73 protein-coding genes (1 of these 73 cut by a window edge) are annotated in these 57208 nt (G+C 37.4%); 58 read left to right on the top strand and 15 right to left on the bottom strand.

All coding sequences use genetic code 11. The features are described from left to right. The 3 genes in view from C240_RS14905 to C240_RS14895 are tightly spaced (each overlapping or abutting the next) and all read left to right on the top strand, a layout consistent with a single transcriptional unit that may run on beyond the window. Positions 1-253: the final stretch of an ABC transporter permease gene (locus C240_RS14905; protein WP_271497407.1), read on the top strand. The gene continues 557 nt to the left of window position 1, outside the view; 253 of the gene's 810 nt are visible here — the last part of the coding sequence; its start codon lies off the left edge, out of view; it ends in the stop codon at positions 251-253. Next, positions 250-1086, top strand: a complete 837-nt coding sequence (locus C240_RS14900) for an ABC transporter permease (protein WP_271497406.1) — start codon at positions 250-252, stop codon at positions 1084-1086. The genes C240_RS14905 and C240_RS14900 overlap by 4 nt, the downstream gene beginning before the upstream one ends. Beyond that, the gene (locus C240_RS14895; RefSeq protein ID WP_271497403.1) at positions 1083-2156 is read left to right on the top strand and encodes an ABC transporter substrate-binding protein; all 1074 of its coding nucleotides are present in this window, start codon (positions 1083-1085) and stop codon (positions 2154-2156) included. Before C240_RS14900 ends, C240_RS14895 begins: the two co-directional genes overlap by 4 nt. A gap of 83 nt (positions 2157-2239) precedes the next feature. Here the strand turns inward: C240_RS14895 and C240_RS14890 are convergent, their stop codons facing one another. From C240_RS14890 to C240_RS14880, 3 genes are read right to left on the bottom strand one after another with little or no spacing between them, the layout of a single operon-like run. Beyond that, positions 2240-3397, bottom strand: a complete 1158-nt coding sequence (locus C240_RS14890) for a site-specific integrase (RefSeq protein ID WP_271497401.1) — start codon at positions 3395-3397, stop codon at positions 2240-2242. A 28-nt stretch (positions 3398-3425) separates the two neighbouring features. Further along, positions 3426-3788 (bottom strand): hypothetical protein, encoded by a 363-nt coding sequence (locus C240_RS14885; protein ID WP_271497399.1) that lies wholly within the window; start codon positions 3786-3788, stop codon positions 3426-3428. Between the two features lie 15 nt (positions 3789-3803). After that, on the bottom strand, positions 3804-4124 hold the full coding sequence (locus C240_RS14880; RefSeq protein WP_271497397.1) for a helix-turn-helix domain-containing protein: 321 nt from the start codon (positions 4122-4124) through the stop codon (positions 3804-3806). A 240-nt stretch (positions 4125-4364) separates the two neighbouring features. On the opposite strand from C240_RS14880, the gene C240_RS14875 reads away from it, so the two are divergent. The 3 genes from C240_RS14875 to C240_RS14865 all read left to right on the top strand — a co-directional run bounded on the left by C240_RS14875 (position 4365) and on the right by C240_RS14865 (position 5428). Continuing rightward, positions 4365-4574, top strand: a complete 210-nt coding sequence (locus C240_RS14875; protein ID WP_271497395.1) for a helix-turn-helix domain-containing protein — start codon at positions 4365-4367, stop codon at positions 4572-4574. 5 nt (positions 4575-4579) lie between these two features. Next, positions 4580-4894 (top strand): hypothetical protein, encoded by a 315-nt coding sequence (locus C240_RS14870; protein ID WP_271497393.1) that lies wholly within the window; start codon positions 4580-4582, stop codon positions 4892-4894. Between the two features lie 210 nt (positions 4895-5104). Beyond that, positions 5105-5428, top strand: coding sequence for a hypothetical protein (locus C240_RS14865; RefSeq protein WP_271497391.1), 324 nt, complete (start codon positions 5105-5107; stop codon positions 5426-5428). Here C240_RS14865 and C240_RS14860 read toward each other — a convergent pair. Next, entirely contained in the window at positions 5384-5926 is a 543-nt protein-coding gene (locus tag C240_RS14860; protein WP_271497389.1) for a hypothetical protein, read from the bottom strand. The two genes, C240_RS14865 and C240_RS14860, sit on opposite strands and share 45 nt — an antisense overlap. An 80-nt stretch (positions 5927-6006) precedes the next feature. On the opposite strand from C240_RS14860, the gene C240_RS14855 reads away from it, so the two are divergent. The 13 genes from C240_RS14855 (at position 6007) to C240_RS14795 (ending at position 12000) form a co-directional block, all read left to right on the top strand. Continuing rightward, positions 6007-6228 carry a hypothetical protein gene (locus C240_RS14855; protein WP_271497387.1) on the top strand — a complete coding sequence of 74 codons (222 nt, stop codon included), beginning with the start codon at positions 6007-6009 and terminating at the stop codon, positions 6226-6228. Further along, the gene (locus tag C240_RS14850) at positions 6222-6413 is read left to right on the top strand and encodes a hypothetical protein (protein ID WP_271497385.1); all 192 of its coding nucleotides are present in this window, start codon (positions 6222-6224) and stop codon (positions 6411-6413) included. The genes C240_RS14855 and C240_RS14850 overlap by 7 nt, the downstream gene beginning before the upstream one ends. Before the next feature lie 147 nt (positions 6414-6560). Then, complete coding sequence (locus C240_RS14845; protein WP_271497384.1) at positions 6561-7346, top strand: helix-turn-helix transcriptional regulator; 786 nt, start codon at positions 6561-6563, stop codon at positions 7344-7346. Further along, complete coding sequence (locus C240_RS14840) at positions 7347-7565, top strand: flagellar FlbD family protein (protein ID WP_271497382.1); 219 nt, start codon at positions 7347-7349, stop codon at positions 7563-7565. Positions 7566-7612: 47 nt separating this feature from the next. After that, a complete protein-coding gene (locus tag C240_RS14835; RefSeq protein ID WP_271497381.1) occupies positions 7613-8422 on the top strand; it encodes an SPFH domain-containing protein in 810 nt (269 codons plus the stop codon). A gap of 8 nt (positions 8423-8430) precedes the next feature. Further along, the gene (locus tag C240_RS14830; protein WP_271497379.1) at positions 8431-8562 is read left to right on the top strand and encodes a hypothetical protein; all 132 of its coding nucleotides are present in this window, start codon (positions 8431-8433) and stop codon (positions 8560-8562) included. Between the two features lie 15 nt (positions 8563-8577). Continuing rightward, positions 8578-8775, top strand: a complete 198-nt coding sequence (locus tag C240_RS14825) for a helix-turn-helix domain-containing protein (RefSeq protein ID WP_271497378.1) — start codon at positions 8578-8580, stop codon at positions 8773-8775. A 21-nt stretch (positions 8776-8796) separates the two neighbouring features. Continuing rightward, on the top strand, positions 8797-9426 hold the full coding sequence (locus C240_RS14820; protein ID WP_271497376.1) for a hypothetical protein: 630 nt from the start codon (positions 8797-8799) through the stop codon (positions 9424-9426). Position 9427: 1 nt separating this feature from the next. After that, on the top strand, positions 9428-9631 hold the full coding sequence (locus C240_RS14815; protein ID WP_271497374.1) for a hypothetical protein: 204 nt from the start codon (positions 9428-9430) through the stop codon (positions 9629-9631). Next, positions 9632-10819: a DUF2800 domain-containing protein gene (locus C240_RS14810; protein WP_271497372.1), complete on the top strand. Its 1188-nt coding sequence runs from the start codon at positions 9632-9634 to the stop codon at positions 10817-10819. A 9-nt stretch (positions 10820-10828) separates the two neighbouring features. Then, on the top strand, positions 10829-11158 hold the full coding sequence (locus tag C240_RS14805; protein WP_271497371.1) for a hypothetical protein: 330 nt from the start codon (positions 10829-10831) through the stop codon (positions 11156-11158). Positions 11159-11247: 89 nt separating this feature from the next. After that, positions 11248-11814, top strand: coding sequence for a DUF2815 family protein (locus tag C240_RS14800; RefSeq protein WP_271497661.1), 567 nt, complete (start codon positions 11248-11250; stop codon positions 11812-11814). Between the two features lie 51 nt (positions 11815-11865). Then, the gene (locus tag C240_RS14795; protein WP_271497369.1) at positions 11866-12000 is read left to right on the top strand and encodes a hypothetical protein; all 135 of its coding nucleotides are present in this window, start codon (positions 11866-11868) and stop codon (positions 11998-12000) included. Here C240_RS14795 and C240_RS14790 read toward each other — a convergent pair. Further along, complete coding sequence (locus C240_RS14790) at positions 11997-12707, bottom strand: DUF4145 domain-containing protein (protein ID WP_271497367.1); 711 nt, start codon at positions 12705-12707, stop codon at positions 11997-11999. The genes C240_RS14795 and C240_RS14790 overlap by 4 nt on opposite strands. A gap of 58 nt (positions 12708-12765) precedes the next feature. Between C240_RS14790 and C240_RS14785 the strand changes: the two genes are divergently transcribed. The 33 genes from C240_RS14785 to C240_RS14625 all read left to right on the top strand — a co-directional run bounded on the left by C240_RS14785 (position 12766) and on the right by C240_RS14625 (position 40507). Further along, positions 12766-14700, top strand: a complete 1935-nt coding sequence (locus tag C240_RS14785; RefSeq protein ID WP_271497658.1) for a DNA polymerase — start codon at positions 12766-12768, stop codon at positions 14698-14700. A 16-nt stretch (positions 14701-14716) separates the two neighbouring features. Continuing rightward, complete coding sequence (locus tag C240_RS14780; RefSeq protein WP_271497365.1) at positions 14717-15010, top strand: hypothetical protein; 294 nt, start codon at positions 14717-14719, stop codon at positions 15008-15010. Next, positions 15007-15552 carry a hypothetical protein gene (locus C240_RS14775; protein ID WP_271497363.1) on the top strand — a complete coding sequence of 182 codons (546 nt, stop codon included), beginning with the start codon at positions 15007-15009 and terminating at the stop codon, positions 15550-15552. The genes C240_RS14780 and C240_RS14775 overlap by 4 nt, the downstream gene beginning before the upstream one ends. Positions 15553-15571: 19 nt before the next feature. Beyond that, positions 15572-17986 carry a virulence-associated E family protein gene (locus C240_RS14770; RefSeq protein ID WP_271497361.1) on the top strand — a complete coding sequence of 805 codons (2415 nt, stop codon included), beginning with the start codon at positions 15572-15574 and terminating at the stop codon, positions 17984-17986. A gap of 285 nt (positions 17987-18271) precedes the next feature. Further along, entirely contained in the window at positions 18272-18565 is a 294-nt protein-coding gene (locus C240_RS14765; protein WP_271497359.1) for a VRR-NUC domain-containing protein, read from the top strand. Between the two features lie 77 nt (positions 18566-18642). After that, a complete protein-coding gene (locus C240_RS14760; RefSeq protein WP_333908830.1) occupies positions 18643-19947 on the top strand; it encodes a DEAD/DEAH box helicase in 1305 nt (434 codons plus the stop codon). Continuing rightward, positions 19920-20156 (top strand): helix-turn-helix domain-containing protein, encoded by a 237-nt coding sequence (locus C240_RS14755; RefSeq protein ID WP_271497355.1) that lies wholly within the window; start codon positions 19920-19922, stop codon positions 20154-20156. Before C240_RS14760 ends, C240_RS14755 begins: the two co-directional genes overlap by 28 nt. Beyond that, positions 20156-20653 carry a hypothetical protein gene (locus C240_RS14750; protein ID WP_271497353.1) on the top strand — a complete coding sequence of 166 codons (498 nt, stop codon included), beginning with the start codon at positions 20156-20158 and terminating at the stop codon, positions 20651-20653. The genes C240_RS14755 and C240_RS14750 overlap by 1 nt, the downstream gene beginning before the upstream one ends. Positions 20654-21346: 693 nt before the next feature. Continuing rightward, the gene (locus C240_RS14745; protein ID WP_271497351.1) at positions 21347-21781 is read left to right on the top strand and encodes a terminase small subunit; all 435 of its coding nucleotides are present in this window, start codon (positions 21347-21349) and stop codon (positions 21779-21781) included. Continuing rightward, complete coding sequence (locus C240_RS14740; RefSeq protein WP_271497349.1) at positions 21762-23027, top strand: PBSX family phage terminase large subunit; 1266 nt, start codon at positions 21762-21764, stop codon at positions 23025-23027. The genes C240_RS14745 and C240_RS14740 overlap by 20 nt, the downstream gene beginning before the upstream one ends. A 15-nt stretch (positions 23028-23042) precedes the next feature. Further along, positions 23043-24491, top strand: a complete 1449-nt coding sequence (locus C240_RS14735; protein ID WP_271497347.1) for a phage portal protein — start codon at positions 23043-23045, stop codon at positions 24489-24491. Between the two features lie 105 nt (positions 24492-24596). Continuing rightward, on the top strand, positions 24597-25505 hold the full coding sequence (locus C240_RS14730; RefSeq protein WP_271497345.1) for a phage minor head protein: 909 nt from the start codon (positions 24597-24599) through the stop codon (positions 25503-25505). After that, positions 25502-25762 (top strand): hypothetical protein, encoded by a 261-nt coding sequence (locus tag C240_RS14725; protein ID WP_271497343.1) that lies wholly within the window; start codon positions 25502-25504, stop codon positions 25760-25762. The genes C240_RS14730 and C240_RS14725 overlap by 4 nt, the downstream gene beginning before the upstream one ends. A 115-nt stretch (positions 25763-25877) precedes the next feature. After that, positions 25878-26465, top strand: a complete 588-nt coding sequence (locus C240_RS14720; protein ID WP_271497341.1) for a phage scaffolding protein — start codon at positions 25878-25880, stop codon at positions 26463-26465. 17 nt (positions 26466-26482) lie between these two features. After that, a complete protein-coding gene (locus tag C240_RS14715; RefSeq protein WP_271497339.1) occupies positions 26483-27397 on the top strand; it encodes a capsid protein in 915 nt (304 codons plus the stop codon). A 2-nt stretch (positions 27398-27399) separates the two neighbouring features. Further along, on the top strand, positions 27400-27768 hold the full coding sequence (locus C240_RS14710; RefSeq protein ID WP_271497337.1) for a hypothetical protein: 369 nt from the start codon (positions 27400-27402) through the stop codon (positions 27766-27768). Between the two features lie 30 nt (positions 27769-27798). Next, positions 27799-28329 (top strand): hypothetical protein, encoded by a 531-nt coding sequence (locus C240_RS14705; RefSeq protein ID WP_271497335.1) that lies wholly within the window; start codon positions 27799-27801, stop codon positions 28327-28329. A 2-nt stretch (positions 28330-28331) separates the two neighbouring features. Continuing rightward, the gene (locus C240_RS14700) at positions 28332-28649 is read left to right on the top strand and encodes a phage head completion protein (protein WP_271497333.1); all 318 of its coding nucleotides are present in this window, start codon (positions 28332-28334) and stop codon (positions 28647-28649) included. Beyond that, entirely contained in the window at positions 28649-29050 is a 402-nt protein-coding gene (locus C240_RS14695) for an HK97-gp10 family putative phage morphogenesis protein (protein ID WP_271497332.1), read from the top strand. Before C240_RS14700 ends, C240_RS14695 begins: the two co-directional genes overlap by 1 nt. After that, positions 29050-29427 carry a hypothetical protein gene (locus C240_RS14690; protein WP_271497330.1) on the top strand — a complete coding sequence of 126 codons (378 nt, stop codon included), beginning with the start codon at positions 29050-29052 and terminating at the stop codon, positions 29425-29427. The genes C240_RS14695 and C240_RS14690 overlap by 1 nt, the downstream gene beginning before the upstream one ends. Continuing rightward, positions 29428-30135, top strand: a complete 708-nt coding sequence (locus tag C240_RS14685; protein ID WP_271497328.1) for a hypothetical protein — start codon at positions 29428-29430, stop codon at positions 30133-30135. Further along, the gene (locus C240_RS14680; RefSeq protein ID WP_271497327.1) at positions 30135-30599 is read left to right on the top strand and encodes a hypothetical protein; all 465 of its coding nucleotides are present in this window, start codon (positions 30135-30137) and stop codon (positions 30597-30599) included. The genes C240_RS14685 and C240_RS14680 overlap by 1 nt, the downstream gene beginning before the upstream one ends. 35 nt (positions 30600-30634) lie before the next feature. Further along, positions 30635-30928: a hypothetical protein gene (locus C240_RS14675; protein WP_271497325.1), complete on the top strand. Its 294-nt coding sequence runs from the start codon at positions 30635-30637 to the stop codon at positions 30926-30928. Then, positions 30918-34613, top strand: coding sequence for a tape measure protein (locus C240_RS14670; protein WP_271497323.1), 3696 nt, complete (start codon positions 30918-30920; stop codon positions 34611-34613). Before C240_RS14675 ends, C240_RS14670 begins: the two co-directional genes overlap by 11 nt. A 12-nt stretch (positions 34614-34625) precedes the next feature. Further along, positions 34626-35513 (top strand): phage tail domain-containing protein, encoded by an 888-nt coding sequence (locus tag C240_RS14665; RefSeq protein WP_271497320.1) that lies wholly within the window; start codon positions 34626-34628, stop codon positions 35511-35513. 13 nt (positions 35514-35526) lie between these two features. Beyond that, positions 35527-36114, top strand: coding sequence for a hypothetical protein (locus C240_RS14660; protein WP_271497318.1), 588 nt, complete (start codon positions 35527-35529; stop codon positions 36112-36114). Further along, on the top strand, positions 36107-38113 hold the full coding sequence (locus tag C240_RS14655; protein ID WP_333908829.1) for a phage tail spike protein: 2007 nt from the start codon (positions 36107-36109) through the stop codon (positions 38111-38113). The genes C240_RS14660 and C240_RS14655 overlap by 8 nt, the downstream gene beginning before the upstream one ends. Continuing rightward, positions 38114-38320 carry a hypothetical protein gene (locus C240_RS14650; RefSeq protein ID WP_271497316.1) on the top strand — a complete coding sequence of 69 codons (207 nt, stop codon included), beginning with the start codon at positions 38114-38116 and terminating at the stop codon, positions 38318-38320. Then, entirely contained in the window at positions 38317-38529 is a 213-nt protein-coding gene (locus C240_RS14645; protein WP_271497314.1) for a hypothetical protein, read from the top strand. The genes C240_RS14650 and C240_RS14645 overlap by 4 nt, the downstream gene beginning before the upstream one ends. Further along, entirely contained in the window at positions 38522-38989 is a 468-nt protein-coding gene (locus tag C240_RS14640; RefSeq protein ID WP_271497312.1) for a phage baseplate protein, read from the top strand. Before C240_RS14645 ends, C240_RS14640 begins: the two co-directional genes overlap by 8 nt. A 19-nt stretch (positions 38990-39008) precedes the next feature. Next, positions 39009-39365, top strand: coding sequence for a hypothetical protein (locus C240_RS14635; RefSeq protein ID WP_271497310.1), 357 nt, complete (start codon positions 39009-39011; stop codon positions 39363-39365). A gap of 3 nt (positions 39366-39368) precedes the next feature. Beyond that, positions 39369-39668, top strand: coding sequence for a phage holin (locus C240_RS14630; RefSeq protein WP_271497308.1), 300 nt, complete (start codon positions 39369-39371; stop codon positions 39666-39668). Then, the gene (locus C240_RS14625) at positions 39668-40507 is read left to right on the top strand and encodes an N-acetylmuramoyl-L-alanine amidase (protein WP_271497307.1); all 840 of its coding nucleotides are present in this window, start codon (positions 39668-39670) and stop codon (positions 40505-40507) included. Before C240_RS14630 ends, C240_RS14625 begins: the two co-directional genes overlap by 1 nt. A gap of 43 nt (positions 40508-40550) precedes the next feature. Here the strand turns inward: C240_RS14625 and C240_RS14620 are convergent, their stop codons facing one another. After that, entirely contained in the window at positions 40551-41117 is a 567-nt protein-coding gene (locus tag C240_RS14620) for a hypothetical protein (protein ID WP_271497305.1), read from the bottom strand. A 55-nt stretch (positions 41118-41172) separates the two neighbouring features. Continuing rightward, a complete protein-coding gene (locus C240_RS14615) occupies positions 41173-41352 on the bottom strand; it encodes a hypothetical protein (protein ID WP_442896605.1) in 180 nt (59 codons plus the stop codon). Between the two features lie 1398 nt (positions 41353-42750). Here C240_RS14615 and C240_RS14610 point away from each other — a divergent pair. The 3 genes from C240_RS14610 to C240_RS14600 all read left to right on the top strand — a co-directional run bounded on the left by C240_RS14610 (position 42751) and on the right by C240_RS14600 (position 45763). Further along, positions 42751-44064, top strand: a complete 1314-nt coding sequence (locus C240_RS14610) for a glucosaminidase domain-containing protein (RefSeq protein WP_271497301.1) — start codon at positions 42751-42753, stop codon at positions 44062-44064. A 605-nt stretch (positions 44065-44669) separates the two neighbouring features. Then, a complete protein-coding gene (locus C240_RS14605) occupies positions 44670-45131 on the top strand; it encodes a DUF3290 family protein (protein WP_271497299.1) in 462 nt (153 codons plus the stop codon). After that, positions 45131-45763 carry a DUF421 domain-containing protein gene (locus C240_RS14600; RefSeq protein WP_271497297.1) on the top strand — a complete coding sequence of 211 codons (633 nt, stop codon included), beginning with the start codon at positions 45131-45133 and terminating at the stop codon, positions 45761-45763. The genes C240_RS14605 and C240_RS14600 overlap by 1 nt, the downstream gene beginning before the upstream one ends. 63 nt (positions 45764-45826) lie before the next feature. Here C240_RS14600 and C240_RS14595 read toward each other — a convergent pair whose 3' ends face one another. From C240_RS14595 to C240_RS14580, 4 genes are all read right to left on the bottom strand, one after another. Beyond that, positions 45827-47542, bottom strand: coding sequence for an ABC transporter permease/substrate binding protein (locus tag C240_RS14595; protein WP_271497296.1), 1716 nt, complete (start codon positions 47540-47542; stop codon positions 45827-45829). Beyond that, positions 47535-48725 carry a quaternary amine ABC transporter ATP-binding protein gene (locus C240_RS14590; RefSeq protein ID WP_271497294.1) on the bottom strand — a complete coding sequence of 397 codons (1191 nt, stop codon included), beginning with the start codon at positions 48723-48725 and terminating at the stop codon, positions 47535-47537. Before C240_RS14590 ends, C240_RS14595 begins: the two co-directional genes overlap by 8 nt. A 243-nt stretch (positions 48726-48968) precedes the next feature. Beyond that, on the bottom strand, positions 48969-49613 hold the full coding sequence (locus C240_RS14585; RefSeq protein WP_271497292.1) for a TrkA C-terminal domain-containing protein: 645 nt from the start codon (positions 49611-49613) through the stop codon (positions 48969-48971). Positions 49614-49629: 16 nt separating this feature from the next. Further along, positions 49630-51573: an ABC-F family ATP-binding cassette domain-containing protein gene (locus tag C240_RS14580; protein WP_271497290.1), complete on the bottom strand. Its 1944-nt coding sequence runs from the start codon at positions 51571-51573 to the stop codon at positions 49630-49632. A gap of 216 nt (positions 51574-51789) precedes the next feature. On the opposite strand from C240_RS14580, the gene C240_RS14575 reads away from it, so the two are divergent. Then, positions 51790-52455 carry a redox-sensing transcriptional repressor Rex gene (locus C240_RS14575; protein WP_271497288.1) on the top strand — a complete coding sequence of 222 codons (666 nt, stop codon included), beginning with the start codon at positions 51790-51792 and terminating at the stop codon, positions 52453-52455. 193 nt (positions 52456-52648) lie between these two features. Here the strand turns inward: C240_RS14575 and C240_RS14570 are convergent, their stop codons facing one another. Both C240_RS14570 and C240_RS14565 read right to left on the bottom strand, forming a co-directional pair. Further along, positions 52649-53329, bottom strand: a complete 681-nt coding sequence (locus C240_RS14570; RefSeq protein WP_271497286.1) for a CPBP family intramembrane glutamic endopeptidase — start codon at positions 53327-53329, stop codon at positions 52649-52651. A gap of 63 nt (positions 53330-53392) precedes the next feature. Continuing rightward, entirely contained in the window at positions 53393-53575 is a 183-nt protein-coding gene (locus tag C240_RS14565) for a hypothetical protein (protein ID WP_271497284.1), read from the bottom strand. Between the two features lie 229 nt (positions 53576-53804). On the opposite strand from C240_RS14565, the gene groES reads away from it, so the two are divergent. Both groES and groL read left to right on the top strand, forming a co-directional pair. Then, complete coding sequence (gene groES / locus C240_RS14560; protein WP_271497282.1) at positions 53805-54089, top strand: co-chaperone GroES; 285 nt, start codon at positions 53805-53807, stop codon at positions 54087-54089. A gap of 63 nt (positions 54090-54152) precedes the next feature. Next, the gene (gene groL, locus C240_RS14555; RefSeq protein ID WP_271497280.1) at positions 54153-55781 is read left to right on the top strand and encodes a chaperonin GroEL; all 1629 of its coding nucleotides are present in this window, start codon (positions 54153-54155) and stop codon (positions 55779-55781) included. A gap of 113 nt (positions 55782-55894) precedes the next feature. On the opposite strand, the gene C240_RS14550 is transcribed toward groL, so the two are convergent. Together C240_RS14550 and C240_RS14545 are read right to left on the bottom strand one after the other, a co-directional pair. After that, positions 55895-56770: an IS3 family transposase gene (locus C240_RS14550; RefSeq protein ID WP_271497652.1), complete on the bottom strand. Its 876-nt coding sequence runs from the start codon at positions 56768-56770 to the stop codon at positions 55895-55897. Beyond that, the coding region (locus tag C240_RS14545; RefSeq protein WP_271497279.1) for a helix-turn-helix domain-containing protein at positions 56740-57208 on the bottom strand (469 nt) is incomplete at its 5' end. The genes C240_RS14550 and C240_RS14545, both read right to left, overlap by 31 nt.

Here is a 57208-nt window from a genome sequence, read left to right as displayed (position 1 = left end):
AATTTTCCCACTTTCATTGAATGGTGTAAAAAGTGGTGTTCAAGCCGTTTTTATCCCATCACTTTCATTATTTATGCTGACGCGTTTAATTGGTGGAAATCGAGTTATTACGCTAGGTACAGCGATTGAAGAACATTTTATGGTCACGCAAAACTGGGGCATGGGCTCAACGATTGGTGTGATTCTAATTGTGGCTATGTTTATTGTTATGCTAGTGACTGGTGAGAAGAAGAAAAAGGGGCGGGCGAAATGACAAACAAAAAATTCAAGTGGTCTTATCTTTATTTGATTATTGTATTTGCATTGTTATACGCACCGATTTTTTATCTCATTTTTTTCTCTTTTAATGATACGGATACGATGAATCGTTTTACTGGTTTTACTTTAGCTAACTATACGGCAGTTTTTGAAGATACTCGCCTGTTGATTATTGTGTTAAATACATTCTTGTTGGCTTTTTTATCTGCATTGTTAGCGACAATTATCGGTACATTTGGAGCAATGGGTATTTATTATACCAAACGCAGAAAAACAAGAACGGCTTTAATGAGTTTTAATAATATTTTATTGGTATCGCCAGACGTTATTATTGGTGCCAGTTTTTTGATCTTTTTTACAGCGGTTGGGTTTATTAGTTTAGGTTTTACTAGTGTATTACTGTCTCATATCGCATTTAGTATTCCAATTGTAGTTTTGATGGTGTTACCTAAGCTGCAGGAAATGAACGATTCTATGGTAGATGCTGCTCGAGATTTAGGTGCGAATAACTTTCATGTGATTAAAAATATTATATTGCCATTTCTTTCACCAGGAATTATTGCTGGGTATTTTATGGCATTTACCTATTCACTAGATGATTTTGCAGTAACCTTTTTTGTCACAGGGAACGGATTCTCCACCTTGTCAGTAGAGATTTATTCGCGGGCGAGACAAGGAATCAGTCTAGAAATCAATGCTTTAAGTGCGCTCGTCTTTATTTTCTCAATGATTTTAGTTGTTGGTTATTATTTTATCAGCCAAGACAATACATCCAAAAAAATGAGAAAAATCCGTCGTGAACAAAGCGAGGTGGCCAAACTAAAATGAGAAAATTACAATCTTTGTTCTTTGGTATAATCGGGATCATCGTGATTTTATTTCTTGGGGTTCATCAGTTGGAACGATCCAGCGGCATGTCTGGCGCTGATACCTTAACTATCTATAATTGGGGTGATTATATTGATCCGTCTTTGTTGAAAAAATTTGAAAAAGAGTCCGGCTATAAAGTGAATTACGAAACGTTTGACTCCAATGAAGCAATGTTTACTAAGATTCAACAAGGTGGAACAGCATATGATATAACGATTCCTTCTGAATATATGATTCAAAAAATGATGAAAGAAGATATGCTTTTACCGATCGATCATTCTAAATTAACAGGTTTGAACAACATTGATGAACGGTTTTTAGATTTAGATTTCGATCCAGACAATCAATTTTCAATTCCTTATTTTTGGGGAACGTTAGGGATTATTTATAATGATAAATTTGTTAATGAAGATCAAATCAAACATTGGGACGATTTATGGAATGTTGATTTAAAAGATAATGTTATGCTGATAGATGGCGCCAGAGAAGTGATGGGGCTGTCGTTAAATAGTCTAGGCTATTCTTTAAATAGTAAAAATAATCAAGAGCTGCGTGAAGCTACAGACAAATTAAATAAACTAACCACCAATGTTAAAGCAATCGTTGCTGATGAAATTAAAATGTACATGATTAACGAAGAAAGTGCGGTAGCAGTAACTTTTTCTGGTGAAGCAGCTGAAATGCTGGATAATAATGAACATCTACATTATGTGATTCCAACTGAAGGCTCAAATCTCTGGTTTGATAACATTGTGATTCCTAAAACAGCTAAAAACATTAAAGGCTCATATGATTTTATCAACTTTATGCTGAAACCTGAAAATGCTGCTCAAAATGCTGAATACATTGGTTACTCAACTCCAAATAAAGCAGCAAAAAAACTATTACCTAAAGAAATTTCTAGTGATGAACAATTTTACCCAAATGATGAAGTGATTAAGCATTTGGAAGTGTACGAAGATTTAGGAGCAAAATATTTGGGGATTTACAATGATTTGTTCTTGGAATTTAAGATGTATCGTAAATAGTGGATAACGAACACCTATAAGTACTTTTAAATAAGTATTTATAGGTGTTTTACTTTTTAGTGAATACCAAATTGAATACCATTTTAAAAATTGACGTAATCAGCAAACTGTTTTGCTGTACTTTCTTCTCTCTCTTTCGTTACATGAGTATACACGTCCATAGTTGTTTTTATATCGGTATGACCAAGTCGGACTTGTACGTCTTTTAATGTTGCGCCAGATTCAAATAGAAGACTTGCATGAGTGTGTCTAAAGCCATGTACTTTTATTTTTCGGATTTCTGGATATTTATTATTCAATTTCTTCATTTGTTCATATCCATATGTTAGGTATAAGTATTCATTGTCAGTTCGGAAAGTATCGTTTGTAAAAACGAGTTGCTTCTCGCGCTTGTGAAAGCGCCCGGTTTTTATAAATAATTCTTTTTGTTTTAACTGCCATTTTTTCAACATAGAAACAGTTGTAGGATCAAGGCTAATGATTCTATTTCCGTTGCTGGTTTTTGCATCCTGTATTTTAAATTCCTTCTTAACGTTTACTAGTGTTTTGTTGATTATTACTTTACAGTTAATTAGGTCTAAATCCGCCCATGTCAGAGCATGTATTTCACCTTTCCTAGCTCCAGTAAATGCAAGCAGACGAAAATATATATGATTTTTTAAGTTATCCTCTTGATTTAGGCATTCAAAAAAATATTGCAACTCTTGCCTAGTATAAAAATCCCTTTCTTTTTCCAAGGATTTATTTTTTTTACGCGGCATTAGAACACGCCGCATAGGGTTGTCAGAAATAATATTATTGTTGATTGCGTAATCAAAAATTTTAGATGCATAAGATTTAATTTGCGGATAAGCCACGACCGTATCCGCCCATCGGTTAACAGCCTTTTGGCATATATAAGTATTAATTTGATTGATCCTTAGTTTTCCTAATTCAGGGAGAATTTGGTTATTAAATCTTTTTTCGATATTTTCAACAGTTGATTCACGAACTGCCAATTTATGTTGTTCTAACCACATCTTATAGACTTGTTTAAATGTAAATTTATTTTCTTTAGTTTGTTCTGCACCTTGATTCTCTATCTCTAATCTTGAGAGTGCCAATTTTGCTTCTTTTTGTGTTCTAAAACCTCTCCGTGTAGTTCGCTTACTTTTACCAGTTAAAGGATCGATTCCTAAATATGCATTGAACATGTAGGCAGTTGATCCATCTTTTTTTGTATACTTTCTAATCGTTGCCATATTACTAGCTCCTTAAATTAATAATGGATTACAAACCTTTAAAACCTAGATAACGTTGGTCGTATCCCATCCCGATGCCATGTTCTTCTAAAAAAGCACTGTAATTATAAATTCCACCGTTCATAAAAATTAATTCATCCCACGCATAAAATTTAGCCTCACATTCTAGTTTCGAATGATAAGTGTAAGAAGCTTTATATAAACTAGTATAATCCGCATGGCTCAAAATATGTTTTGATTCGTGAAGTACAACTTCAATAACATCTAAATCTTTTAATCTGGGTTGAACAAAAATTGTGCGAGCTTCAACTATAGAAAATCCTGCACATTCGCATTCGACAAAAACTAAATTAATATTATGATCTCTTAACAATTTAATAAGATAATCCAAATCTCCACCTCTTTTTTATAATCCAAATTTTCCTTCTAGGTAAGCCTTAGCTAATTCTTTATCATGTTCAGATAGAGGTTTACCGTCAAAGCTCATCGCATTATCAATCATTTTTGATAAATCAGATTCTGTTATTGTGCCAGAGGATTCTCTACCTAATAAATAGTCAGTAGTAACTCCAAAGTAGTCTGCTAATTTATTTAGAGGCTCAATAGATGGATTTTGCTTATCCCACTTACCGATTGTCCCATTCGCAATATTGAGTTTACGCTCAAGCTCAGCTATAGTCATTTTCCTTTGAGCTGCCAATTCTTTTACCCTATCTTTTGCGTTCATTTTATACCTCCGGAAAAATTTTTACACAAAATAGATACTTAGCTATTGACAAATAGATAATCGGCTATTATACTAAGGGTGTACTTGTGAGAGGGTACAATTTTCTGATAGTTAGCCGTTGAGGTCAATTTTACTAAATAGTTATCTAAATTTATGTTTATTTGCTATGCCTTTATAATAGCTAACTATCTATTAAATGTCAATACTAAATAGTTTAAAATCTATGGGAGGTGATTTTTTATGCTTTATGAAAAAATAAAAAAGCTTGCTGCGGAAAACGGAGTTTCTGTTTACAGAGTTGAAAAAGACGCAGGCTTATCAAATGGTGCTGTTAGTAAATGGGGAAAAACAGCTAACCAGATTCCATCGTCGGAAAGTTTACGTAAAGTTGCAGATTATTTTGGCGTGACAATGGAGTTCTTGTTAGAGGATGAAAAACAGGAGGTGTAAAAAATATGGCCGCAGTTGAAGAGGCGTTAAAACCGCTGTTCAATCAGTGGTTAGAGGAAGCGATTCCGAAGTTAGAAGAAAGAATCAGAATACAGGTTATGCAAGAGTTAGGCGCTAAATCACAACAATCGCTATTCAATCAAAAAGAAATGGCAAAACGTCAAAATGTTTCTGTGACAACATTCAGAAAATGGCGAGTAATGGGATTAAAGGCTGAGCCTACTCCGACTGGTGGATTAATGTTTGATTTAAACACTGTTAATCAATGGAAAGAAGAAAATGGAATAAACAAGATAGATAAACCCAACCAAGGAGGCTAGAAACGTGGAAATTACTATTAAAGGTAGTCCAGAGGAGATAACAAAATTGCTCCAAACTATTGCGAGTAGTCAGGAGCAGAGTACGTCGTATTCAGTTGACTTAAATAAAAAGGGTAATTATAACCCCCTGCTATTTAAAACACCAATCGAGCGAAAAACACCGAAATATAGTTTGTAAATTTTAATCTCAAATAGATAGGAGGGAATATTGTGATAAAGGAAATAAAGGAAATACAAAAATTACTTCAAGCCATTTTGATTAACTCGGATCAGGATGCATCTATAGAGATTTGTAAAAATGGACTCATCCAAAGATCTGATGATTCTCTAAAAGATGACCAGCACAATAACACAGTAAAGATCCCGGATTCAACAACAGTTAATTATTTCATCGAATTAGACGGGGGTTTTGCTAGGATTCAGTTAACTTCGGATAAAAAGAACTCCCCAAAAGAATGTGGATACAATTCCACTGAGGAGTTAAAAAAACTAAACCGTGCATATATCAATAACTTGAAAAGAGGGAGAAATTAGCAACTCAGGCAGTTCCATCGCTGAATTCGCTAACCAGTAATTATTTGCCCATGAGGCTGTGTGTAGTGAGGAAAAGTTAGATAAATTTTCTAAAGGGCCACCGGCGAGTAAAGCCGCATCATGAGTTTCTACCGAAGAAGTCATTGTGTCAATTACTAGAATATTATAATCTCCATGACTTAAATTCAATTTTGCAATCCATTTCTTAACTGAATCTATATCAGGACAAGCAAAGAAGGATTCCATGCGGGAGATGTTTGCGTCAAAAAACAATCTTCTATGATATTCGTAGACCGTTTCAAAAACAGCATTTGCAGCGTTATTTGGATCAGTAGGCTTTGAAAAGTACTGCAAACCATGAAAAGAGAGACCTCTTGGAAAAAAATCAAATAATTCTTTTTTTAGTTCAGATTCTATCGTGATATTTTCAAAAGGAGTGATAGAAACGATATCTCCTGGTTGAAGTATTTTCGATCTATCAATATGATAAGCTTTCAAATTTTTCACCTCACCTTCGTTCTAATTATAGCAAGGTGAGCAATTTCTAACAATATCAACAAGGAGAAAGGAAGAAGGACGTGGAAAAAGTATCAAAAAATCTAAACAAAGTCACTTACATTATTTATGCAATCGGCATGATTTTACTTGTAGCGCTGGAAGCCAACAGCAAGATTTGTCTAGCTTATTCATTGCTATTAATGACTTATAGCTTAGTAGCAGAGTATTTTTCATTCAATGTATGGATTGCTGACAACGCAGGCACCAAGTATTTGGATAAAGAGGAGACTAAAAAATGTTAAATCCAGAACAAACTAAATTAATTCATGGACTAGTAAGAAAAGAAACGCACAACTTGGAACAACTCATTCATAAAGAAAATGCCAAGCCTTTAAAAGAACAAGATATCAAGAAAACGGATCAACTAACCGAAATGTACCATCAATACAACTTGATTGCTGATGAAATCCAGAGAGTGGGAATGTAATTGTGGCCAAGAAAAAACGTTGGAACTATATGAAGAAGAAAAGAGATCAATCTTCTTGGAGTGTTAAGCAGCAAGAGAACCAAAAACAAATAAAGTCTAACCGGAAGAAGTTCAAAATAAATCAATCTGTAGGCAGGTGAATAGTCATTGGCACACAAGAATTGGACAACTAAAGAGATTTCATACATTCAGAAAAATGCTTTATTTGCAGAAACGAACGAAATTTTGAATATGGCAGAGTTAGCAAAAAAACTTTCAAGGTCGTCAAAATCTGTCGAAACAAAAACGTACAACATGCGAAAAGATGGATTGCTACCAGAAATAGATCGAACAAAAGCATTTGATTCAACTAACAGACCATTTACTCCAAAAGAAGACAAGCGTTTAATCGCAATGGTCAAACAAGGTTCTAGCTACGTAGAAATAGGTGAAGTATTAGGACGAAATGAGCGATCTATCTCGGGAAGATTATCGCGACTTAGGAAAAAGGGAAAGCTAAAGTATTACTCTAAAAGTCATTGGTCAGAAAAACAAACTCAGCTAATCATTGAAAATGTAAAGTTTGATGAAAATGGATTTGTCTCAAATTATGCGGAGCTGGCACAGCTAGTTAATAAACAATTCAGCCAAATCCAACAAAAAGTTTCTCGTCTCAGAAAAGAGGGTGTAATCGCTGTACAAGCTGATCGGACTAAAACAAGTGTTAAGTCTAAAATAGCCATGAATAATTTCAATGATGCCAGGTTTGCTCAATATCAGAAGGAGGAGAAGCCAGTGCTTGAAGAAAAAGCAGCTCAAACGGATGTAAAAATAGAAACACAGTCAAAAATGGTTCAAGTCATTATGACCACTACTATTGCAGGAAAAGAGAGAATAACCAGTTTCTTTACTTCAGAAGGGGAACTATTAACGGTTAAGAAGGAGGCAATTTAAATGATTGAATTGACGACAGTCGGAGGCTATAAACGATCTATTTTAGCAGATCGGGTAATTGAAATAGCTGAACTTCCGGCAGAAAAACGATCATCAACAGTAATCAAATTAACAAATGGGGAAACTATTTTTGTGAAGAACTCTTACGAAAAAGTACTAGAAATGTACAAGCAAATAAAACAAGAGCCTGCATCGTCCGACAACGATACAAGCCATTAAATAAATTATTCTTATAAAAATTATAACACGAAAGAGGGAATATTTAAATGTCAGAAAACACAGGAACAAAGATCATGGTAACAGGTGCAATAGCTTTAGGATTAGGTATTTTAGGAGGATTCGTTTTCTTTGAAAAAATTGATAATGGTTATGTAGGTGTTCGCTACTCTATGAGTGGGGGAATCAAAGACGACACATTATCTCAGGGTGTGAAGTTTGTTGGACTAGATAAAGTTATTCAATACCCAATTCGTTTACAAACTATCCAAGCAAAAGATGTTTCTGTTTCAACGTCAGACGGTAAGAAAACAACAGTAAATATTAAATACAACTACAAGGTAGACCCGACAAACGCGTCGAAAATGTATAAAGAATTCGGGAATATTACACCAGAAGATATTGAAAACGGATGGTTAAAATCTAAACTCCAAAAAGAAGTGCGTGAAGTTTATTCACAGTACAGTTTACTAAATGTGCTTTCTGGTGATTCTTCCAAGGTGGAAGCCTCTCTTTTAGATAATTTCTCTAAAGCGGTAGAAAGTAAAGGGTTTGTTGTTGAAGATGTGACCGTAGGTGTTCCGGAAGTAGATGGTGAAACTCAAAAATCAATCGATGGAATTATTCGTGCTGGCCAAGATAATGAAAAAGCGAAATTAGATGCTGAAACAGCTAAAACAAAAGCGGATAGTGACGCTTATCAAAAAGTAAAAGCAGCCGAAGCCGAAGCGGATGCTAACAACAAAGTAGCAAGCTCAGTAACCGATGAATTAGTTCGCTACACAGAGGCTCAAGCTCGTATGAAACATGGCTGGGTTGAAGTCCAAACGGGAGAGGCAATCGTGGATGCCAAGAAGTAGGTGAGTAAATGGGATTTTTTATTCAAAAGATAATTATTGTCATAGGAATTCTGGTTCTGCTATCAGGAATACGAAACTTACTAAAAAAAGATGAGCCTGAGGAAAAAGATCATCACGATGATTCTTGGGATGAATTTTAATATGGAGGTAAAGCTATGTCACCGTATCGAAAAATTAGGAGAGAAAATGGTATGACTAGAGAAGAGTTAGCATTGTGCATGCAGTTGCCTCTTGAAAAAGTCGAACTATTTGAAAGAGAAAATATCACCCCGACTTTACACTATCACGCGAATTTTAAAGCGATTTTTAATGTAACAGAAGACGATATCAAAAGAGCCACTAAAACAAATTAGAAAATTGGAGGAAATAATCGTATGAGAATCAATATTTCAATCGAAGCAACAACAGAATCAGAGTATCAGGAGGCATTATCTATTTTGGCAAAAGGGTCGACAGGAATTATCGAAAACTCTCTGAAGGTTGATGGTCGTCAACCGTATGAAAAAAAGTCCCGGAAAGAAAAGACTTATACGGACTCGACCTCAGACACCGAACTATCGAAAACTGGGGATCAAGCAGAGCAATCTAGTCTAGATAAACAAGAGCCTGAAATTAAGCAAGAGAAAGCAACTAAAACTCGTTATTTCATGAATAAGCCAAATAACAAGACTTTTGTGATTAAAAAAGGTGAAGGTCTACCAGTTGAAGCAATTCATTACGGTGATGCAGTCGAGCTGACAAAAGCTGAATATGACGAGATCAAAGGGAAGAAAGCGGAAGCCAAAGAAGTGCCAGAAGCTGAAAGCAAAATTGATACTTCAGATGAAACAGCAGAAATCCCTACAAAAGATGAAATGATCGTTTTGATCCGAAAAGGAATGGACAAGAAACTTTCTAAAGAAATTAAAGAGTTATTCGGGAACTATAATGCTGAAAAATTCCCAGCAGTAGCCGAAGCTGATTATCCAGCGCTAAAACTTGAACTAGAAGAGTTGGTGAACTAGCATGGCTGAAAAATTAACGTTATTTAGAGTTCAAGACACAACAAAACAAAGCATCGTTTCTGCTCGTATTGAAGCGGAGCCTTATTCTAAGCTTGAAAAGCTTTCGGAAGAAACAGGAATTTCGATTTGTAAATTAACAACTATGTGCATTAACTTTGCATCGGCAAGGGTTGAAATTAAAGATTTAAATGATGAGGTGAACTAGATGCCAGTAGGAGCTCATGCCCTCTTAGGGGCTTCGGGTAGTCATCGGTGGCTCGTTTGTCCGCCAATTGCGCGCCTCGAATCAGAAATAGAAGATCGTGGATCAGTCTTCGCTGAAGAAGGAACGGCTGCGCATGATCTATCCGAATTAAAGTTGATGTACCAAACTGAAAAAATCAACAAGCGAACATTTAATACAAGATTCAATAAATTCAAAAAAGAGAATGAATTTTACAGTAAAGAAATGGACGAATACACAGACGAATATGTTGACAGAGTGCTTGAAGCATACAACAGTTATCCTTCTGCTGATATTGATCTAGAAAAGAAAGTCGATTTTAGTCGTTGGGTGCCAGAAGGGTTTGGTACGTCCGATGTGGTGATTCTGTCAGATGGAATCATCGAAATTATTGATCTCAAATATGGCAAAGGTGTCCCAGTAGATGCTTACCAGAACCCACAGATCATGCTATACGCTTTAGGCTCTTACGTGGCCTATGACATGCTTTATGATTTTGACACCATAAAAATGACAATCATTCAGCCGAGATTGGATAGTATTTCATCGTTTGAGATTCCAGTAGAAGAGCTGCTCTATTGGGCTGACAATTATGTAGCACCTCGTGCCGCTCAAGCGTGGGAAGGGATAGGCGAATGGACAATCACGGATGATGTTGTTAAGTGGTCCAAAGTTGCTGGTCAGCTTCGCCCTCGTGCTGAAAAAAATCTTGAGTTAATCGATCGCTACGACTATAAAGAAGCCCCGTTATTGGAGCCAGAGGAAATAGCTGAAATTCTTGATCGAGCGAATGAGATCAAAAAGTGGATTGAACAAGTTGAGTATTATGCACTGGAACAAGTTCGAGATCATGGGGCTAAAATTCCCGGTTTCAAACTAGTTGAAGGTCGAAGCAATCGAAAAATCACTGATCCTGAAAAAGTAGCTGAGATTCTTAGATCTGCTGGATATGATGACCTCTATAAACCAGAGGAACTTCTAGCGATGGGAGAATTAGAAAAGAAAGTCGGAAAGAAAAATTTCAGTGAACTTGTAAAAGAGTACATCACGAAACCGACTGGAAAACCAGTTCTAGTTGTTGAATCTGATAAACGTGAAGAAATAGGAAGTGCTGCGAGCGCAGCGGCTGACTTCGATGAATATGAAGAAGAAATAGATTTATTAGGGTAGGTGATGTAAATGGTTAAAGAAGAAAAACCTGTCATATTTCAAGGTACTGGCTATCGGGTGCTTCGTTATAACCAACTTAATGTTTCACTAGAAGTAGCTGATAGGAAAAATGACTACAGTTTCAAAGGATTCTACGGCACAATTGATCAGGCTTTAGTGAGCTTAGTCCGTAACAATTATCTTTTGGATGAAACTGAAACATTTGAAATTAGTAACTTTCTAAGCTCGGTTGATCAAATGAAAATGACCATTATTAGCGATATCAAAAATCTTCTTGAAACTGGTGATCCTGAAGAGGTAGGCGAAGAAGATTTAGATGAATATGACCTGTTAGGTTAGGAGTTGAATATATGACATGGGCGGATGATCAAGGGTTCTATGAGCCAGAATTTATTGAAAAAACAAATATCAGAAAAGAGGAAAATAATATGACAACAACAGACAATAATACAACTAAGGTAATTACAGGAAAGGTACGTTTATCTTATGTATCACTTTTAGAACCAAAAGCGTTTGAAGGACAAGAAGCTAAATATTCAACAGTAATTTTGATCCCTAAAGAAGATAAGGTGACAATCAATAAAATCCGTAAAGCTCAAAAGGCAGCATGGGAAATGGCAAAAAATGACAAGCTCAAAGGTGTTAAATTTGAAAACGTAAAACATACGCTTCGTGATGGTGACGAGGAAATGGACACAGAAGAACATCCAGAGTATGCAGGCCATATGTTTATGAGTGTTTCTTGCAAAACGAAACCCGGTATCGTCGATAAATACAAAAACGAAGTTGATAGCACTGATGAAGTATACAGCGGCGTTTATGCCCGTGTTTCATTAAACTGTTTCGCCTATAAAACAGCAGGAAACAAAGGTGTATCAGCTGGATTAAATAATGTTCAGATTGTTGCTAAAGGGGACTATCTTGGTGGTCGCGCTTCTGCTGATGCAGACTTCGATGAATGGGAAGATGATGAAGAGGACGACGATTTACTATAAAAAATAGGGGCTTTATAGCCCCTTAATTTTCATGGAAAGTGGTGAATATTTATGACCGAAGAAAAAAAATTAAAAGAGAGAATAGCTTTTTTAGAAGCTTTGCTAGATTTGAATTTTGAAACAATAGAAAAAGCACTTGAAACAAATAGACTTCTCCTGCATGCGTTAAAAAAAAGAACTGATTAGTTTGTTTTAGGTTTGTTTAAAAATTTAGTTGCTTCTTGATAAATTAAGTCATTTTCAACGTCGCTAACAAGGGCTCTAATGAACATTTTAATAGCTTCTATATCATACTCAGGATGCTGTCTAGAATAGTGTGTTTCATCATTACCTAGATATGAAATAGCTTTTGCCAAGTCTCTAATTCTAGGATTTTTTAGCTTGTCTATTTTTTGTGATAGAGATGTTTTAGGATTAGTGATCCAATCTTTCTTAACGCCTTCTACTGGGTATTGAATTAAATAGTCTGTAACTAGGAATTCCAAAGATTTTCTATAGCCCATCCCTGCTAAGTGATCAAGCTCAGTATCTTCTGCGGTTTTGGACTGATTGTAGATTTTGACAAATTTCGGAAACTTATCAGAAACGACTTTTGAAAACTCTAAGCTCGGATCTGCATTAGCGGGAAATGATTTTACTACTTTGTAGAAACCTACAGGACCGTCTGGTATATCTAAATAGTGCATACTTGTTGCATTGCATAATTGACATGTTGTAAAAGCGACCCCGTCTGCAAAGTCATCATCGCTCACGAATGTTACAGCGCTGATTGCTATCTGCTCACCTGTATTTCTACAGTGCATGCAGATTCTAGGAGTATCAATGTAATTATCTTCATTGACGACAGCGTTATCATCGACGTCGTAATAGTGTGTTGTAAAATCGTTGCTCAAAATATGTTACCTCCAATTTTTAATTAATTGTATTATATCAAGAAAGTTGGTGATTTACATCAAAACGTTAAATATAGACATTGAAACCTATAGTGATATTGATCTGTTGAAAACTGGGGTTTATAGATATGTGGATTCGCCTAATTTTGAAATTCTTATGATGGCTTACTCAATCGACGGTCAAGAAGAACAAATTATCGACCTAAGTGAAGAACAGATTCCGAATGAACTTCATGAGGCAATCTATGATCCCAATGTTTTAAAAATTGCTTTTAATGCTCAGTTTGAACGAGTTTGTTTAGATAAACACTTCTTTGGCGAATCAGATCCAGCACAATGGCACTGCACCGCAGTGCACGCTAGTGAGTTGGGGTTGCCAAGATCATTGAAACAATGCGCGTTATTCTTACGAATTGAAGAACAAAAAGACACTGCTGGAACTCAGCTGATCAATTATTTCTCTAAACCATGCAAGCCCACTAAGGCTAACGGTATGCGGACAAGGAATCTTCCAGAACACGATCCAGAAAAATGGGAGCTATTCAAATCTTATTGTATTCAAGACGTGGTCGTCGAAAAGGCGATTGCCAACCGTTTAAGTGTTTTTCCAGTTAAAGAATCGGAATGGGAACATTATTGTTTGGATCAGAAAATAAACGACTACGGTGTGATGGTGGACGCTGAACTTGCTGAAGGTGCCATCTCTATCATGGACACTATCTCAGCCGAAAATATGGAGAAATTGAAAGCTATCACAGGATTAGACAATCCAAATAGCCCCAAGCAACTGAAAGAGTGGCTGCTTTCAAAAGGACATGATTTCCCCACACTTGGAAAAGATATTGTAAAAGCCTATATTCAACAAGGTGTGGTGATTGGTGATGTAGCTGAAGCTTTAAAACTTCGTTTGAAGTTGTCAAATTCTTCCACGAAAAAATACTTGATGATGGAAAATGTTCGTTGCAAAGATGGTCGTCTTCATGGCTTGGTGCAGTTTTACGGAGCAAGTCGTACAGGGCGTTGGGCTGGTCGTTTGCTTCAAGTTCAAAACCTACCACGAAATAAAATGAATGAGCTAGATATTGCACGAGACATGGTTAAACAGCAAGACATTGAAGGTCTGGATCTTATTTTCGGAAATGTGCCAGATGTTTTAAAACAGTTGATCCGCACAGGGTTAGTTGCTAAAGATGGTCATACTTTTCATGTCAGTGATTTCAATTCCATTGAAGCTCGTGTGTTGGCTTGGTTTGCTGGTGAAAAATGGGTACTAGACGTTTTCCGCGATCATGGGAAAATTTACGAGGCTACAGCATCTCAGATGTTTAATGTTCCTCTGGATCAAGTAGATGGTGAACTCAGACAAAAAGGGAAGGTATCAACGCTTGCGTTAGGATATCAAGGCTCTGTCGGTGCGTTGATTGCAATGGGTGCCATAGATATGGGCTTGCAAGAAGATGAGCTAAAGCCTTTGGTTGATGGGTGGCGTAAAGCTAATAAGAAGATAGTTAGTTTTTGGTATGACGTTCAACGTGCTGCAATCTCAGCGATTGAAAATAAGGGCGTGATCCGTATGTCTAAAGGGCTTCGCTTTTTCCATAAAAAAGGCTTCCTTTTTATTCAATTGCCAAGTGGTCGTCGTTTATCTTATGCCCGTGCAAGATTAGAAGAAGGGGATTACGGTCCTAAAATTGTCTATGAAGGGCAAGGCGATAAAGTAGGCTTCTCAACATTAGACACCTACGGTGGAAAATTGGTGGAGAACATTGTGCAAGCAACAGCTCGTGACATTTTAGCAGAAGCAATGCAACGACTTGATCAAGCAGGCTATAACATCGTTTTCCATGTGCATGATGAGGCAGTCGCAGAAGTGCCAAAAAATGAACTTACGATAGAAAAAATGAACGAAATTATGTCTGTTGTGCCTGAATGGGCAGAAGGGTTGCCTCTTGGCGCTGAAGGCTATGAGACAGATTATTATAAGAAAGATTAGGAGGTAAGGTAGTGGTATGAAAGCATATGAAGTAAAAATGATGATCAGAGAATATTCAGCTAATGCAACTCTTAAAGAAATATTTGAAGATTTTGAGCGACCATTTCAATGTCCTCAGTGTCAAGGTACTGGATTCTATCAGAAAAAGATAGTTGTTCCTTATCCAAGCGGGTTGCCTGATTCGGGTTGGGTACCAGATACGATTAGGTATGAAAGAACTCAATGCGAATTATGTGATGGTCATGGATGGTCAGATAAAGAATATAAACCAAAAATGGTACAGGATGGATGGGAGGATAAACGAAAATGACAAAAAAATTAACAAAAGTAGGAATCAGAAGTTGGTTGCAAGGTAAAAGAGGGAATCAGTTATCAGAACTTAGGGAAAAACAGGCTAAGGAAGAAAATGCTTTTAGGGTTGCTTTTGCAGAAAGTCAAGGTTTTACTGCGCTTTATGATAAGTACGAACCTATTATTCAAGAGTTCAAAAAAGAGTGGGATGCGATATATGATGGATTAATCGAAAACGAAATTGTTAACACCTGCTACTACACACTTGTTGGAGATAAACTTAGACAGTTAGTTGGTAAAGGAAGCATAGGAAATTGTGATATTGAGTATATCAATATAATTTCTGATGATTATAAAAAGCTTATAGATGACCAAGAAGCAGATCTAGATACAGTTAGGGAAGAATGGCAAAAACTCATAAGCAATGTTAACGCAATTACCAGTGTGAAAAAGATTTTGATTTATTTAAATGATATAGGCATTGATACTTCTGAAATCGAACCCGTGGAAGAACCGATGTTACCAGCAACACCTATTGAAGTTTCTATTTTAAAGCTGTAAAGAAAGGAACAACAGGGATATGGAACAGGAAAAAGCACGTATTCAACCAAAAATAAATAAGGATATTAACCTATCCCTAGGTCAGTCCAAGACCGAAAAAAAATGGAAAAACAAAACGATGTCTTGGGCAGAATTCTTGGATCGGTTAAATACACCAACAGTTACACAAGAGACAGCTCAAGACTATCAAAAGATGTCTAAGTCTCAACGTGACACAATCAAAGACGTGGGTGGTTATGTTGGGGGATTCTTAGACAAAGGACGCCGAAGAGCGGACAGTGTCCGATCTCGTTCCATTGTCACCCTTGATGCGGATAGTCCAAGAGGTGATTTATGGGAGGACGTGCAGTTGTTATTTGATGGAGCGGCAGCCGTTTACAGCACGCACAGTCACGCACCAGATAAACCACGTCTCCGTTTGATCATTCCATTAAGCCGTCCAGTGACCGCCGAAGAGTATCAACCGTTAGCTCGTAAGCTAGCGGACCAATTCGGGATGGATAACTTTGATGATACGACGTATCAACCAGAACGCTTGATGTTTTGGCCATCGCACTCATTTGACGCCGAATACATTTTCGAGTATCAAGACGGCGCTTGGGCAGATCCTGACGAATATCTAGCGCTTTACCCTGATTGGACAGATTCGAGTTATTGGCCTGAATCTTCCAGAGGTCATTCAATCCGTGAACGTCAAGCAAAGAAACAAGGGGATCCAACAGGAAAAGGCGGTGTCATCGGGGCCTTCTGTCGCACCTACAATATCCATTCAGCAATTGAAAAGTTTCTGCCAGATGTTTATGCACCCTCAAGCAAAGATGATCGTTACACTTATTTAGAAGGTAGTACCAGCGGCGGATTAGTTCTATATGGTGATAAGTTTGCTTATTCTCACCACGGAACAGATCCAGTAGGGGACAAATTATCCAATGCATTTGACTTGGTTCGTGTTCACAAATTCGGTGATCAAGATGAAAATGTGAAAGATCATACGCCTATCAATAAATACCCATCGTTCAAAATGATGACCGAGTTCGCCAAAGAAGATCCAATCGTTCGAGGATTGATTGCTACTGAGGCAGTCGCCAAAGCAAGCACCGAGTTTGATGTATGGGAAGAAGAAGACAAAGAGTGGACGGCTCGTCTTGAAGTAGATGATCGGGGAGCGATTGAAACCTCTGCTGGTAATCTAGAATTAATCTTAGGACATGATCCTAATTTGCGAAAGAAGATAATAATGGATAAATTTGCCAATCGTATTGTTGTTCAGAGTGATCTTCCGTGGCGCAAAGTAGGGGAAGAACGTTTCTGGAAAGATACGGACGATGCAGGTTTAAGGGTCTATCTTGAAAAGACTTACACCATTGCACACAAAGGGAAAACGGAAGATGCCTTCATGCAAGAGGTTGAAAAAAATTCTGTGCATCCGGTTCGTGAATATTTAGATTCATTAGAATGGGACGGCGTTGAACGTTTGGACAATTTATTGATTGATCACTTAGGGGCTGCTAATACAACTTATGTCAAAATGGTGACCCGAAAATTTTTAGCTGCAGCCGTGGCCAGGATTTATCGTCCAGGTATCAAATTTGATTATATGATTGTGACCACTGGACCACAGGGGATTGGTAAAACCTTATTACCCACTAAATTGGCTGGGGAGTGGTTCTCCAACTCGTTAGAAGGTGTCAGCGGTAAAGATTCTTATGAAGCCTTGCAAGGTGTCTGGATCATGGAAATGGGTGAGATGACCGCGACTAAAAAAGCAGACCTCGAAGCTACAAAACATTTCATTTCAAAACAAGAAGATATTTTTCGGGTTGCCTATGGTCGGCACAAGAGTTACTTCAAGCGGCAATGTGTTTTCTGGGGGACAAGTAACGACAGTGAGTTTTTGAGAGATAAAACAGGGAACCGTCGTTTTTGGCCTGTAGATGTCGGTATTAACGAGATTAAGCATAAAGTGTGGGAAATGACCCAAGAGACCATCAATCAGATTTGGGCGGAAGCTAAGGCTGTATATGAGGGCGGAGAAAGAATCTATTTAACTGAAGAAGAAGAAAAACTAGCTGTTGAACAACAGGAGTTACACACAGAGGTCAGCAGTCTTGAAGGAATGATCAATGAATACTTGGGTATCCCAATAACTGAAGATTGGTATGACTTAGGTCGCAATGATCGTAAGCAGTATATAAGCGACTTTGGGGAGGGTTTCAGTGAACTAGGTGAGGTACGTAGGGACAAAATAAGTGTCATAGAGGTGTGGTATGAACTTTTAGGCGGAGACCCGAAGAGTATCCATCCAGCGAAAGCGGCAGAAATTAGATCCATTTTGGCGAATATGTCAGGCTGGAAAAAATACAAAAAATCAAAAGGTCAGCTGAGATTTGGGAAAGATTATGGAAGACAATCGGCCTATATTAGAGAGGTTTAGGCGTCTACTTTTGGTAGACAGGGGGTAGACGGGGAAGAATTTGGTAGACACGAAAAAAGCCTCCGTGTACTACGTGTCTACCTGCTGTCTACCAAAAATTAGAAAAGTAGACACCCTGTAAGCCTGAGGTGGTGCGTGTACTACATGTCTACCTAAATATTTAATATTAGTGAAATATAGTATATAGGGAGAGCGCCCGAGGGCGTGACCGCCTGTACACGTCATATATACGTGTGAGGGAATTTTGGTAGACACGTAGTACACCATTAAAAATGAGGTGAAAAGTTGGAATTAGAAAAAGATGTAGAACAGTACTTAAAAAAACAAATTAAAAAAAATGGCGGGAAAAGTTTGAAATTCACTTCGACTGAAAAAGGGGTGCCAGATCAAACGATATTACTTCCTAGTGGAAGAACTGTTTATGTTGAAACAAAAAAACATAATGGCGTACTTAGTCCATCACAGATAAAAATGCATAAAACGTTTCGAAAGTTAAACCAGACAGTATTTACGGCGTTTAGCAAAAAAGAAGTAGACACAATTATAAAAGATTTACAGAAAGAGGGTGAGTTTGATTGAAGTGTATTTTTCACCCTTATCAGAATTATACAAAAGGGTTCATACTTGATCACCCGTATGCTGGGGTGTTGTTAGATATGGGACTTGGAAAGACTTTAAGCAGCTTATCAGCTGTTGAAGAATTGATCCATACGTTTTCAATCGTTGATAAAGTTCTTGTGATTGCCCCTTTAAGTGTGGCACAGAATACTTGGGACGCCGAAATCAAAAAATGGGACCATCTCCAACATCTGACCTATTCTAAAGTTTTAGGTACCCAAGAGCAACGCATAGAAGCTTTAAACACAAAAGCAGATATTTACCTTATCAACCGTGAAAACGTCGTGTGGCTAGTTGAGCACTACAAAAAACGATGGCCATTTAAAACCGTCATCATTGATGAACTATCTAGTTTTAAAGATCCAAAGTCTAAACGATTCAAAGCCCTTCGAAAAGTTCGACCTTTGATGGAACGTGTCATCGGTTTAACGGGAACACCAGCACCAAACACATTAATTGATCTTTGGCCACAAATCTATTTATTGGATCGAGGTGAACGATTAGGAAAAACAATAACCCAATATCGCAACAAGTATTTTCGACCAGCACAACAAAATGGGCATATTGTCTATTCATGGGAACTTTTACCAGGAGCCGAAGAAGAGATATACCAGAAGATTGGAGACATTTGTGTGAGTATGAAAGCAAAAGATCATCTAGATTTACCAGAACGAATCAACAACTATGTCACTGTCAATCTAACGCCAGCAGAACGGACAAAATATAAAACTCTTGAGCGTGATTATGTTTTAGAGCTAACTAATTCAGATGTTGTTGCAGCTAATGCAGCGGTTTTGTCTAACAAGTTGCTTCAGATGGCCAATGGGTGCATATACGACGAGGAGGATCAACCGCAAATTATCCATGAAGCGAAACTGGATGCCCTAGAACGAATTATTGAAGAAGCACAAGGACAGCCCATTCTAGTGTTTTATTCGTACAAACATGATTTAGCCAGAATCTTGAAACGATTTAAGCAAGCCACAGCTTTAGACATAAAAAGTGATCACATCGATCAATGGAATGATGGGAAAATCGACTTATTGTTAGCCCACCCACAATCTGCAGGACACGGCTTAAATCTTCAAAAAGGTGGTCATATCATTGTCTGGTTCGGACTTACATGGTCTTTGGAATACTACCAACAAGCAAACGCAAGGCTAGACAGACAAGGTCAAACGGAATCCGTCATTGTCCACCATATTGTGGCAAAAGACACACTGGATGAACAAGTTATCGGTGCGTTACAACAAAAAGAAGTTAATCAAGATGCCTTACTTGAGGCAGTCAAAGCACGAATAGAGGAGGTACAGCAGTGCATGAGAGTGAAGAAAGACCCATAAACGATGTAATCGTAGAAAATATTAAACGGTATTGGGATCCTAGCAAAATGACTAAAGATCAATTCGGTAAATATTTAGGAACGTCAGGTTCCGAGATCAATAGGATTTTGGGAGGTGGCAATATCACGGTAAAAAAATTACAGCAGATTGCGCAAGTACTAGAAGTTAAAACGATAGATCTTGTAGAAGACTGGAAGGAGGTAAAATGATGGAAGAACAAATTCAGATTGTGGAACTTGGTGAAAAATCTATTAGGAAAATTGCTAAAGAAGTTCATAAGTTAGATTTAGCAGAAAAAAAGAAAATAAGAGATAATGCTTATCACAATACAAAGGTACTTTTGAAAAATTACAACAAATTGAAAAAGCATTGCGAAATCGTAGACGAACAATTAACAGAAGAATTAGGGACTTTGTGGAGTGATTGGCGTTTTGATTTGAACAGTCTTCTTGAAAACAAAGCTAAAACAGCTAAATTAATGGTACATGTGGATAAAGCGTTGCTGGAATTAAAAAAAGAAGATGAAGCAAAGTTCAATTTAATCAAGCGTAAATATTTTACAAAAGGCGCCAAAACGGATGATATGACAATATCATTAGAGCAAAGAATCGAAAGAAGTGTTTTAACGAAACGTATGAAAGTCGCTTGTACGGAATTAGCTATATTACTTTTTGGGGTAGACGTAATTCTTTTTAAAACGGAGTAGTTGCACAATTGTAGCCCCCGCGATGCACAACTTATGTGTTATTATGATAGCGTGAAATAAGTAGGTCATCCAAAACAAAAACTCCTTTTTCATACATTTACTCCTTTTATTAATGACTGTCGGATGACTTGCTTACTCTTTACCCACAGGTAATACCTAGTTTACAGCCTGTGGGTGATTTATATTTTGTCACTGCTGATGAGGCGGTTCAGCAGATCATCTCTGTGTCTTGCGAGGTTCGAATCCTTGCCAGTGACATTGGGAGGACTAAATAGACCAGGCATGGCTTTTTAGTATCTGACCCAGTAAACATTGGGACGTATGCGCCCACATTATCTGATATGAGATAAGCGCATATCACTATGGCTTGTTTATTAACAAGGCTTAGAAAGCTTATGCAACCTGCACTGGTAGGCATGAATACCTGATATGTCGTAGAGTTCAAATCTCTGAATCGTGGTGAGGCTCGTGGTAGAACCTATAGAGGGCGGGCTGTCAGTTCAATTCTGACTCGTGTAGGTTGCTTAAAAATGGTAAGGTGCTAGCACAATGGTAGTGCATCAGATGGATAATCTGAAGATGTTGTTCGAATCAACGGCTGAGCTACATTTTTAGTCATCGCTTATGCGGTGGCTTTTTATATTACATAAACCGTCATTCGTGGCGGTTGTTTTTAGAAAGAAGGTGAATAACATGACAATGACGGAGAAACAGAAGAGGTTCTGTGATTTTTATATCCAGCTTGGAAATGCGAAGCAAGCAGCGATTAAAGCAGGCTACAGCAAAAAAACGGCTAAACAAATTGGACAGGAGAACTTGACTAAACCTGACCTAAAAACTTATATAGATGAACAACTCGACAAAATGCATAATGAACGGACTGCCGACGCTCAGGAAGTCTTAGAGTATCTCACTACAGTCATGAGAGGCGAACAGACTGAACAAACAACAATAGGCTTAGGGGAAGGCGCTCAAGGTATTACAGATATTGAAGTCGGAGCCAAAGATCGAATAAAAGCTGCTGAACTATTAGGTAAACGTCATGCGCTGTTCACTGATAAAGTTGACCTAAACACAGGCGATATTGTTATAAAAGTTGGTGAATGGGATGAAGACGAAGAAACGTAATATTGTTTTACGGTTTGATTATCCGTCACGAACGTTCAATAAGCCTGTATATGATAATTTGCAAGATTTTGATAAATTTACCGAGGTATACTGGGGCGGCGCATCGAGTGGAAAATCTCATGGAGTAGTTCAAAAAGTCGTGTTCAAAGCGTGCTTGCCGTGGAAGCATCCCAGAAAAGTGTTGTGGACAAGAAAAGTCGGCAGTAGCATAAAAGAATCAATTTTCGCTGATGTGTTAGCATGTTTAGCTGATTGGAAACTGTTAGGTAGGTGTAAGGTCAACAATACCGACTTCCGAATAACTCTACCAAATGGAGCTGAATTTATCTTTAAAGGGTTGGATGATCGAGAGAAAATCAAATCAATCAAAGGTGTTTCAGATGTAGTTATGGAAGAAGCGACAGAGTTCGACCTAGATGATTATACCCAGTTAACACTCCGTCTCAGAGAACGTAAGCATCCCAAAAAACAAATATATCTGATGTTTAACCCAGTGTCTAAATTGAACTGGGTCTATAAGTATTTCTTTGGAAAAGAAGCAGAGTACAATCCAGAACGAACGGCTATTCATCACAGTACTTATCAAAATAATAAATTTTTAGATGAGGACACACGCCAAACTATCCAAGACCTAGAGCGACGTAATCCGGCATATTATCGCATCTATGCATTGGGTGAATTTGCGACACTGGATAAACTAGTATTTCCTACTACGATGTGGACAAGACGCCGACTTGATCCGAATAGTCCTGATTTAAAGAATCTCGAAGACTTGTACGGGCTTGACTTTGGGTATGTTAACGATCCATCAGCGTTTATTCGGGTAAAAGCAGACATCAAGAATAAAAAGCTCTATTTCGTAGAAGAATACACACGAAAAGGCTTATTGAATGATGCAGTAGCGGATAAAATTCATGAATTAGGCTGGCAAAAAGAAATTATCACCGCTGATTCTGCAGAACAAAAATCGATTGCAGAAATAAAGAAACTGGATGTGCCTAGAATTAGAGCTGCTGTAAAAGGGCCCGACAGCATAAGACATGGAATACAATTCTTGTTGCAGTTTGATTTTATTGTAGATGATCGATGTGTGAAATTGATCGAAGAACTAGAGAATTACACTTATAAAAAAGACAAGAAAACGGGAGAATACACAAATACTCCTGTTGATTCGTATAATCATCTGATCGATGCGATACGATATGCAGTTGAACATCTTAACAGAAAAGGAAAATGGCTTGTATAGAAAGGAGGCGCTCAAATGCCAAACATTTATGAAACAGATGATTATAAAAAAATGGCTGAACAGATCAAGCGTGATATTCAACAAGATCAGCAAAGCGAACTGAAAGAGAAGATGCGCGAAGGAGTTGCTTATTATGGTTATCAGCACGACATTTTAAAACTAAGGCTTTTCTACTACGACAATGAGGGCGTGATGCACGAAGAAAAGAATCGTAGCAATATAAGAATTGCCCATCCGTTTTTTGCTGAACAAGTCGATCAAAAAGTTCAGTACCTTCTTTCGAATCCGATTGAGTATAAAACGGATGATGAAAACCTCAAAGAAGAATTGAAGTATTACACAGATGAAAACTTTCAACTAATTCTTGAGAGTTTAGTAGAAGGGGCTTCAATCAAACGTCATGAATTTCTATATTATTATGTCAATCAAGATGGCCGCTTAAGTTTTGCGATTGCTGAAGCTGAAAAGGTTATTGAGATTTACGACGACAAAGGATTACTTTCTAATTACGTCCGATACTACAAGGACAAGATAGAAAAAGACGGTAAGGTTGTGACAATCACTAAAGCGGAAGTTTGGCGGAAGAATGACACTGTCTTTTTTGTTCAAGATGGAGCGAACAAGGAATTCAAACTTGATGAAACGATCATTGTAAACCCGCAGCCTCACTGGTTAGTTAGAGACGAACAAGGCAGACTATACGGCAAAGGCTTTGACCGTCTACCGTTTTTGAAACTAGAAAACAACGGAAATAAGAAAACCGACTTAGAGCCTATTAAGGATTTAGTGGATGATTACGACATCATGGCTTGTGCCTTGTCCAATAATCTAGTTGATTTTGACCATCCAATTTATGCGGTCAGAGGTTATCCAGGAGACGACCTAGACAAACTAGTCACCAATTTAAGAACCAGAAAAACTATTGGTGTAGATGGGGAAAAGGGTGGCATTGACGTAAAAACTGTGGATATACCAGTTGCAGCTCGTGATACAAAATTACGGATTGATAAAGAAAACATCTACAAATTCGGAATGGCGTTTGATTCTACACAGGTAGGCGATGGCAATATCACCAATGTAGTGATTAAGTCTCGGTATTCCTTGCTTGATCTTAAGTGTAATAAAATCGAATCGAGACTGCGTAAGCTTTTAAGAGAGGTTTTAAGACTAATCGTGGATGACATAAACAGTCGGACTGGTAAAGCGTACGATGCTAACAGCATTGACATTATCATTACCAGAGACACAACATTCAACGAAAAAGAAGTTGCTGAAATCGAAAAAATCAAAGAAGACACGAAGCAAGTCAAGATAGCATACTTACTGACAGTTGCTCATAAGTTGAATGACGAATCCGTGCTTAAAATGTTATGCGAAACGCTAGACTTGGATTTTGACGAAGTACAACAAGCATTGCTAACACAAGACTACGAGATAGGAGATCTAGACGATGACGATATTTGATTTTATGAGCCAGCATCCGGTGTTAACAGTTTTTATCATCTTAATCTTAAGCACTTGGGAGCCTATCACTATTAAGAAGTTTTATGGAAATGATAGTGATGATTGATGAATAAATACCAAAAAGAATTAGAGGCTTTGCTTAAGAAACAATATGCTTCTGCATCTGATGAATTAAAAAAGGCTTATGGAAAATCGCTAAAAGAGATTAAGAATAAAGTTGAGTATTACATGATGCAGCATAGCAGTTTAAGTTATGCGCAGAAGTTAGAAGTTGCCCGGTTAACATCGCTAATGGTCCAAATAGAGAATGAATTAGATTTCTTATCTGACGTTCAACAGCAACACGTTTACAAATATCTGCAGTCGTCCGGTCACGTGGCTTACAATGAGTTGTTTTATGATTTTGAACAAACTCATGGCTTCTCTATCGAATTTAATTTACTCAATAGGGATTTAATCCAAACGATTATTGATACACCGATTAAAGGTATTAAACTGTCAGCACGTTTGAATGATGGTGTCATATCAACTCTTAAAGCCAACTTATTAAGCCAATTACAAATAGGACTGGCTCAAGGGAAATCATACGCAGAAATGGCACAGGCTTTATCTGACGTAGCCGATTCTTCATATAAGCGAGCTATGACGATTATGAGAACTGAAGCTGGACGAGTTCAAGCAGTTACACGCCAGAAGTCACAGACAGAAGCGGATAACCAAGGGGTTGAGTTTGAGAAAGTCTGGTCTTCTACATTGTCATTAGCTACTCGTGATACCCACAGAGCGCTGGATGGCCAAGCGGTGAAGCCAAACGAAAAGTTCAAGTCACCGAGTGGACACGCAGCTTTACAGCCTCACATGTTCGGAGTTGCGAAAGAAGATATCAATTGTCGCTGTCGTACGTATTCACGAGTGAAAGGTGTTAAACCTGAGTTGAGACGTGATAACGAAACTAAGAAAGTAGTTAAATACAGGAATTATAAAGAGTGGGAAAAAGGGAGGTCAGTAGCATGAACGAAAGAGCTTGGACATGTCCGAACTGTGGAAAATATGTATTTTTGAGTGAAAAAAGCGAACAAATAGATAAAGGAGTAACTCATCATTACTATGAATGTGACTACTGTTCAGAAAAAGTAACTATCTATTATTCTGATAACCGACTACGCAAGATGATAAAAAAGCAAAGTAAAGAAACAAATATAGTTATCAAACAAGCAAATGAGCGAAATATTTTAGAACGGATGACAGAATTACGAAAAAAATACGAATAATTAAAGTCTAGTGACGACTAGGCTTTTTGTTTTACCCTAGACCTGCTCGAATGTCTCTAAAAGTCGGCTCACAGTGGGAGTTGCCACTCAAAAAACACTTAGGAGGATTTTATCAATGAAAAAAGAAGATTTATTAGCACAGGGTTTAACCGAAGAACAAGCAAAATATGTTATGGGTGAGTATGGTAAAACAGTAACCACTCACAATAAAGCAATTGAAGCATTGAAAGAATCTGAAACAGCTCTTCAAGCGCAAATTGCAGACAATAACACAAAGTTAGCTGAGTTGGGCAAACAGGAAGGTAACTCAGATGCGTTGAACCAAAAAATTAAAGAGCTACAAGAAAGTAATCAAGCATTAACAGATGAATTAGCAGCTACAACAAAAACAAATGCTATTCACAACGCGTTACGTGATGCCGGGGCAAATGACCTTGACTATTTGGCGTATAAGCTAGGTGAGGTCGAAGTGGACGATAAGGGAGTAATCAAAGACTTAGAAAACAAGATCAAAGATTTACAAACAAATCATCCTACTTTTTTTGAAGTAACTGACCCAGCAGAACCAACACCAAAAGGTCCAGAAGGATTTGAACAGATTCCCAATCCATTGAAACCAGGCAATAATGCTGATCCAGATTTAACAGAACAATTTACCAGTGCATTTACTGCAGATATCCCAGCAACACAAACTACTAATTAAAGAGAGAAGGAAATAAAATGCCAGCAATTTTAAATTATGCAACAGCTTATCAAACAGGATTACAACAACGTTATGCAGCAAACGGACTTTTGTATACTCAAAAACTTTGGAGTTCTCCGTCTAACTCTATCATTAAATGGACAGGACAAAAAACGGTGAAGTTACCAAAACTATTAATCAAAGGCGGGCGAAAAGATCGTACGCGTCGTAGTATTACCGGGATTGAAGCGAATTACGAAAACCAGTGGGAAACTTACGAACTGACGAACGAACGCTACTGGAGTACATTAGTCGATCCGTCAGATATTGATGAAACAAACTTTGTAACGTCGATTGCGAACATTACTAAGGTTTACAACGATGAAGAAAAAATTCCAGAAATGGATAAACAAATGATGTCAAGTCTGTTTGCTCGTAAACAAGCATTAGGCGGCGGAGACGGAATTGTGGCGTTGACGTTAACAGAAGAAAACTTCTTGACAACATTCGATAAGTTAATGACTGAAATGGATGAACAGGGCGTACCTGCAGTTGGACGTACAATCTTCTGTACACCAGTTATTCGTACATTGATTAAGAACTTGAAGAACTTCGGCCGTACATTACCAGTACAAGGAAGTACAAACGAAATCAATCGAGTGATTAATCGCTTGGATGAAGTAACAATTGAACCTGCAATCCCATCTGATCGCATGAAAACATTATATGATTTCACGACTGGTGCCGTAGCTGATCCAACAGCCAAACAAATCCAGATGATGTTGATTCATATTCCTTGTATGGCTGCACCTCAAAAATACAGCTTTGTGGGATTAGATTCACCGTCTGCAGCAAATAGCGGAAACTTCTTATACTATGAACAATCTTATGACGATGTCATTGTATTCGAAACAAAACACGAAGGTTTAGCCTTTGTTATTGAAGGAGAATAGATATGAAAGTAAAAAAAGGTAGTCGTATTTTACAAATCGATGATTCAGAGAAAAGCACCTATTTGTCAGAAGGTTATGATGTAGTCGAATTAGACAAAGAGACAAACTCGTACGAAGTTGTTGAAGAAGCAACAGGCGGCAAGACGTATTCAATCGCAGAATATAAAGCAGTATCGGACGAATTAAAACAAGCCAAAGCAACAATTGCTGAATTGGAGCTTGCGCTTAAAAAGGCTAAAAAAGGCGGCGAATTTGATCGTAAAGAAGCTTTGGCCAAACTTGCTGAATTGGGTATTGAACACAAAGGAAATGACAGCAACGACAAATTAAAAGAATTACTAGAAACAGAAGCAAATGAGGGTGGCGAATAAGCTATCCTCTTTTAGATTGGGGGAACACTTATGATTATCACTCTTGCAGAGGCTAAAAAACTACACTCTGAAATTACCCAAGAAGACTTAGACGGCATTGAGGTAGCGATTAGGGAACTTACACATAATAACTTCCAAAATCGCAATGTCCGAATCGATCAATTGAAGTTTGAAGGGACTAAAATTGTTTCGTTTGAGGAAAAGATCGGCTTTGTAAAAGGAAAAACGATCCAAGTATCAAATTCTAAATACAATGACGGTCTATATACCATTAAAACTGTAGATTCTGATTATATTGAAGTTGAGGGAGACACGCCGTTTATCTCTACTACTGTTATGCGAGCTATTGCCACTTTGGTGGAGTACCCAGCGGATATTGTGGCAGGCGTTCGAAAGCTTATTCAGTATGACAAGCGAATGGGGCATAAGTTGGGCATCAAATCAGAAACAATCTCTCGATGGTCCACATCATATTATGACCAGAATTCTTCTGAAACGGTCAATGGTTATCCTGCAGCAATGATGGCATTTATCACTAAATATCGAAAGCTGAGGTTCTGAGTATGGGACCTTTTTCTTTTGATATTAAACGTGAAGTGACAACAGGAACCAACCCAATAGGCGAACCAATTGTAGAATGGCGAACGGTTTATGAAGTTGAAGGTTATCTAGATTTATTGACAGGAGATGAGGCGAACTCTTCAAACAGCTTTATTGAAGAATCTAGCCATGTGTTCATGTTATTCGATGTGTCAGTAGATATTACAAATGCTGATCGTATTTATAACCCTAGATCAGGGTTAACCTACGAAATCACCTTTGTTGATAATCCTATGGAACTGAATAGCCAGTATGAGATTTATTGCAAGAAGGTGGCCTAATGACTTTTGTAGACAATTCTCAAGCCGGGAAAGATGCCATCAAAAAAGCAACTGTTGAGTGGCTAATACAAGCATGTATGATGGTTGAAGGGTTCGCAGTTAATCTACTACCGATCAGTACAAGTAAATTGAAACAAAGTATTGGGTATCAAGTCGATCAAAAGGAACTAGTCGGCTATGTGGGTGCAAATACAGATTACGCCGTTTATGTAGAGTTTGGGACAGGAGAATTCGCTGAGAACGGTCAAGGTCGTAAAGGTGGTTGGGTATACAAAGACCCGACTTGGGGATGGCAATTTACTTATGGGATGGCACCTCAACCTTTCTTACGCCCTGCCTTTAGACAATCCAATGCGCAAATTCAGGCTTTAGCCAAAGAAATATTCGGGAGGTCTATTTGATGGATTTACTTATTGCAGAATTACTAAACGCCTTCAAACAGGTTCTTCCCGAAGTATTTTATATACGAAATTATAAGAAAGAAGTCGATTACCCTTACATGACTTTTAGCTATACTGGGGAACCTTTAGGTAAAAATCAAGAAGGATTCTATCTTGATTGTGATGTTTTCGACGATCAAGGGAAGAACAATCAGCGTATTGAAGAGGTTATAGGGAAACTACAGAATTTCGTTAATGATGATGAAAATCGAATATTAAATGAACAATTTTTCATAAGGTTCGATTTTATTCGACCAAATAACATACCGACAGGGTCGGACACACTACAAAGAAGATATGCACAAATTTATGTGCGTGTTGATTGGAGGAAAAGTTAAATGTCAACAATTACAAGTGAGAACTTACCAAAAACAGGGTACACCAAAGAAGCAGCAGGCAATTTTCTGTTAAACGCAGGTGCATGGGTAAAAAACCTTGTGTGGGATGCTACAGCAAAAAAATGGAGCTACGATTTAATCGGAGCGACGAGTGAAGGTTCTAAATTAACAATGAAGAATACGTATCGAAAAGTTCCGATCGACGGAATGTTTACTACGCCAGTAGGTGCAGACATGATTGAAGAAACAGAAGGCACATTTGAATTGAACATGATTGAACATACACTATCTAATCTTAAAATGATGTTGTTAGCTGATTCAGAATCAAGCGATGGAACCGACTTCCCGGCTGGTTACGAGATTATCAAACCGAAAGCCATTATTGAAGAATCAGATTATATTAAAAATATGGCCTATATCGGGACGATCAGCGGATCGAAAAAACCGATTATCATTATTGTAGATTATGCTATTTGTACGTCTGGTTTGGAGTTAGAACCCAAAGACAAATCAGAAGCCGTCTACACAGCAGTGTTTGAAGCTCGAACAGATCCAGAAAATATCGAAACACAAGCGTTACCTATTACTATTCTATACCCAACAAAAGACACACCGGAAGTGCCAGAAGAACCAGCACAAACTCGTTCAGTTCGACAACTAGATGGTGCGCCAGAAACAACTACTGATGAAAAGGCAGGTAAAAAATAATGGCTAGCAAAAAAGATTTGAAAATCAGAACTTTAATGGCTGATGATATGTTCACAGTTTTAGCATTCGCGGACAAGTTGGAATTAACAGACAAAATCATTGGCTTTTTAGAACAACGAGATCAAGCAGCGGATGTAATGGCCAAGCAAGTGGGATACAAGTTAATTATTGAGAAAGACCCAGGTTCTAAAGAGGCGAAGCAAGCTGAAAAAGATTTAGAAGCTGTAAGCGCCCAAATTAGCAAGCAAAGTTTCGACATTATCGGTCAAATCTTGAAAATGGTCATGTCCAATTTAAAAACGATTAAAACAGAACTAAACGCTTTTTTAGCTGATATTTTGGAAGGTGATTTTACAGCCGAAGAGGTGGGTAAATTGCCATTAAGTCAGTATGTGAGGCTGTTGAGAGATTTTTTCGAAGTGACGAAAACGGAATTAAAAGAATTATTTACCTTGCCAGAATAGTAGAAAGTGCTGGCGGTATCAATAAATTTAGAGACATGTTGTTTAGACGATACAACGATGTCTCTTTTTTGTTATCTTCTATGCGATTTAGTGATTTACCAGAGTTTATCAAAACGATGTATCAAGAAAAGCTGGATGATGACTTACGCGAAAATTGGTTGTCAAATCCATTCAGAGAGAAGTCTTTTGAAGAGTTTAAGGATGACTTACTGAAAGAACATGCGGATAGCTTGAAAACGAAAACAGAAGTAGAGACCGAAGCTGTGTCAGGAATGAACGAAGCATTGAAATTATTGAATACATTAGGGGGTGAAGGTGTTGGCAGTTAATATATTTGAGTTGTTCGGCAAAATCGGTGCAGATGATAAGCCAGCCACACAAGCCATAGACAGAGTGGTTGGTCACGCTCGAACAGCAAACAACACTTTATCTAATGGATTAAATTCAATGGGGAGTTGGTTCACTGGAGTGGGGAATAAACTCACATCAAGTATAACAAAACCGGCAGTAGGAGCGGCTTCTGCATTAACTGGGATTACTTTAGTAAAAGGTTTTAATCGTTTAGTGGGTATCGATGACGCTAAAGCGAAACTGTTAGGTCTTGGTCATAGTGGTGAAAGTGTTGAGAACATTATGAAATCAGCACTAGAATCGGTAAAAGGAACTTCTTTTGGTATGGCGGATGCGGCAACTATTGCGGCAAGCGCTGTAGCAGCAGGTATTGAACCTGGGGAACAATTGACAAAATACCTAACTCTTACAGGAGATGCGGCCGCTATTGCTGGTATTTCTCTAAGTGAGATGGGGTCAATTATTAACAAAGTTCAGACCTCGAATGTAGCATATACGGACAATTTAAACCAGTTGGCAGATCGAGGGTTACCCATTTATCAATGGATCGCAAAAGAGGCAGGAGTTGCGACAGATTCTGTAAAAGACTTAGCCTCTAAAGGGGAAATATCTTCTGAGATGTTTTTAGCCGCTATTGAAAAAAATATTGGTGGCGCTGCTAAAACGATTGGTGATAACTCGTTTAGTGCTTCTATAGCAAATATGTGGTCATCTGTTGGCCGTATTGGTGCAAACTTCCTAGATGCTGGTGGCAAAGGCGGAGGCTTCTTTTCTACACTCAAACCACTTGTCGGCGAGTTTACCGAACTATTAGGCAAGCTAGAGGATAAAGCAACGGAAATGGGTGTGAAATTCGGCGAATCGTTCCAAGGGGTCATTAAATTAGTGCTTGATCTAAAAGCGAAATTTGATGCACTTTCTCCGGCAACACAACAAGCAACAATCAAAGCTGCTGGAATGGGGACTGCATTTGCCGTCGGTATTGGTCCAGCGTTACAACTGTTTGGTAAGTTTACTTCGGCACTCTCACCAGTCGCGAAAGCCTTTGAAACACTCAATCTAGGAATTGACTTGATACCAAGTACAGCAACGAAAGCATTTGGTTCGATCGGGTCAACGGTTGAAGGGTTTCAGGGTAAATTGAGCAGTGGCATGAGTAAAGTATCCGAGTTCGGTCAATCGATCCAAAACATTGGTTCAGCTGGTGGCGATATCATTGGAAAACTATTACCCGATTCTGCCTTAAGTAAAATAGATGCCTTGGGCGGACGTTTTGCTGGTGTAAAAGAATCTGTAGTAACTCAATTTCAAGGTATCGGCGATTATATCGGGCAACAGTCATTTGAATGGGGAGCCAAATTAGGTCGCTTTGACAATTCCGGTTTATTCGGAAAACTTGACGCCGTAAAAGGAAAACTAGGGGAACTATCACCTATGTTTAGTCAACTTGGTTCAGGCTTCCAACAAATAGGTGGTCAGTTCGGTTCAATGGCTTCTGGCATGATTGGACAACTTGGAGGGCTCGCTTCAATGGCTCTTAAGTTGGTAGGACCAGGAGCAATTATTGCTGTTATCATCGCTGGCTTAGGTTTAGCACAAAGTCAATTTGGTACACAGTTAGACGGATTTTTCCAAATGGCAACTGAGAAGGGTCCTAAAATTATTACAGGTCTAGTAACGGGTATCACTAGTAAAATTCCTACCTTGATGCAAGAAGGAACCAAGCTGTTGACTAATTTCTTAGAAGCTCTCACAGCAAATTTACCAGCGATCATTCAAGGTGCTGCTCAAATCATTACGAGTTTAGTACAAGGGCTATCTCAGAATGTGGGTAAAATTATTCCGGTTGTACTACAAGTGCTGCAAACTTTCCTTGCTGAAATTATCAAAGCTTTGCCAATGTTATTAGAAGCTGGGCTAACTCTTCTTATGGCGCTTATTGATGGAATTGTAGACAATTTGCCTGCTCTTATCACTGCTATTGTCGAGTTAATTATTATCTTTATTGAAAAGATAACCGAAGCACTGCCTATGTTAATTGAAGCAGGTATCAAAATTCTAGTGGCTTTGATTGAAGGGATTACTATTGCAATACCTCTGCTAATTGAAGCTTTACCAGCTATCTGGGAAGCAATTAAAAACGGACTAGCAAGTGTAGACTGGGGAGCTTTAGGTAAGCAAGTATTAGCCGGTATAGGAGCGGGTCTTTCAGCGATCGGGCAAATGTTTGGTAAGATTTTCGAACCACTAACCAAATGGGCGAGTGATAAAGGCAAAGCTATTTCAGATAGCTTCAAAAAATCAGGAGATGCCGCTAAAAATTCTTGGTCCGGTGTAAAAGAATACTTCAAAGGTGTCGGCGAAGGAATCAAGCAAGGTTTTGACGCAACAATAGTTTGGTTTGAAGGGTTGCCAGCGTGGTTTGGCGAAAAATGGACAGCAGTTAAACAAACATTTTCTGATGCTCTAGGAGCAATTAAAGGCTTCATAGATGAACATTTCGGGTGGATTTATCCTTATGTACAAGGAGTATTCACTGGTTTACAGGATTATTTCACTGGTGCGTGGACACTTATTAAAAACATTTTCTTGGCCCCAATACTTTTGATCGTCACATTCTTTACTCAAGGATTCGACGAGATGAGAAACACAGCTAGTCAAATCATGCAAAACATTCTTGATGCACTTTCTCAGATTTGGGAAGGAATTAAAGGAGTGTTTAACAATTCCACAGGAGCAATTATTTCTGCTGTGGTTAATGCCTTTATCAACATGAAAAACAAAACCCTTGAAAAAATGGGTGAAATTGTTGAAACAATCAAAACGAAATGGGATCAAGCTATTGCTTGGATGACTGGCTTACCTGGTCGTTTACAAAGCTCTGCTACGACGGCTTTTGAATCCGCTAAAACAGCCGTAACAAATAAGATGACCGAAGTATATAACACAGTTATCGCTAAATGGAACGCTGCTTTAGCTTGGATGACTGGTTTACCAGCTCGAATTGCTGCGTCAGTGTCAGATGCATGGGAGAAAGCTAAAACGGCTGTATCTGAAAAATTAACCGCTGTTTATGAGACGGTTAGCACTAAGTGGACGCAATCTATCGATTTTCTATCGAGTATCGATTTAGCTCAGGTTGGTAGAGATGCTATTCAAGGCTTATTAAACGGAATTACTGAAATGGCTGAGAAAGTCTGGAACAAGATGCAAGACATCGGAAATGGCATTCGTGAAAAAATTGAAGGTGTACTAGGAATCAATTCGCCTTCTCGTGTGATGCGCCAAACTGGTTTATTTACAGGTGACGGTCTTGTTTTAGGTCTTGAGGATAGCAAATCGGCAGTATTTAATACGATGCAGGATATTGCGGAAATCATAACCGGGACAGACTTAGCAGTTGGTGACATAGCAATGGGGGCAATTGCCCAACCGTTCGGGGCTTCTATGGAACAAACGCTTACGAATGATAACGAGGAAATCAAAGGTTTACTAGCAAACATGACCGATGTTCTTCATTCCTTATTAGAGAAAGACACCAATTCTTATATGGATAGCCGACTTGTGACCGATGTTTTAAAAGGTCCAATGTCAAAAGGAATTAACGCTGACAGCGAATCAACGGCTAGAGGTCAAGGTGTAGTACCTAGACCCGCTATGTAAAGTAGGGATTATATGCAAATAACAATAGATGATACAACAACTTTAGCAGATTTCAACATGGTTGTATTGGCAGGGTGGGAGCGTCCGCTCTCTCCTGCTATTAAAGCCAAGACAGTAGAAATACCTGGTCTCATAGGTGAATGGGATTTTGGCGACGAGCTAAACAGTCGAACGCTTAAAATCCCTGTCGCTTATATGGGACAAGAGACAGCCAATAGGAGCTTTGATCTTCGAAAGTTCATGGACTTTATCACAGATGATTTCGGAAGACCTCGATTATTAAAAATTATTTTTTCAGACGAAAATGATGTGTTCCAACTGGTGAAAATGAAAGTTGCGCCAAATCCGAAATACTATGTTGTGGGTGCTGATTTTGAACTCACTTTAGTAGGGAATGATCCGAATAAGTATGCTCGCTTTACTGCTGAAGATGTTTGCTGGGGTAGCGAAGAAATTGATTTTACCTTTGATTACACTTTTGGACACAGCGGACGTGGGGAAATCCATATCCAATCCGACAATGTTGTATGGGGTAGTGAAGTTATCGATTTTACGTACAACTTTTTAATGGGTGACACTTCGGGCAGCAACGCAAACACACCGATCAGTAAGAAGTTTGAGCTTGAGAATAAAGGTCTTGCAGTAAGTCCAATCGTGCGTATCAGAGGTTCTGCGACACGGGTCACTTTTTATGCGAACGGTGAAAAAGCATTTGTAATAAAAGACTTGGTCAATGCTGATTATGAATTGGACTGGATCAGGTATGTTGGTTTTCTGAATGGGAAAGAAGTGTTTATTGATGGTGAATTTGTACTTAAACCGGGCATCAATGAAATTGTCGCAGAGGCGATAAATGCCGATATTTACTTTTCTGTGTCATACAGAGAAAGATTTAATTAAGGAGGCGCAACGAATGGCAGAACATATATTAGCAACAGATACATTAAATGCTGGACGTATCAAAATAAACGAGTTAGCAATTGATGCCGCAGCAAGAGCAGAAACAAACTCCGAAACAGCTATTGCTAAAGGCGATCAGGCAATACAAAAAGCAACAGAGTTAGGGAATGAATCCATACAAATTGCGACTGATAAAGGGAATGAATCTATTGAAATCGCTGAAACCACAGGAGCAGAAGCGATTCGAATTGCTAACGAAAAAGGGGATAGTTCTATTTCTATTGCAACAACAAAAGGAAATGAATCCATTGCGATTGCAGAGAATGCCCTTGAAGTAGCAAATGGTGTGCGTAATGAATTTGACCAAATTATTCAAGAAGCTGGAGACAGTAACCCTGAAATCGTTAATGCTCGAACCGATCAAAAAGGGGTAAAACACGACACTTTAAATGCTCGTTTAACTTCTGATTTGTCACGGAAAGTTGAGTTTACAGACTTGGCCACCACTTCTAAAGATGGGCTGATGTCAAAAGCGGATAAGTCGAAACTAACCAATTTACCTGTCATCACGTTCACTGAACGAGGTGAAGTAGTTGATTAGAGTAAAAGTCTTAGATATGAAACGAAATTATACAGCACGTTTAGAAAATGCTTATCAGGTCAGCTATGAGAAGAAGTCGAACAGTTTATGGACGGCTTCTTTTCGTTTACCTTTAAATGATCCAAAAAATGAAAAAGTTCAGTTTTTCCATTGGATTGAATTAACCAACGATGATGAGTATATCGGGCTATTTCGAATTATGCCGAAGAAGACAGTCCACAATCGAGCAACAAATGAGATCAGTTACGATTGTGAACATGCTTTTGCGACACTCTTGGACAGCTCTTTATTTAAAATTCATCAACTGGAGAATTGGACCACAAGGCAAGTGATTGATTATTTATTGAACAAGCAGCATACCCAACACTGGAAACTTGGCCAAGTTGACTTCGTCCGATACTTTCACTATAGCTGGGAGAACGAAAACTTACTTAGTGCCTTGTTAAGCGTGCCTAAGCCGTTTGATGAACAGTTTCGTTGGTCGTGGGATACTAAAAGTTATCCGTGGACATTGAACCTAGTAAAACCAGAGACAAAGCCTGTCTGTCGAATTAAAGAGGGTTATAACCTGATCGGGTTTGAAATTTCAGAGAATCCAAATAACTTATTTAATCGTCTCTATCCGCTAGGAGCTGGTGAGGGTATTAACCAACTGGACATTAAGCGAGTAAACAACGGTATACCTTATTTAGAGAATAAAGAATCAATCGCTAAATATGGCTTACGTGAGTATGTTTGGGCTGATCGACGTTTTACTGTAGAGGAAAACTTAAAATCTAGTTGCCAAGCGCTTCTGGACAAATGGAAAGAACCTGCAGTAAGTTGGGAAATTCGAGCTATCCAACTAGCGGAACTATCCGGCTTAACCGTTGACAGTTTCCATGAAGGTGACATTGTAAGAGTGGTGACGAATGATTATGGCACGCTTGACTTAAGAATCCTTAAAGAGAAAGCACCAGACATGACCAAGACACCATGGGAACGAGAACTAGTCATAGGAAGCCTTCAAGATGACTTAGGAACAACCGCAACTGATCTAGAGCGTCGGCAACAAATCAACGAACTATACTCTCAAGGGGCAACGAATATCACTAGTGTTGACTTTCAAGATAATTGTGATTCGAATTCACCAGCAAGGCTGAGATTTTATATCAATGAGAATGTGGTGAATGTAAATGAATTAGAGCTGACATACAACACACGAGCGTTCAGAGCTTATTCAAAAGCGATTAAAGGTGGCGGGGCAACAGTCACGTCTACTAGCGCCGGTGGTGGAAGCACACAAACGAGTACATCTGGGGGAGGCAGTACTCAAACAAGTAGTTCAGGTGGTGGCGGAACACAAACAAGTTCGTCTGGCGGTGGAAGCACTCAGACAAGTAGTGCAGCTGGCCAAAGTACGAATACGAGTAGCGCCGGTGGGAATCACAGACATGTGATGTTTAACAACGGTAGGAATCCTCCCATTGGACAAACAGGGGCACGCGCATTCGTTGATGGTTTAGGTCAAACTGTTATATTGGATATATCCGCTGCACAAAGTTCAATCATACAAACTGCCGAAAGCTCAGGAGATCACTCCCATTCTGTGACAACGCCAGCGCATACGCATGGTGTATCGATACCAGCGCATCAACACAGTGTCAGTATTCCTGCTCATCAGCATAGTGTGACCATTCCTGCGCACCAACACAATGTAACTATACCAGCTCATACGCACCAAATAACTTTGCCAAACCATACCCATGAAATTGAGTATGGCATTTTTGAGTACAATTCAATCCCTAATCGATTAACGATAAAAGTTGATGGAGTAACAGTTCCAATTACAGCTATTTCTGGTGATCGCATTAGTTTGATTAAGTATTTGAAAAATAGTGAAGGTATGGTGACTAGAGGTTGGCATACTATTGAAATTTTACCAAATGGGCTAGCTCGTATTGAAGCTCACTTAGATTTATTTTTATTCATTCAAAGCCAACTAGGAGGACAATATTAGATGAAAAATTTAGTCGTTACATTAAAAAATGGTGTCAGTGTTCAGTTACTTTTCGAATACCGAAGCGAAGCCGAAGAAGCTCGAAAAAAGCTTTTAAAGTGTAAGAAGCGTTTTTGCCAAGTTGTGGACACAGCAACGATTCGAGTAAGTGAGATCGCATTGATCGAGATTATGGAAGTAAAAATTGACCAGGAGGCAGAAGCATGAAAGTAAAATTAGAGTTGCAAGGGAAAGAGCCAGAAATAATTGAAGTTGAAAGCTTTGATTTGCAAAATGCCGTTGAAATAATCAATGGTTTCAAAACAAATGAACAAGGGAACCCGCTACAGGGGTTCATGGTAGGAACTGACAAGTATGTTAGAGCGCTAGAAGTAGTAAGTATTGACATTATTCAGGACGGTGAAGCAGATGACTAAAATAGTAGATTTGGAAATTGATGGAGAGAAAAAATATCCGTACACACATTCGCAAGCAGTCAATGGGTTGCTTGATTTCTGTTACCCAATTGGCAGTATTTACCAGAGTACTAAAAGTGATGAACCAAGCGAACTTTTCGGAGGAACATGGAAACGATATGCTCAAGGGAAAACATTAGTTAGTGTAGATGATAGCGACACAGACTTTAACGCAGCTGGTAAAACAGGCGGAGAAAAAGCACATATAATCACTGAAGCAGAATCTTTCCGCCACCGTCACGATGCATTAAGAATTACTGTTGGAACCAATCCGACAAGTTACTTGGTTGGTAATGCAACTCCTGGAGGCGGACAAATTGGGATAAATGACGGTTTGACAACTGGATATACAGGCGGAAGTCAGCCACATAACAACATGCAACCGTATATTACAGTTTATATGTGGGAACGTACGGCGTAGTGAGGAAGGACGGTGGCATATGCAAGATGAACTAAAGAAACTCGTAGATAAGCACGATCGGGACATCGCTCTTTTACAACAAGGTCAGAAAAAATTAGAAGAAAATGTAAATAGCTTATCTGACTTAAAAAGTGATATGGCAGTACTTAATACAAAAATGGATAAAAATGAAACCTTTATGCAAAAGCAATTTGATACGTTGCTAACCGCGATAATTGGTAAAAACGATCAAAAAGAAAAACACGCGCATGAATTTAGGATGATGACAACTGGTAAAATATTTGGAATCATCACTGTTAGTATTACGAGCGGCGGGATTTTATTTTGGTTAGTACAACAACTTTACACGTTATTTATGAATAAAATAGGAGGCTAAATCATGAAGAATAAGATTAACTTGAGCGTACGATTTTCAAAAGATAACTTATCATTTATTGTTCGCTTTGTAGGTGCCTTATTGGTACCTATTTTAATTTATATGGGGTTAGAGGTGAAAGACCTAACGTCTTGGCCAGCGTTGTGGACAGTATTTGTTCAGGCGGTTTCTAATCCGTATATTGTGGGTTTAACTGTTATTAATGCTATTAACTTGATTCCAGACCCAACGACTAAAGGGTTAGGTGATAGCAACCAAGCTTTGGAATATACGAAGCCAAAAGAGAATGGGGGTGATGAATAATGCCAAGTATTTTATTAATTGCTGGTCATGGTGCTGGTGATCCAGGAGCTGTTGGCAACGGGACTTCTGAAGCAGTAGAAACTCGCCGAGTAGTAAATGCTTTGGTTGGTCCACTGCAAGCGAATGGCTTTGCCGTTAAAGTATACGATCAAAGCAAAAATGCTTTTGCCGAAGCGCAAGCCGGACGCTTGAATTTTGGCGGTTCGTTCGATTACGTATTCGAAGTACATTTTAATTCGTTTAATAAGCAAGCCAAAGGAACAGAGGCGTATATTACAACCTCAGAATCAGGCGATGTCGTAGAACAAAAAGTTGTTTCTAAGTTGGCCAAGTATTTTACCAATCGCGGTGTAAAGCGAACGAATTTCTCTGTAATTTACAATGCAAAAAGCAGAGGAATGTCATCGTGCCTGTATGAAGTCTGCTTTATTGATAATGCAGAAGATATGGCAGCTTACAACAACAATTTCAACTCAATTATCACTGATATGGCCAACGGAATTGCGGAAGGTTTCGGCTTGAGCGGAAACTCCACCAGTCAAGGCGGTAGTAATTCTGGTAGCAGCAACACGAGCAACAATCAAAATACACAAACACAAAAACCAAAACAACAGGAGGTAATTACAATGGTATGTACATTTAATATTACAGATAAGGACGCAACACTTTATTATTACGACGGACAAAAAGTTATTGCGCTTAAACAACCAGATCAAGCACGAGTATTACGTGATGTTTACAGACTAAACAACGGTAAAGAAATGCCACATTTTAATTGGACAACTAAAGCGCCTTGGTACGATCGTTTGATCGAAACAACAAAACTTAAAGCTGTATAAAAATTAAAAGTACCTTCTCTTAAGTGAGAGGGTACTTTTTTTATTATTGGATTTTTTCGAATACATCTTTGTATTTGTTGAAATCAGCCTCACTCATTGACATATCTGCTGTAATGAATGAATTAATGTGGGAATTACGAGCAACTCTTTGAGGGACTGAATATTCACCGTTTTCAAAGTTGTCTATAGCCATATTCATTTGAGCTTCATCAGGATAAGTGTATATCTTGATTATATATTCAAAGCCAGAGTCTACTTTCTCTGTATAAAAAGATAGTCCGGTTTCTGGTATAGGATCAAGATAAGCAGCATCATTAATTGTATCTATTTCCGTAACACCCAAACCAATATCTTTATTTACATACATTTCCAAACCAGCATCAAAAAATGCTTGTGCAATTTTTTTATTTGTATCAGATTTTATATCAGCTAATACAGCATCTTCATCTTCTTTGGTAGGAGCTTCTGAACTAGAAGAACTCTCCAACTCCTTAACTCTCGATTCTAACTGTTCTACTTTACTACTAGCAGTCGTTTCCTTTTTATCATTCCCACAAGCTGTAAGCCCAAATACAGCAATTAATAAAACTCCATAAATCACTTTTTTCATAATAATCCTCCTTAAGCTAAATTACTTTATAAGTATATCAAACAAAACGTTAAGATTAAACAGATAACTCATTTTTACGTTCTGAGATCAGTTGCTCAAGCTCTGCTAGGTCTTCGAGTGTGGCTTTTGTATTAATGAACGACTTAGCAGACCTCTTACTTGTCATGTAGTTTCTATGTGCTTTCTTCTCTTCATCGGAATTGATTCTCTTCCTGTAATTTTTGCTCGCTCTAATTTGAGATTCTGGGGTAAGATTTTCTTTTTCCACGGTTTACTTCTCCTTATAATTTTTAATGGCTACAACGAGCCCTGCGACAGCAAGGATTGCAACAACAAGATAAAATACTAGCATTTTGTTTTCCTCCTTATATTTTGATATAATGGAGATAGAAGAGGGGGTTACCCTCTCTATCAAATTACTTTTTGCGTTTCTTTTTCTTCTTAGTTTGCTTGGAGGCTGTTAAGAAGTTTAGAATCGCTGTGGCTAATAGTGTGAGAGCTGTTAGCCATTTTATTATGTCTTCTATCATTTTTTCACCTCCTTAACTATATATCTATTATAACGCATGCGTTATATAAAGTCAAGGCTTTTACCTAATTAAATAGTAAAAAATCCCCACTTTTTTTAGTAGGGATTAAGCTATCTTTGACAATGGTTTAAGCACGAATTCCCGAATGAAGCTATCAGGATTTCGTATGGTAAATTTTTCTATTATGAACTGGTTTCTATTATTGTAATGTCCGAATGTAGCAAGTTCAAATTTATCCTCGTCTAAAAATAATATAAGGTTAGCTAAGTCTTTGTTATGAACTAGACAGTTAATGTTAGCCGCGTTCGTTTTTAAAGTAAATCGAACTAACATATTAGGAAACGACTTAATTACTCTTATTTTAGTAACAAAACCTACATAGCTGTTCTTATTCATATCTATACACCGCCCAAATTTGATAAATCAATTATACGAATATGTGTTCGTGTTGTAAAGCGAACAGAATATTAAAATATAAAATTATAGACATGATGATTCTGAATAAACAAATACGTATTTAAAACGGCAAAATCTGAATACTATTTGAATACCAAAACACTGTTAAAAGTTGTTACTTACTGCGTGTGGTTAAAATGTAAAACGTTGATTTTAAAGTCTTTTTTGAAAAATTGTGACTAGTTGTTATCGAAATTTCAATTTAAGATGTATCGTAAATAAAAATAGCTTTTTAAGAATTTCCAAGTGACAATAATTTTGTCGAATTTTGGGAATTCTTTTTTTTATATGACATAAATTTTTCTTTTTTTCATAAAAGGTGAATTTTCTAAGAAGATTTTGAAACTTTCGAATCAAGTACAAGATTTTACTCTCTACTTATGGTAAAATAAATTCAACTTGTAGAAGGTTAAACTTGATCTTTAGAAAAAAAGGTCGGTGAATATATGGAAAAAATCAATTTAAGTTGTACAATATTTGAGTGATACTAACGTTCTGATGCTTAATTTGATTTAACCATCAATACCAACCGAATGAGTTTACTCTCTAAGTTAACTTGGATTTACTTATACAATTTTTGTGTAATTAAATCTGAAGAATTGACATCGTAACATTATCAATATTACATAAGAAAGGAATTAAATTGAATGAAAAGAAAATTTTTATCATTCCAGATGGCTTTTTTACTTGTGAGTATGAATTTAGTCCCAGTGATCAGTCATGCTGATGAATTAAATCAGTCAGAATCAACGCCAGCTGATGGTGAAACGAACCAAACTACAGATAGTTCTGGGGGAGTTGAAGAGCCAGCTACTTCTGAGCCATCAACATCTGACTCTGAGACAAATACATCTAATGAGACTGGATCAACAGATTCAAGTACTACAACGGAATCTTCTACGCCAGTGGAGCAACCAACAAATAATCAAGAAGCTGGTCAAACTGCACCAGTAACTCCTAAAGAAACGCCTACTGTTGATTCTTCTGCGCAAACGACAGAAACAGGAGCAATTGATCCATCAGATCAAGAAATTAAAATTGTGAAAAATGAGCCGACAGAAACGTTTATTCGCCGTATCGGTGAAAAAGCACGTGCAATTGGTCAGAAAAATGATCTATATGCATCGGTTATGATTGCCCAAGCAATTCTAGAAACAGGAGCTGGCGATAGTGACTTAAGTCAACAACCATATTATAATCTTTTTGGTATTAAAGGCGAATTTGAAGGAGAAAGTGTTGTTTTTTCTACACAAGAAGATGATGGTGCCGGTAATTGGTACTCCATTGATGCTGCATTTAAAAAATATCCTGGTTATAAAGAATCTTTTGAGGATTATGCCAAGTTAATGAAAGAAGGCACTGATTCAAATCAAGAAATTTATTCAGGAACTTGGAAATCCAATGCGGTTACGTATCAAGAAGCAACAAAGGCGTTAACTGGCGTCTATGCGACTGATACTAGCTATGATCAAAAGCTTAACGCTTTTATTGAAGAATACGAATTAACTGAATATGATAAAGAAAGACCGTCAACATCTGCGAGTGGTATCATTGTTACTGATAGTCATCCAGATAGTGATTTTCCAGATTATTCAGGAGAAACGTTTGCTGGATCAGAAGCTTATGCAGCAGGTAACTGTACGCAGTATGTTTATAACAGAATTGTTCAATTAGATGGTTATGTTGAAACTACTATGGGTAATGGTATGGATTGGGCGTCAACAGGCAAAGCGAATGGTTATGAAGTTTCTAACCAACCTAAAGCTGGTACTGCAGTGAGCTTCCAACCAACTGTTGCTGGAGCCGATGGAATATATGGACATGTGGCATTTGTAGAACATGTTTATGAAGATGGTTCTATCTTAATTTCTGAAATGAATGTAGCAGGTTTAGGAATTGTTTCTTTCCGAGTGATTGATCAAAACACAGCTAACACATTAGCTTATGTAACACCTAAATAGAGAATTTTTCGACAGCAACGATCTTATATACAGATGTTGCTGTCGATTTTTTATTATAAATGGAAATATTTAAGAAAAGTCCATTTACTTTTTCTTAAATATTCTATAGAAAACCTAAATAATTTAGGCATACTTTCTTCAAATATACGAGTTATTATATATGTATACCCAATAACAAATCCAAACAAAAACACTTTTTCATTTTTACTCCTCAAGTAGAATGAACTCCTTTACCGCTCAGTCACCCAGCTGAGTGGTATTTTTTTGTTCATTGTATTGTAAAATAGTATTTGGAATTTAACTCGTCTTCTACAAACAAGCGAGATTGGGACAGAAGTGGTGTTCAATTCTAAGAACTAAGTAGGTACTGATCAACATTAACTCGATGATCGTTGTGTTATATTGCAATAAGAGGAATTCATGAAATTTGCCAAGAATCAACATGAAGTTGCGAATGTATAATGGTTGGTACCTAATTGATGCTCTTCAAATTTTTGTGAATTTTGGCTTATTTCTCTTCTAGTTTTTACTAGACACTTTTTACTGTTTGTTTTTTCGATTTTATAGTACGATTTTAAGAGAAAGCTAGAAAGGGAGAAAAATTCATGAATTTTTATACTTATGACTATTTAGTTCAACAGACCCATACTGTAAATAGAATACAATGGGCAATCATGTTGGTGCTGTTTTTAGTTTTATTGGTGATGGGTTTCTTCTGGATTCGAAAACGTTTGGATTATAAGTTTAAAGAAGTTGGTATTTTAATAATTGTTCTTTTGCTATTATTAGGTGGAATTCAACTGAATACATACAATAATGATCAAGCAAGCGACAATCAGTATGCGCAGATGATTGGTACACTTGAAGCAGTTGCTAAATCATTACAAGTCGAGCCTAATAACCTGAGAATGAATCGAACGGATTTAAATGTTGATCCTATTGTTGAATCATCTGGAAATTTTTTCTTAGTTCGTATGTCAGAAGATAAGTCAAGCTATCTGATTCAGGAAATTAAAGTGAGAAATCAGGACGAGTTTCGATTAGTTGATGTAGGAGGTAAAAATTAATGTTTCCATATTTTGATGTTGGTTTGAAATTAACTATTGGTCTATTATGTTTGATTATTTTTATTAATATTTCTGGTAAAGGGAATCTAGCACCAAAGAGCGCAGCGGATCAAATCCAGAATTATGTACTTGGTGGAATTATTGGTGGTGTTATTTATAATTCCCAAATTACAGTTTTACAATTTTTGATAGTGTTATTAATTTGGGGAACTTTGGTTACATTATTGAGAATTGCGAAGTTGAAAAATCCAGAAATTAAAAAAGTTGTTGATGGTCAACCTATTATACTGATAGATAAAGGGCAGCTAATTCCAGAAAATTTTAAACAAGCAAATCTGTCCGCACATGATTTTGGTACGATGCTAAGATTACATGATGTCAATACAATTGCTGAAGTTAAGCGGGTTCAGTTAGAACAAAACGGTGATTTGACGATTGTTAGGAAAGGTGATCCAAATCGAGGCTTATATTTAATTACAGATGGTTCAGTAATTGAAGATGCTTTGGAAGATATAGGAAAAGACAGAGTTTGGCTAATGGAAGAATTGTTAAAACAGCAATATTCAGATCCAGCAAACATTTTTTTAGCAGAATTTTTTCAAGGGAACCTTCGCATTATCCCTTATACATAAAATCAAAGCTAACCGGAAAGTGAAAAGCAACGAAACCGAAAATTGTTTCGTTGCTTTTTGATGCTATTTTTTCCACTCAGCAACTTCTTTTTCATGACTGTCAATCCAGTCTCGAGCTGCTTGTACAGGTTCTTTTCCATTATTGATTTCCAACATGACTGATTCCATGTCTTCTTTTGTCCAATGGAAATTTTTCAATACATTGTAAGCTTCAGGATTATCTTTTTCTAAGCCTTTTCTAGCCATTGTATGAATAGCTTCTTCACTACCCATGGTTCCTTTGGGATCTTCTAAATATTTTAAGTCATATTTAGCAAACATCCAGTGAGGAGACCATCCTGTGATAACGATATCTTCTTTATTGCGTATTGCTTGTCCAAGGGCAACGGTCATCGCACCAGATGAAGAGGTTTCAACTGACCAGTCAGCTAAGTTATTGTAAGCTTTTTGCGTTTTTTCAGCCGCGGCTACAACACCTGCTCCGGGTTCGATACCTGTAATTTTTTTACCTGCTTGATCTTGTAAATCTTCAATTGAATCGATATCCATATATGCTGGTACGACGATTCCTAGTTTTGCACCATTTAAATTTTCACCTAAATCATCGACTTTATCTTTGTATTGTTTATACTGCTCACCATGCGTACCAGGAAGCCAAGCAGCTACCATCGCATCCGTTTCACCTTTTGAAATAGATTCCCACATAATAGCATTGTCCAAAGGAGTTAGTGAAACATTGTACCCCATATCTTTTAAGACTTCTCCTACAACATGAGTAGAGGCAACTTCTGTATCCCATTCAACATAAGAAAGGGATATATTTTTGTCATCATTATTTGCAGAAGAGAATAACATCGGACCTGTAATAAAACCGATAGCTAAGATTACAACTGCAACACTAGCGCCAATTTTTTGTTTTTTAGATAATGTTGATTTAGCTGGAGCTGTTTTTTTCTTATTTAAATGTTGAGTAAAACGATCAATGATAATTGCTAAGATAACCAAAGCTACACCATTTACAAAACCATTCCCAACTTGTGCTCTTTGTAATGCAGAAAGAACACCGCGTCCAAGTCCGGGCGCACCGATCATTGAAGCGATAACCACCATTGAAAGTGCCAACATAGTTGTTTGATTGACACCAGCCATAATCGTATTTTTTGCTAAAGGTAATTCAAGTTTAAATAATTTTTGCCAGCCTGTACTACCAAATGAGTCTGAAGCTTCAACTAATTCTTTCGGTACTTGACGAATTCCTAAGTTAGTAAAACGAACAGTAGGCGGTAACGCAAAGATAACTGATGCAAAAACTCCGGGTACCATCCCGATTCCGAAAAAGGCGACTGCTGGAATCAAATAAACAAATCCCGGCATCGTCTGCATAAAATCCAAAATAGGTGTAATGATGCTTTGTGCTTTATTACTTTTAGCCATCAAAATACCAAGCGGCACTCCAATAACGATTGAAACAACACTTGATAATAACACTAACGTAACTGTGTTCATCAAGTCAGTCCATAAATTTTGATTGTAGATAAAAAGTAATCCAATCAAAGTAAATAAGCTTAAACCAATTTTTTTATTAGAAATAATAAAAGCAATTACAGTCATTAATAAAATAAACAGAAGGGGAGGGATGGCTATTAGTAAAGTCGTTATTCCATCCATCAAACTTTGCCCAGTTGTTTGGAAAAAACTAAACATACCTGAGAAAGTATTCGTCATCCATTCTGTGATTGCTTCAACCCAACTTGCTACTGGTAGTTGTAAATTATTCATTAATGTTCACCTCTGTATCTGCTAAAGCTTCAAGGACACTACCTCGAATGACAACTCCAAGCAATTTATTGTTATCTGTTACGGCAACAGGTGTTGGTGAGTCATAAATAATTGGTAAAATATCACTAACCAGCATATCCTTATCAATTGTTGTAATTTCACTATCAACATATTCTGTCAAAGGTTTTCCAGTTTTACGAGCTTCTAGTGCGCGCTCAGCTCGAACCACACCTTTTAATTGACGTTTTTTGTCTACAGCCATTAGCATACTGACTTCTTCTTGACGCATACGAGTTAAGGCAACAGTTGGACCATCGATTTCTATATTTGTTGTAAGTGCAGGAACCATAATGTTTTGAGCGGTTAAAACTTTGGAACGGTCCACATCTTCAACGAAAGTCCGAACATAATCATTGGCAGGATTTGTTAAAATTTCTTCACCCGTACCGATCTGCATGATCTGACCATCTTTCATTAAAGCGATCCGATCACCAATCCGTAGAGCTTCATTTAGATCATGAGTAATGAAAATGATTGTCTTTTTCACATTTTCTTGTAGATCTAACAACTCATCTTGCATTTCACGACGGATTAATGGATCAAGTGCTGAAAAAGCTTCGTCCATTAATAAAATTTCAGGGTCATTCGCCAACGCTCGGGCTAAACCAACACGTTGTTGCATACCACCGGATAATTGGTTAGGAAACTGATCTTTAAAAGCTAATAAACTTGAATTTTCAAGTGCTTGTTCTGCTTTGGCTGTTCGTTCTTCTTTAGGAACACCACGAACTTCCAAACCATATTCAGTATTTTCTAAAATTGTGCGGTGAGGGAAGAGTCCGAAATTTTGAAATACCATACTCATTTTATTTCGTCTGACTTCTCTAAGACCTTCTTTATCTAATTTTGCAATTTCTTGATTATCAATGTAAATATCTCCGGAAGTTGGTTCAATCAAGCGATTCAATAATCGAATTAAAGTTGACTTTCCGCTTCCGGAAAGACCCATAATAACAAAGATTTCTCCTTCTTCAACGTCAAAATTAACATCGTAAACACCGACAGTAGCACCTGTTTTTTTCATGATCTCAGTTTTGCTTTTATTTTCTTTAATCATGTCCAGTGCTTGTTTTGATTTTTTACCAAATATTTTGGTTAAATGTGAGACTTTTACTTTGGACAAAACAAATTTCCTCCTAATTTTAAAGCTACGACTTTATTTACATGAAATGAAACTCATTTTCTTTTCTGTAAAAAAGTGACCATTCTAGGTTAACATCGGGTAGTCACTTTGTCAAATTGCTAGCCATAGACAGATTGTTTTAACTGTCTGGTGAATTATTGAGGAATAAGATCTCTAGCGCGTATCAAAAAAAGATCGAACTAAAATTTAATTTAGGTCAATCTCTAATTGTTATGTTTAAACTTATTCAATTGATTGTGTAGGATAGAAAAAGTTTTGGACATGTTGCAACGTTGATTCGTGTCCAACAAAGTAAATAGTATCTCCAGCACTTAACTTAGCATATGGACCAGGGGAAACGAGTAATTCATCACCATGTTTGATAGCGATTAAAGTTGCTGTGGTACTTTGCCATAAATTTAATTCGCTGATTGTCATCTCAAGGTGATTGGCTTCTTCTGTCAATGTAAATGTTACTGGATTTAATGGGTTTAGTGAATCAAAACGTTTGGTTTGACCCACCAGTTTATCCAGAATTTCTGAGAAGTAACTTAATTCTTCTTTTTGCTTTTCCACGCTTTCGATAAGATCTTCTTTTAATTCTTGGATTGATTGAACATCTTGATACTGGTCAACAAAATGTTTTGCATTTTCAATTGAATGGACATAAAATCCACTGCCATGTTTAGCTTGGACAATTTCCAAGTCAACCAACACACTAATTGCTTTTCGGGCAGTTTCAGGGGATACGCTATATTTGTTAGCAAGAGTGGAGCGGGCATGAATTTTTTCGCCGACCTTGAATGTCTGATCTGCAATTTTAGCTGCCACATCTACAGCAATCTGCTGATATTTTGGTTTTGCCACATTCATACGCTTGGATGCCATTTTTTTGCTCCTTCCTTCAACTATTTTCCTCTAATTCTTCAAGTTCCAAACTTAAATTTTCCCATTCAGCTAGAAATTCCTCTTGTTGTGTTCTCTGTGTTTCCAATTCTTCATTCAAAGACATTAATTTCATATGGTCGTCAACTAAAGCAGGATCACTCATTGATTGTTCCAATTGATCAATAGTAGTATCAATCACTGTTAAGTTTTCTTCGATTTGAGTGATTTTACGTTTCAGATTACGCAGTAATTTTTGCTGTTCTTTATTTTGGTAAAAATCATTTTTGGGTTTGGTAATTTGTATTTGTTTTTCAGAAGCTTGTTCAGCTAAAAGTGCTGCTAATTCTTCTTCTTCTTTTTTCTTCTCTAAATAGTAATCGTAGTCCCCTAAATATAGTTTACTACCTGATTCAGAGAGTTCAACGACTTTTGTTGCGATTCGATTAATAAAGTAGCGGTCGTGGGAAACAAATAACAGTGTTCCTTCATAATCAATTAATGCATTTTCCAAAACTTCTTTATTATCGATATCCAAGTGGTTTGTCGGTTCGTCTAAAATTAAAAAGTTTTGCTTATCCATAGACAATTTTGCTAAAGCGACTCTCGCTTTTTCCCCACCACTTAATAGAGGAATTGTTTTTTCAACATCATCACCGCTGAATAAAAAACTACCTAAAATACTGCGAATATCTTTCTCAGGTGTAGTAGGATGTTCATCCCAAAGTTCAGCCAAAACAGTTTTAGTACCATGAAGATTAGCTTGTTCCTGATCGTAGTAACCGATTTGTACGTTTGTTCCAAGAGCAGCATTTCCTTTAATAAAAGGGATTGTTCCGATAATTGATTTCAGAAATGTAGACTTACCGATCCCGTTCGGTCCAACTAGGGCAATAGCTTCTTGTCGACGAATATCTAGTGAAACAGGTTCAGATAATATGCGGGAATCATAGCCAATCGCAGCATTTTCGACTTGTAAAACGACATTTCCTGAAGTTTTCTCAATACCGAAAAGAAAGTTTGCAGATTTTTCATCACCTTGTGGCCGATCTAGACGTTCCATTTTATCTAAGGTTTTGCGGCGGCTTTGAGCACGTTTGGTTGTAGAAGCACGAACGAGATTTCGTGCTACAAAGTCTTCAAGTTTATTGATTTCTGTTTGTTGTTTTTCATAAGCTTTCCATTCGCTAGTTAGTTGTTCAGCTTTAAGTTCTAAATATTTTGAGTAATTACCTTTGTAATAGCGCATTTTGTGGCGGCTGATTTCATAGACTTCTGAAACAACTTTATCTAGAAAATAACGGTCATGTGATACGATTAAAAGGGCTCCTGAATAACTGGGTAAATAGTTTTCCAGCCAACCAAGCGTTTCAATATCCAGATGGTTAGTTGGCTCGTCAAGGATTAAAATATCTGGTTTTTGTAGTAGCATCCGAGCTAAGGCTAAACGAGTTTTTTGCCCACCTGATAATGTGCTGATATTTTTTGAATAAAATTCTTCATTAAAACCAAAACCATGTAATACCGAACGAATTTCATTTTCATAACCGTAACCATTTTGTTCGGAGAAATCATGCTGAAGGCGGTCATATTCCTTCATTACTGATTCATAATTCGCAGCATCGGGTAACAATTCACTAATAATTGTTTCTAACTCTCGCATCCGTTTTTCCATATTAATAATCGTTGCAAATGCCTCTAACATTTCATCCCAAACAGTTTTATTTGAAGCAAGACCTGTATCTTGCGCAAGATAACCAAGGCTTGCAGTTTTATTTTTAGCAATAGTACCGGCATCTGGTGCGTCGATACCAGCAATTATTTTTAGAAGTGTAGATTTACCAGCACCATTTCGACCGACTAAAGCAATGCGGCTATTCGTGCTGATTTCCATTTGTATATTATCAAACAAAGTGTCCGCTCCGAAATAACGGGCAATTTGATTTGCTTGGAGTAAAATCATGTGACAATCCTCATTTCTATTTCAATGCTTTTAGTTTAGCATACATTTATTGAAAAAAGCAGTAATACTAAAGTAAAGTAAGTAAAAATATTAAGACAAATATATAAGTTTTCAAAAAGAGCTATTTCCTGAGCTGTAAGATTGCTTTTTGTCTGGAATAACTGCTATTATTGTAGATGGATATTTGTCTAGATTCAGAGTATTGGAGGTACAATTGTGAAAGATCAAATTATTCCAAAAGCAACGGCAAGACGCCTTCCCCTATATTATCGTTATTTGAGAATTCTGCATGATGCAGGCAAAAATAAAGTTTCATCCACTGAATTAAGTGAAGCTGTACAGGTTGACAGCGCAACTATTCGTCGTGATTTTTCTTACTTTGGAGAATTAGGAAAACGTGGTTATGGCTATGATGTTGAGAACTTGATGAATTTCTTTGCGAAAACATTGAATGATGACGAACTAACAAATGTCGCTTTGATTGGTGTAGGTAACTTAGGTAGTGCTTTACTGAAGTATAAATTTCATCAAAGTAACAGTATTCGAGTTAGCTGTGCATTTGATATCAATGAAAATATTGTTGGTAGAATTGTTGATGGCATTCCCGTTTATCCAATGTCTGACATGACTGAACAAATTCGGATCCAACAAATTGAAGTAGCAATTTTAACTTTACCAGCGAGAAAGGCCCAAGAAGTTGTCAGTCAGTTGGCTGATGCTGGTGTGAAAGGTATTTTGAACTTCACAGCTGCGCGCTTAGTAGCCCCTGCGGATGTGTTAATTCAAAATGTTGATTTAACAAATGAATTACAAACATTAATTTACTTCTTGCATCATGATAATGAATTGATTGATACAGAAATCGAAGAAGAAAAAGAATAAGCCAAGAGGTTGGGACAGAAGTGTTTAACTCCGAGAAATAAGAGGGAATTCACGAAAATTGCTCTTCAAATTTTTGTGAATTTCAGCTTATTTCCGAAGTAGTTGCTTCTGCACCCACCGTTTATTAGGAAACTAAGAGCTTGAAACATAACTTTTTGAGTTATGTCCCAAGCTCTTTTTGATTTAAAATAAATTATTTTGGTAGTTCGATATTTGAATAGTGCAGAGCAAGTTGTGCAATAACAACGATCGTGTTCATGCCGCAATGCGCAATAATAGATGTCCAGATTTTCCCAGTCTGTTTATATAAAATAGCGAAAAATAATCCAATAAAGAAATAAACAAAAAAGTGACCGTCTTGATGAATAACTGAGAATAAAGACGAACTAATAATCGCAGCTAACCAAAAACCAGTATAAGGCTCAGTTAAACCGATCAAAGAACGACGAAAAACAAATTCTTCCATAATTGGTCCGCCAATTGTAGTTGCTAAAATAAAGAGCGGATTGGCTAGAATAACCTTAATAATGTTCTGTGTATTTTGAGAATTTGGTTGCTCACCAGTAATCGCTGTTTCAATACTGAATACAACTGCTTGGATTATCATTGCTAAAAAAATACCACTGACTCCCAAAAGAAAAATAAATACCGGAGAAGTTAGTTTTGCATCTTTTTCAACAAGTGTGGTGGCTGATTTTTTATTTTTAATATAGAGCCAAATCATTAAAGCGGCACCAATAATATAAGTAAAAGTTGTTCCAGTCACAACTATGTTTTTCGAAAAAGGTGCAAAAATATAGGGTGAATAAAAAACGATTCCATATAAAACAATAGTGATTAAACTCAATTTTTTGATTGATACATTTGTTAACAAAACAAAAAAACTCCTTTCAAACGTTTAGAATAAAAATTATAGAACAGGAACTAAATAGTATAATTATTTTTTATGATTATTGCGATAACCCAATAACAGAAAAATAAATACAAAGAAGAATGCAGCTTCCCATAATGTTGTTGTCCAATCAATCCGCTTGTTTACACCAAAAAAGAAGTTTCCGACATTGGCAATAATCAAATAGAGACCTGTCGCGAGTAAAGCTCCAGTAATTCGTTGTTTCATTTCAATCGCCTCGCTTTCTATTTGTATTTTACCATGAAATTAAATTAAGTGAGAGGATCAAGCTGAAAGTAGAAAATTGAAGACGAAATGGAGAAGTCATATTTATTTTAGAAACTTAGGTAAAAGACTTGCAAATTGGTAGGGAAATGAGTATTATAAATAGTGTAGTTAGCACTCGGTAGTTAAGAGTGCTAAAAAAGATAATCATTTTATTTTGGAGGGATTTATTGTGTTAAAACCATTGAGCGATCGCGTCATTATTGAAGTCGCGAAAGAAGAAGAAAAAACAATTGGAGGCATCGTTTTAGCTTCAGCTGCTAAAGAAAAACCTCAAACAGGAAAAGTTATCGCAGTTGGCGAAGGCCGTGTTTTAGATAACGGGACAAAAGTTCCTGCAGATGTTAAAGAAGGCGATGTCGTAATGTTTGAGAAATATTCAGGAACAGAAGTTAAATACGAAGGAAATGAGTATTTAATCGTTGCTGGCAAAGACATCATTGCGATTGTTGAATAACAATTTTTACAAAACGAACATTTATTATAGTATAGAAAAATAAAATTTTGAGGTGAAGGAATTATGGCAAAAGAAATTAAATTTGCAGAAGATGCACGTGCAGCAATGCTTCGTGGAGTAGATATTTTAGCGGATACAGTAAAAGTAACATTAGGCCCTAAAGGCCGAAACGTTGTTTTAGAGAAATCTTTTGGTTCTCCATTAATTACAAATGATGGGGTAACAATTGCTAAAGAAATCGAATTAGAAGATCACTTTGAAAATATGGGAGCAAAATTAGTATCTGAAGTTGCTTCAAAAACAAATGATATTGCAGGAGATGGCACAACAACTGCGACTGTTTTAACACAAGCAATTGTTCGTGAAGGTTTGAAAAACGTAACTGCCGGAGCTAATCCATTAGGTATTCGTCGCGGTATCGAATTAGCAACAAAAACAGCTGTTGAAGAATTACACAACATTTCAACAGTAGTTGATTCGAAAGAAGCAATAGCTCAGGTTGCAGCAGTTTCATCTGGCTCTGATCGTGTGGGTCAATTAATTGCAGATGCAATGGAAAAAGTCGGTAACGATGGTGTTATTACAATTGAAGAATCTAAAGGGATTGAAACTGAATTAGATGTAGTTGAAGGAATGCAATTTGACCGTGGTTACTTATCACAATACATGGTTACTGATAACGATAAAATGGAAGCTGTTTTAGAAAATCCATACATCTTAATTACAGACAAAAAAATCTCTAACATTCAAGATATTTTACCTTTATTAGAACAAATTTTACAACAAAGCCGTCCGTTATTAATCATTGCTGATGACGTTGATGGAGAAGCATTACCAACTTTAGTATTAAATAAAATCCGTGGAACGTTTAATGTGGTAGCTGTTAAAGCACCTGGTTTTGGTGATCGTCGTAAAGCAATGCTTGAAGATATCGCTATTTTAACTGGCGGAACAGTTATCACTGATGATTTAGGCTTAGAATTAAAAGATACAACAATCGATAACCTTGGTAATGCAAGCAAAGTCGTTGTTGACAAAGATAACACAACAATTGTTGAAGGTGCTGGCGAAAAAGCAGGAATTGATGCACGCATTCAATTAATCAAAAACCAAATTTCAGAAACAACATCTGATTTTGATCGTGAAAAATTACAAGAACGTTTAGCGAAACTTGCTGGCGGTGTGGCAGTAGTTAAAGTTGGTGCTGCAACTGAAACAGAATTAAAAGAATTAAAATTACGTATTGAAGATGCTTTAAATGCTACTCGTGCCGCTGTTGAAGAAGGTATGGTTTCAGGAGGGGGCACGGCATTAGTTAACGTTATTGGAAAAGTTACTGCTTTAGAAGCTGACGGTGACGTAGCAACTGGTGTGAAAATTGTCGTTCGTGCTTTAGAAGAACCAATTCGTCAAATTGCTGAAAATGCAGGATATGAAGGTTCAGTAATTGTTGATAAATTAAAAAATATCGATTTAGGTATTGGTTTTAATGCAGCCAATGGAGAATGGGTAAATATGGTTGAAGCAGGAATTGTTGATCCAACGAAAGTAACTCGTTCAGCCTTGCAAAATGCAGCTTCTGTAGCAGCATTATTGTTAACAACTGAAGCTGTAGTTGCTGATAAACCAGAACCACAAGCACCAGCAATGCCTCCTATGGATCCATCAATGGGCATGGGCGGTATGATGTAGTTAGAGAAGTTAAATCAAAAAACAGACATGCAATAAATGTAGTGACCCCAAAAAGTTAGACTTTTTCGGAGTGGAGAAATCCACTCCGTTTTTCTGTGCGTTTATTGATGATTTTAGGCAGCTTTCAATGCCGCTTTTCTAAATTGAACCGGACTCTGCCAATTTAGTTTTCCCTTTATGCGCTCATAATTGTAGTAATGAATGTAGCCATCAATTGCTTGTTTCAACTCTTCAAAGCTATAATATTCCCTTCCATGATAGATTTCTTGCTTTAATAGACTAAAGAAATTCTCCATGATCGAATTATCTAAACAGGTTCCTTTACGGGACATGCTCTGGAAGATTTTATGTTCTTTTAATTTGTAGTTATAGGCTTTCATTTGGCAGGCCCATCCTTGGTCTGAATGAAAGGTTCGACGATAGATACAGTCGTCCGTTACTTGGATGGCCTCCTCTAAAGCCTCCATAATTGCCAATGCATTCGGCTTCTCAGAAATACGATAAGAGATAATCTCGCTGTTGTACATATCTAAAAATGGTTCAAGATACAGTTTCTTTTCACGAATGATACCAGAGTTGTCGGGTTCAAAATATTTTAGCTCTGTTGTATCTGTCGTGATCTTTTGATGGCACACGCTTGTGTAAAAGCGTCGATGAATTCGATTTTTCGCAATCGTACCGATCTTTCCACGATAAGAATGATAACGGCGAGATTTCCTCGTGAATGAGCGAACTTCAATACTCAGCTTTCGAATCAAACGTTGAACCTTCTTCTTATTTACATGGAACCCACGATTTCCCAACTCCTTTGTCATACGCAAACAGCCATAATCCTTATGATGTCTTCTTATTTTAAGCATTTCCTCTTCGATTTCTTGATCTGGATTTTCTCGATCAAAGCGTTTTTGCCAATACATAAAGGTTGATTTAGGAAATTTCAAGGTTTCAAGAAGCTCAACTAGTTTGAAGGATCCTCGGAGGCTGTCGATGATTCGTGCGATTGATTCTTTCGTCTTTGTTGGGCTTCCTGTTTTCGCAGCTTCCTCAATTCTTTTAAAAAGGCATTTTCAATCTGAAGGGCACGCACTTGCTTTTCTAATTCCTTAATACGATCGCGTTCTTTAGGTGTTTCTTTCTTTGTTTTCTTCTCTTCTTTTTTCTTAGTCAAAATGGATGGACCTCCTTTCGTCTTTGAGAGCCCATCTATTCCTTCTGCACGAAAGATTCTCATCCAGTTGGTGATTAATGCAGGATTATTTATCCCTAGATGATTCGCCACTTCACGATAGGACAGCTCAGTTGTTTGATATAACTCTATCGCATCCATCTTGAATTGAACAGGGTAACTTTGGTTTTGGCGTTTTCGCAGAAGCCCTTCTTCACCGAACTCGTGATAAGCATTGAGCCAATCTTCCACCTGCTTTTTT

The organism is Enterococcus sp. 5H (genome assembly GCF_028128615.1).
In the GTDB taxonomy this organism is placed as follows: Bacteria; Bacillota; Bacilli; order Lactobacillales; family Enterococcaceae; genus Enterococcus_L.
The sequence above is the reverse complement of the archived record's forward strand: the minus strand, read 5'-3'. Positions and strand labels throughout refer to the sequence as shown.

Bases quoted from the DNA above. Each gene is read 5' to 3' on its own strand.
- C240_RS14900 (WP_271497406.1), top strand. From the start codon at position 250: ATGACAAACAAAAAATTCAAGTGGTCTTATCTTTATTTGATTATTGTA.
- C240_RS14895 (WP_271497403.1), top strand. From the start codon at position 1,083: ATGAGAAAATTACAATCTTTGTTCTTTGGTATAATCGGGATCATCGTG.
- C240_RS14890 (WP_271497401.1), bottom strand. From the start codon at position 3,397: ATGGCAACGATTAGAAAGTATACAAAAAAAGATGGATCAACTGCCTAC.
- C240_RS14880 (WP_271497397.1), bottom strand. From the start codon at position 4,124: ATGAACGCAAAAGATAGGGTAAAAGAATTGGCAGCTCAAAGGAAAATG.
- C240_RS14875 (WP_271497395.1), top strand. From the start codon at position 4,365: ATGCTTTATGAAAAAATAAAAAAGCTTGCTGCGGAAAACGGAGTTTCT.
- C240_RS14870 (WP_271497393.1), top strand. From the start codon at position 4,580: ATGGCCGCAGTTGAAGAGGCGTTAAAACCGCTGTTCAATCAGTGGTTA.
- C240_RS14850 (WP_271497385.1), top strand. From the start codon at position 6,222: ATGTTAAATCCAGAACAAACTAAATTAATTCATGGACTAGTAAGAAAA.
- C240_RS14840 (WP_271497382.1), top strand. From the start codon at position 7,347: ATGATTGAATTGACGACAGTCGGAGGCTATAAACGATCTATTTTAGCA.
- C240_RS14835 (WP_271497381.1), top strand. From the start codon at position 7,613: ATGTCAGAAAACACAGGAACAAAGATCATGGTAACAGGTGCAATAGCT.
- C240_RS14830 (WP_271497379.1), top strand. From the start codon at position 8,431: ATGGGATTTTTTATTCAAAAGATAATTATTGTCATAGGAATTCTGGTT.
- C240_RS14825 (WP_271497378.1), top strand. From the start codon at position 8,578: ATGTCACCGTATCGAAAAATTAGGAGAGAAAATGGTATGACTAGAGAA.
- C240_RS14820 (WP_271497376.1), top strand. From the start codon at position 8,797: ATGAGAATCAATATTTCAATCGAAGCAACAACAGAATCAGAGTATCAG.
- C240_RS14815 (WP_271497374.1), top strand. From the start codon at position 9,428: ATGGCTGAAAAATTAACGTTATTTAGAGTTCAAGACACAACAAAACAA.
- C240_RS14810 (WP_271497372.1), top strand. From the start codon at position 9,632: ATGCCAGTAGGAGCTCATGCCCTCTTAGGGGCTTCGGGTAGTCATCGG.
- C240_RS14805 (WP_271497371.1), top strand. From the start codon at position 10,829: ATGGTTAAAGAAGAAAAACCTGTCATATTTCAAGGTACTGGCTATCGG.
- C240_RS14800 (WP_271497661.1), top strand. From the start codon at position 11,248: ATGACAACAACAGACAATAATACAACTAAGGTAATTACAGGAAAGGTA.
- C240_RS14795 (WP_271497369.1), top strand. From the start codon at position 11,866: ATGACCGAAGAAAAAAAATTAAAAGAGAGAATAGCTTTTTTAGAAGCT.
- C240_RS14780 (WP_271497365.1), top strand. From the start codon at position 14,717: ATGAAAGCATATGAAGTAAAAATGATGATCAGAGAATATTCAGCTAAT.
- C240_RS14775 (WP_271497363.1), top strand. From the start codon at position 15,007: ATGACAAAAAAATTAACAAAAGTAGGAATCAGAAGTTGGTTGCAAGGT.
- C240_RS14770 (WP_271497361.1), top strand. From the start codon at position 15,572: ATGGAACAGGAAAAAGCACGTATTCAACCAAAAATAAATAAGGATATT.
- C240_RS14760 (WP_333908830.1), top strand. From the start codon at position 18,643: ATGGGACTTGGAAAGACTTTAAGCAGCTTATCAGCTGTTGAAGAATTG.
- C240_RS14750 (WP_271497353.1), top strand. From the start codon at position 20,156: ATGGAAGAACAAATTCAGATTGTGGAACTTGGTGAAAAATCTATTAGG.
- C240_RS14745 (WP_271497351.1), top strand. From the start codon at position 21,347: ATGACAATGACGGAGAAACAGAAGAGGTTCTGTGATTTTTATATCCAG.
- C240_RS14740 (WP_271497349.1), top strand. From the start codon at position 21,762: ATGAAGACGAAGAAACGTAATATTGTTTTACGGTTTGATTATCCGTCA.
- C240_RS14735 (WP_271497347.1), top strand. From the start codon at position 23,043: ATGCCAAACATTTATGAAACAGATGATTATAAAAAAATGGCTGAACAG.
- C240_RS14730 (WP_271497345.1), top strand. From the start codon at position 24,597: ATGAATAAATACCAAAAAGAATTAGAGGCTTTGCTTAAGAAACAATAT.
- C240_RS14725 (WP_271497343.1), top strand. From the start codon at position 25,502: ATGAACGAAAGAGCTTGGACATGTCCGAACTGTGGAAAATATGTATTT.
- C240_RS14720 (WP_271497341.1), top strand. From the start codon at position 25,878: ATGAAAAAAGAAGATTTATTAGCACAGGGTTTAACCGAAGAACAAGCA.
- C240_RS14715 (WP_271497339.1), top strand. From the start codon at position 26,483: ATGCCAGCAATTTTAAATTATGCAACAGCTTATCAAACAGGATTACAA.
- C240_RS14710 (WP_271497337.1), top strand. From the start codon at position 27,400: ATGAAAGTAAAAAAAGGTAGTCGTATTTTACAAATCGATGATTCAGAG.
- C240_RS14705 (WP_271497335.1), top strand. From the start codon at position 27,799: ATGATTATCACTCTTGCAGAGGCTAAAAAACTACACTCTGAAATTACC.
- C240_RS14700 (WP_271497333.1), top strand. From the start codon at position 28,332: ATGGGACCTTTTTCTTTTGATATTAAACGTGAAGTGACAACAGGAACC.
- C240_RS14695 (WP_271497332.1), top strand. From the start codon at position 28,649: ATGACTTTTGTAGACAATTCTCAAGCCGGGAAAGATGCCATCAAAAAA.
- C240_RS14690 (WP_271497330.1), top strand. From the start codon at position 29,050: ATGGATTTACTTATTGCAGAATTACTAAACGCCTTCAAACAGGTTCTT.
- C240_RS14685 (WP_271497328.1), top strand. From the start codon at position 29,428: ATGTCAACAATTACAAGTGAGAACTTACCAAAAACAGGGTACACCAAA.
- C240_RS14680 (WP_271497327.1), top strand. From the start codon at position 30,135: ATGGCTAGCAAAAAAGATTTGAAAATCAGAACTTTAATGGCTGATGAT.
- C240_RS14675 (WP_271497325.1), top strand. From the start codon at position 30,635: ATGTTGTTTAGACGATACAACGATGTCTCTTTTTTGTTATCTTCTATG.
- C240_RS14665 (WP_271497320.1), top strand. From the start codon at position 34,626: ATGCAAATAACAATAGATGATACAACAACTTTAGCAGATTTCAACATG.
- C240_RS14660 (WP_271497318.1), top strand. From the start codon at position 35,527: ATGGCAGAACATATATTAGCAACAGATACATTAAATGCTGGACGTATC.
- C240_RS14650 (WP_271497316.1), top strand. From the start codon at position 38,114: ATGAAAAATTTAGTCGTTACATTAAAAAATGGTGTCAGTGTTCAGTTA.
- C240_RS14645 (WP_271497314.1), top strand. From the start codon at position 38,317: ATGAAAGTAAAATTAGAGTTGCAAGGGAAAGAGCCAGAAATAATTGAA.
- C240_RS14640 (WP_271497312.1), top strand. From the start codon at position 38,522: ATGACTAAAATAGTAGATTTGGAAATTGATGGAGAGAAAAAATATCCG.
- C240_RS14635 (WP_271497310.1), top strand. From the start codon at position 39,009: ATGCAAGATGAACTAAAGAAACTCGTAGATAAGCACGATCGGGACATC.
- C240_RS14630 (WP_271497308.1), top strand. From the start codon at position 39,369: ATGAAGAATAAGATTAACTTGAGCGTACGATTTTCAAAAGATAACTTA.
- C240_RS14625 (WP_271497307.1), top strand. From the start codon at position 39,668: ATGCCAAGTATTTTATTAATTGCTGGTCATGGTGCTGGTGATCCAGGA.
- C240_RS14620 (WP_271497305.1), bottom strand. From the start codon at position 41,117: ATGAAAAAAGTGATTTATGGAGTTTTATTAATTGCTGTATTTGGGCTT.
- C240_RS14610 (WP_271497301.1), top strand. From the start codon at position 42,751: ATGAAAAGAAAATTTTTATCATTCCAGATGGCTTTTTTACTTGTGAGT.
- C240_RS14605 (WP_271497299.1), top strand. From the start codon at position 44,670: ATGAATTTTTATACTTATGACTATTTAGTTCAACAGACCCATACTGTA.
- C240_RS14600 (WP_271497297.1), top strand. From the start codon at position 45,131: ATGTTTCCATATTTTGATGTTGGTTTGAAATTAACTATTGGTCTATTA.
- C240_RS14595 (WP_271497296.1), bottom strand. From the start codon at position 47,542: ATGAATAATTTACAACTACCAGTAGCAAGTTGGGTTGAAGCAATCACA.
- C240_RS14585 (WP_271497292.1), bottom strand. From the start codon at position 49,613: ATGGCATCCAAGCGTATGAATGTGGCAAAACCAAAATATCAGCAGATT.
- C240_RS14580 (WP_271497290.1), bottom strand. From the start codon at position 51,573: ATGATTTTACTCCAAGCAAATCAAATTGCCCGTTATTTCGGAGCGGAC.
- C240_RS14565 (WP_271497284.1), bottom strand. From the start codon at position 53,575: ATGAAACAACGAATTACTGGAGCTTTACTCGCGACAGGTCTCTATTTG.
- groL (WP_271497280.1), top strand. From the start codon at position 54,153: ATGGCAAAAGAAATTAAATTTGCAGAAGATGCACGTGCAGCAATGCTT.